At 61.3% G+C, this 56,721-nt stretch carries 52 protein-coding genes and 1 tRNA gene (1 of these 53 cut by a window edge); 39 read left to right on the plus strand and 14 right to left on the minus strand.

Annotated features, from left to right (window positions below; translation table 11 throughout):
• Positions 1-123 precede the first annotated feature (123 nt).
• Positions 124-423: a hypothetical protein gene (locus CAG02_RS26070; RefSeq protein ID WP_085712030.1), complete on the minus strand. Its 300-nt coding sequence runs from the start codon at positions 421-423 to the stop codon at positions 124-126.
• A 371-nt stretch (positions 424-794) separates the two neighbouring features.
• Here CAG02_RS26070 and thrS point away from each other — a divergent pair, with 371 nt between their 5' ends.
• The 10 genes from thrS (at position 795) to CAG02_RS26120 (ending at position 8,837) form a co-directional block, all read left to right on the plus strand.
• Positions 795-2,717, plus strand: a complete 1,923-nt coding sequence (gene thrS / locus CAG02_RS26075) for a threonine--tRNA ligase (protein WP_085689202.1) — start codon at positions 795-797, stop codon at positions 2,715-2,717.
• Entirely contained in the window at positions 2,717-3,268 is a 552-nt protein-coding gene (gene infC / locus CAG02_RS26080; RefSeq protein WP_170929631.1) for a translation initiation factor IF-3, read from the plus strand. Before thrS ends, infC begins: the two co-directional genes overlap by 1 nt.
• 60 nt (positions 3,269-3,328) lie before the next feature.
• Positions 3,329-3,523 (plus strand): 50S ribosomal protein L35, encoded by a 195-nt coding sequence (gene rpmI, locus CAG02_RS26085; RefSeq protein ID WP_002553160.1) that lies wholly within the window; start codon positions 3,329-3,331, stop codon positions 3,521-3,523.
• A 30-nt stretch (positions 3,524-3,553) separates the two neighbouring features.
• Positions 3,554-3,910 carry a 50S ribosomal protein L20 gene (gene rplT / locus CAG02_RS26090; RefSeq protein WP_007913489.1) on the plus strand — a complete coding sequence of 119 codons (357 nt, stop codon included), beginning with the start codon at positions 3,554-3,556 and terminating at the stop codon, positions 3,908-3,910.
• A gap of 109 nt (positions 3,911-4,019) precedes the next feature.
• Positions 4,020-5,036 (plus strand): phenylalanine--tRNA ligase subunit alpha, encoded by a 1,017-nt coding sequence (gene pheS, locus CAG02_RS26095; protein ID WP_085712031.1) that lies wholly within the window; start codon positions 4,020-4,022, stop codon positions 5,034-5,036.
• Positions 5,037-5,062: 26 nt separating this feature from the next.
• A complete protein-coding gene (gene pheT, locus CAG02_RS26100; RefSeq protein ID WP_085712032.1) occupies positions 5,063-7,441 on the plus strand; it encodes a phenylalanine--tRNA ligase subunit beta in 2,379 nt (792 codons plus the stop codon).
• A gap of 3 nt (positions 7,442-7,444) precedes the next feature.
• Positions 7,445-7,747: an integration host factor subunit alpha gene (gene ihfA, locus CAG02_RS26105; RefSeq protein WP_002553164.1), complete on the plus strand. Its 303-nt coding sequence runs from the start codon at positions 7,445-7,447 to the stop codon at positions 7,745-7,747.
• A complete protein-coding gene (locus tag CAG02_RS26110) occupies positions 7,728-8,084 on the plus strand; it encodes a MerR family transcriptional regulator (protein WP_003179985.1) in 357 nt (118 codons plus the stop codon). Before ihfA ends, CAG02_RS26110 begins: the two co-directional genes overlap by 20 nt.
• A gap of 89 nt (positions 8,085-8,173) precedes the next feature.
• Positions 8,174-8,250: transfer RNA gene (locus CAG02_RS26115), tRNA-Pro, on the plus strand.
• Between the two features lie 197 nt (positions 8,251-8,447).
• On the plus strand, positions 8,448-8,837 hold the full coding sequence (locus CAG02_RS26120; RefSeq protein WP_085712033.1) for a hypothetical protein: 390 nt from the start codon (positions 8,448-8,450) through the stop codon (positions 8,835-8,837).
• 52 nt (positions 8,838-8,889) lie between these two features.
• Here the strand turns inward: CAG02_RS26120 and CAG02_RS26125 are convergent, their stop codons facing one another.
• Positions 8,890-9,099, minus strand: coding sequence for a hypothetical protein (locus CAG02_RS26125; protein ID WP_085712034.1), 210 nt, complete (start codon positions 9,097-9,099; stop codon positions 8,890-8,892).
• The gene (rtcR, locus tag CAG02_RS26130; protein ID WP_085712035.1) at positions 9,074-10,693 is read right to left on the minus strand and encodes an RNA repair transcriptional activator RtcR; all 1,620 of its coding nucleotides are present in this window, start codon (positions 10,691-10,693) and stop codon (positions 9,074-9,076) included. Before rtcR ends, CAG02_RS26125 begins: the two co-directional genes overlap by 26 nt.
• 206 nt (positions 10,694-10,899) lie before the next feature.
• Between rtcR and CAG02_RS26135 the strand changes: the two genes are divergently transcribed.
• The 5 genes from CAG02_RS26135 (at position 10,900) to CAG02_RS26155 (ending at position 16,303) form a co-directional block, all read left to right on the plus strand.
• Positions 10,900-12,447 (plus strand): TROVE domain-containing protein, encoded by a 1,548-nt coding sequence (locus CAG02_RS26135; protein WP_085712036.1) that lies wholly within the window; start codon positions 10,900-10,902, stop codon positions 12,445-12,447.
• Positions 12,448-12,804: 357 nt separating this feature from the next.
• Positions 12,805-14,031 (plus strand): RtcB family protein, encoded by a 1,227-nt coding sequence (locus tag CAG02_RS26140; protein WP_085712128.1) that lies wholly within the window; start codon positions 12,805-12,807, stop codon positions 14,029-14,031.
• Positions 14,032-14,070: 39 nt separating this feature from the next.
• On the plus strand, positions 14,071-14,859 hold the full coding sequence (locus CAG02_RS26145) for a nucleotidyltransferase domain-containing protein (RefSeq protein WP_085712037.1): 789 nt from the start codon (positions 14,071-14,073) through the stop codon (positions 14,857-14,859).
• A gap of 8 nt (positions 14,860-14,867) precedes the next feature.
• Entirely contained in the window at positions 14,868-15,899 is a 1,032-nt protein-coding gene (gene rtcA, locus CAG02_RS26150; protein ID WP_085712038.1) for an RNA 3'-terminal phosphate cyclase, read from the plus strand.
• Between the two features lie 74 nt (positions 15,900-15,973).
• A complete protein-coding gene (locus CAG02_RS26155; RefSeq protein WP_085712039.1) occupies positions 15,974-16,303 on the plus strand; it encodes a hypothetical protein in 330 nt (109 codons plus the stop codon).
• Between the two features lie 56 nt (positions 16,304-16,359).
• On the opposite strand, the gene CAG02_RS26160 is transcribed toward CAG02_RS26155, so the two are convergent.
• From CAG02_RS26160 to CAG02_RS26170, 3 genes are all read right to left on the minus strand, one after another.
• Positions 16,360-16,773: a VOC family protein gene (locus CAG02_RS26160; protein WP_085712040.1), complete on the minus strand. Its 414-nt coding sequence runs from the start codon at positions 16,771-16,773 to the stop codon at positions 16,360-16,362.
• Between the two features lie 151 nt (positions 16,774-16,924).
• A complete protein-coding gene (locus tag CAG02_RS26165) occupies positions 16,925-17,869 on the minus strand; it encodes an alpha/beta hydrolase (RefSeq protein ID WP_085712041.1) in 945 nt (314 codons plus the stop codon).
• A gap of 112 nt (positions 17,870-17,981) precedes the next feature.
• On the minus strand, positions 17,982-18,980 hold the full coding sequence (locus CAG02_RS26170; RefSeq protein WP_085712042.1) for an NAD(P)H-quinone oxidoreductase: 999 nt from the start codon (positions 18,978-18,980) through the stop codon (positions 17,982-17,984).
• Between the two features lie 134 nt (positions 18,981-19,114).
• Between CAG02_RS26170 and CAG02_RS26175 the strand changes: the two genes are divergently transcribed.
• Both CAG02_RS26175 and CAG02_RS26180 read left to right on the plus strand, forming a co-directional pair.
• The gene (locus tag CAG02_RS26175; RefSeq protein ID WP_085712043.1) at positions 19,115-19,990 is read left to right on the plus strand and encodes a LysR family transcriptional regulator; all 876 of its coding nucleotides are present in this window, start codon (positions 19,115-19,117) and stop codon (positions 19,988-19,990) included.
• A gap of 174 nt (positions 19,991-20,164) precedes the next feature.
• A complete protein-coding gene (locus tag CAG02_RS26180; RefSeq protein WP_139831915.1) occupies positions 20,165-21,025 on the plus strand; it encodes a hypothetical protein in 861 nt (286 codons plus the stop codon).
• A gap of 53 nt (positions 21,026-21,078) precedes the next feature.
• Here CAG02_RS26180 and CAG02_RS26185 read toward each other — a convergent pair whose 3' ends face one another.
• On the minus strand, positions 21,079-21,801 hold the full coding sequence (locus tag CAG02_RS26185; RefSeq protein ID WP_085712045.1) for a pirin family protein: 723 nt from the start codon (positions 21,799-21,801) through the stop codon (positions 21,079-21,081).
• A gap of 213 nt (positions 21,802-22,014) precedes the next feature.
• Between CAG02_RS26185 and CAG02_RS26190 the strand changes: the two genes are divergently transcribed.
• On the plus strand, positions 22,015-22,965 hold the full coding sequence (locus CAG02_RS26190; RefSeq protein ID WP_085712046.1) for a GlxA family transcriptional regulator: 951 nt from the start codon (positions 22,015-22,017) through the stop codon (positions 22,963-22,965).
• 90 nt (positions 22,966-23,055) lie between these two features.
• Entirely contained in the window at positions 23,056-24,528 is a 1,473-nt protein-coding gene (locus CAG02_RS26195) for a winged helix-turn-helix domain-containing protein (RefSeq protein ID WP_085712047.1), read from the plus strand.
• Here the strand turns inward: CAG02_RS26195 and CAG02_RS26200 are convergent.
• Complete coding sequence (locus CAG02_RS26200) at positions 24,490-27,276, minus strand: winged helix-turn-helix domain-containing protein (RefSeq protein WP_085712048.1); 2,787 nt, start codon at positions 27,274-27,276, stop codon at positions 24,490-24,492. The genes CAG02_RS26195 and CAG02_RS26200 overlap by 39 nt on opposite strands.
• A 333-nt stretch (positions 27,277-27,609) precedes the next feature.
• Between CAG02_RS26200 and CAG02_RS26205 the strand changes: the two genes are divergently transcribed.
• Positions 27,610-28,179, plus strand: a complete 570-nt coding sequence (locus CAG02_RS26205; protein WP_085712049.1) for a flavodoxin family protein — start codon at positions 27,610-27,612, stop codon at positions 28,177-28,179.
• Between the two features lie 7 nt (positions 28,180-28,186).
• Here the strand turns inward: CAG02_RS26205 and CAG02_RS26210 are convergent, their stop codons facing one another.
• Entirely contained in the window at positions 28,187-28,588 is a 402-nt protein-coding gene (locus CAG02_RS26210; protein WP_085712050.1) for a helix-turn-helix domain-containing protein, read from the minus strand.
• 210 nt (positions 28,589-28,798) lie between these two features.
• Here CAG02_RS26210 and CAG02_RS26215 point away from each other — a divergent pair, with 210 nt between their 5' ends.
• From CAG02_RS26215 to ycaC, 5 genes are all read left to right on the plus strand, one after another.
• Positions 28,799-29,719, plus strand: coding sequence for a LysR family transcriptional regulator (locus CAG02_RS26215; RefSeq protein WP_085712051.1), 921 nt, complete (start codon positions 28,799-28,801; stop codon positions 29,717-29,719).
• A gap of 182 nt (positions 29,720-29,901) precedes the next feature.
• On the plus strand, positions 29,902-30,318 hold the full coding sequence (locus CAG02_RS26220) for a DoxX family protein (RefSeq protein ID WP_085712052.1): 417 nt from the start codon (positions 29,902-29,904) through the stop codon (positions 30,316-30,318).
• Complete coding sequence (locus CAG02_RS26225) at positions 30,311-30,937, plus strand: antibiotic biosynthesis monooxygenase (protein WP_085712053.1); 627 nt, start codon at positions 30,311-30,313, stop codon at positions 30,935-30,937. The genes CAG02_RS26220 and CAG02_RS26225 overlap by 8 nt, the downstream gene beginning before the upstream one ends.
• A 45-nt stretch (positions 30,938-30,982) precedes the next feature.
• Positions 30,983-32,821, plus strand: coding sequence for an amidohydrolase (locus tag CAG02_RS26230; RefSeq protein WP_085712054.1), 1,839 nt, complete (start codon positions 30,983-30,985; stop codon positions 32,819-32,821).
• A 66-nt stretch (positions 32,822-32,887) separates the two neighbouring features.
• A complete protein-coding gene (gene ycaC, locus CAG02_RS26235; RefSeq protein ID WP_085712055.1) occupies positions 32,888-33,514 on the plus strand; it encodes an isochorismate family cysteine hydrolase YcaC in 627 nt (208 codons plus the stop codon).
• A 58-nt stretch (positions 33,515-33,572) separates the two neighbouring features.
• On the opposite strand, the gene CAG02_RS26240 is transcribed toward ycaC, so the two are convergent.
• Positions 33,573-35,000 (minus strand): mechanosensitive ion channel family protein, encoded by a 1,428-nt coding sequence (locus CAG02_RS26240; protein ID WP_085712056.1) that lies wholly within the window; start codon positions 34,998-35,000, stop codon positions 33,573-33,575.
• Positions 35,001-35,063: 63 nt separating this feature from the next.
• The gene (locus tag CAG02_RS26245) at positions 35,064-36,080 is read right to left on the minus strand and encodes an alpha/beta hydrolase (protein ID WP_085712057.1); all 1,017 of its coding nucleotides are present in this window, start codon (positions 36,078-36,080) and stop codon (positions 35,064-35,066) included.
• Positions 36,081-36,241: 161 nt separating this feature from the next.
• On the opposite strand from CAG02_RS26245, the gene CAG02_RS26250 reads away from it, so the two are divergent.
• Entirely contained in the window at positions 36,242-37,141 is a 900-nt protein-coding gene (locus tag CAG02_RS26250) for a LysR family transcriptional regulator (protein ID WP_085712058.1), read from the plus strand.
• A gap of 125 nt (positions 37,142-37,266) precedes the next feature.
• Here the strand turns inward: CAG02_RS26250 and CAG02_RS29910 are convergent, their stop codons facing one another.
• The 3 genes from CAG02_RS29910 to gspG all read right to left on the minus strand — a co-directional run bounded on the left by CAG02_RS29910 (position 37,267) and on the right by gspG (position 39,525).
• Positions 37,267-37,818 (minus strand): hypothetical protein, encoded by a 552-nt coding sequence (locus CAG02_RS29910; RefSeq protein ID WP_085712059.1) that lies wholly within the window; start codon positions 37,816-37,818, stop codon positions 37,267-37,269.
• A gap of 76 nt (positions 37,819-37,894) precedes the next feature.
• Positions 37,895-39,082 (minus strand): type II secretion system F family protein, encoded by a 1,188-nt coding sequence (locus tag CAG02_RS26260; RefSeq protein WP_085712060.1) that lies wholly within the window; start codon positions 39,080-39,082, stop codon positions 37,895-37,897.
• Positions 39,083-39,096: 14 nt separating this feature from the next.
• Positions 39,097-39,525 carry a type II secretion system major pseudopilin GspG gene (gene gspG, locus CAG02_RS26265; RefSeq protein WP_085712061.1) on the minus strand — a complete coding sequence of 143 codons (429 nt, stop codon included), beginning with the start codon at positions 39,523-39,525 and terminating at the stop codon, positions 39,097-39,099.
• Positions 39,526-39,726: 201 nt separating this feature from the next.
• On the opposite strand from gspG, the gene CAG02_RS26270 reads away from it, so the two are divergent.
• From CAG02_RS26270 to CAG02_RS26330, 13 genes are all read left to right on the plus strand, one after another.
• Complete coding sequence (locus CAG02_RS26270) at positions 39,727-40,338, plus strand: lytic transglycosylase domain-containing protein (RefSeq protein WP_085712062.1); 612 nt, start codon at positions 39,727-39,729, stop codon at positions 40,336-40,338.
• 202 nt (positions 40,339-40,540) lie between these two features.
• Positions 40,541-46,360 (plus strand): manganese-oxidizing multicopper oxidase MnxG, encoded by a 5,820-nt coding sequence (gene mnxG, locus CAG02_RS26275; protein ID WP_085712063.1) that lies wholly within the window; start codon positions 40,541-40,543, stop codon positions 46,358-46,360.
• A 33-nt stretch (positions 46,361-46,393) separates the two neighbouring features.
• On the plus strand, positions 46,394-48,316 hold the full coding sequence (locus CAG02_RS26280) for a cytochrome D1 domain-containing protein (protein ID WP_085712064.1): 1,923 nt from the start codon (positions 46,394-46,396) through the stop codon (positions 48,314-48,316).
• A gap of 13 nt (positions 48,317-48,329) precedes the next feature.
• Positions 48,330-48,980, plus strand: a complete 651-nt coding sequence (locus CAG02_RS26285) for an SCO family protein (RefSeq protein WP_085712065.1) — start codon at positions 48,330-48,332, stop codon at positions 48,978-48,980.
• Positions 48,977-49,597 (plus strand): SCO family protein, encoded by a 621-nt coding sequence (locus CAG02_RS26290; protein WP_085712066.1) that lies wholly within the window; start codon positions 48,977-48,979, stop codon positions 49,595-49,597. The genes CAG02_RS26285 and CAG02_RS26290 overlap by 4 nt, the downstream gene beginning before the upstream one ends.
• A 9-nt stretch (positions 49,598-49,606) precedes the next feature.
• Positions 49,607-51,157, plus strand: coding sequence for an ABC transporter substrate-binding protein (locus CAG02_RS26295; protein WP_085712067.1), 1,551 nt, complete (start codon positions 49,607-49,609; stop codon positions 51,155-51,157).
• 15 nt (positions 51,158-51,172) lie between these two features.
• Positions 51,173-51,934 carry a SurA N-terminal domain-containing protein gene (locus CAG02_RS26300; RefSeq protein WP_085712068.1) on the plus strand — a complete coding sequence of 254 codons (762 nt, stop codon included), beginning with the start codon at positions 51,173-51,175 and terminating at the stop codon, positions 51,932-51,934.
• A gap of 235 nt (positions 51,935-52,169) precedes the next feature.
• A complete protein-coding gene (locus CAG02_RS26305) occupies positions 52,170-52,703 on the plus strand; it encodes a response regulator (RefSeq protein ID WP_085712069.1) in 534 nt (177 codons plus the stop codon).
• An 83-nt stretch (positions 52,704-52,786) separates the two neighbouring features.
• Positions 52,787-54,493 (plus strand): GspE/PulE family protein, encoded by a 1,707-nt coding sequence (locus CAG02_RS26310; RefSeq protein WP_085712070.1) that lies wholly within the window; start codon positions 52,787-52,789, stop codon positions 54,491-54,493.
• Positions 54,474-55,277 carry a hypothetical protein gene (locus CAG02_RS26315; RefSeq protein WP_085712071.1) on the plus strand — a complete coding sequence of 268 codons (804 nt, stop codon included), beginning with the start codon at positions 54,474-54,476 and terminating at the stop codon, positions 55,275-55,277. Before CAG02_RS26310 ends, CAG02_RS26315 begins: the two co-directional genes overlap by 20 nt.
• Position 55,278: 1 nt before the next feature.
• Positions 55,279-55,824 (plus strand): PilN domain-containing protein, encoded by a 546-nt coding sequence (locus tag CAG02_RS26320; RefSeq protein ID WP_085712072.1) that lies wholly within the window; start codon positions 55,279-55,281, stop codon positions 55,822-55,824.
• Positions 55,811-56,359 carry a GspMb/PilO family protein gene (locus CAG02_RS26325; protein ID WP_085712073.1) on the plus strand — a complete coding sequence of 183 codons (549 nt, stop codon included), beginning with the start codon at positions 55,811-55,813 and terminating at the stop codon, positions 56,357-56,359. The genes CAG02_RS26320 and CAG02_RS26325 overlap by 14 nt, the downstream gene beginning before the upstream one ends.
• Positions 56,359-56,721, plus strand: the 5' portion of a protein-coding gene (locus CAG02_RS26330) for a hypothetical protein (protein ID WP_085712074.1). 156 nt of this gene lie beyond the right edge of the window; 363 of the gene's 519 nt are visible here — the first part of the coding sequence; its start codon is at positions 56,359-56,361; its stop codon lies beyond the right edge, outside the window. Before CAG02_RS26325 ends, CAG02_RS26330 begins: the two co-directional genes overlap by 1 nt.

The following is a 56,721-nucleotide window of genomic DNA, read 5'->3' on the forward strand; positions in this document are numbered from 1 at the left end:
AGAGGCTTTCAGCCAATTCGGCGGGGTGTAAAAAAAGCTATAAAACCTGCATAAAATATCGGATTCAGGGGCATTCCGGCCGTTTTTCGCTCTCTGAATGCCCTTAAATCCGCTCGCCAGGGTCTATTTCTGCACTCGGCAAACCGAGATTTCCTTCAGTGCGCGCTGACCCAGCTCACCGCTCGGCGGGGTGTTCTTGTCCATCAGCTGAGAGATTTCCTGTGTGGTGAATTTCTTCTCCAGGACATCAGCGCCACAGGTGCAGTGTTGTTTGGCTACCGTCGGGTTGACGCTTTGGCTGGCCGCTTTTGTGCAGTCGTTCATGTATTGCTCTTTGACGCCTTTCGGCCAGGCAGCCTGCGCGCTCAGCGGCAACAGCAGAACTAAAGGGACGACTGCGGCGAATAGGGTGTTCAGACGCATGCGAGGATGCTCCTTGTGGGTCGATGTCTTGTTATCTGATGGCTGAGTGGCCGATCAAGTTCATCACTCTGGCACAAAACAGACGATTTGCCTGCCGGTAAAACCAGAGTGCGTGTGTGACCGTTCATCTGTGCTAGCATGGCCGACTCGGGCGTTCGCAGGCTCCGGATGACCTTCAGTCCCGGCAGCGGCGACGTGCGAATACTCTGATTTGAATCCCAGTCACTCTGGTTCGGTTTTCCGGTTGGCCGCAAGGCTCCTGCCGCTGTAAGGCAGGCGTTCGTCATTGAATGGCCTGGATCGGATCTTGTACTGGCTCATCCCAACCCACGTGACCTTTGGTAGGGGTCACCACTAGGAGAGGAGGCGCCATGCCAACTATTACTCTTCCCGACGGCAGTCAACGTTCATTCGATCACCCGGTTTCCGTAGCCGAGGTCGCCGCATCCATCGGTGCAGGCCTGGCCAAGGCCACCCTGGCCGGCAAGGTGAACGGCAAGCTGGTTGACGCCAGCGACATCATCGACAGCGACGCAACGCTGCAAATCATCACGCCAAAGGATGAAGAGGGGCTGGAGATCATTCGCCACTCTTGCGCCCACCTGGTTGGCCACGCGGTCAAGCAGCTGTACCCGACGGCCAAAATGGTCATCGGCCCGGTCATTGACGAAGGCTTCTATTACGACATCGCCTTCGAGCGTCCTTTCACTCCGGACGACATGACTGCCATCGAGCAGCGCATGCAACAGCTGATCGACACCGAATACGACGTCATCAAGAAGGTCACTCCGCGTGCCGAAGTGATCGAAGTGTTCAAAGCCCGTGGCGAAGACTACAAGCTGCGCCTGGTCGAGGACATGCCGAACGAGCAGGCCATGGGCCTGTACTATCACGAAGAATATGTCGACATGTGCCGCGGTCCGCACGTGCCGAACACTCGCTTCCTGAAATCCTTCAAGTTGACCAAGCTGTCCGGTGCCTACTGGCGCGGTGATGCCAAGAACGAGCAATTGCAGCGCGTTTACGGCACCGCATGGGCTGACAAGAAGCAGTTGGCAGCGTACATCCAGCGAATCGAAGAAGCTGAAAAGCGCGATCACCGCAAGATCGGCAAGCGCCTGGGCCTGTTCCACACCCAGGAAGAAGCGCCGGGCATGGTGTTCTGGCACCCGAATGGCTGGACTCTGTACCAGGTACTCGAGCAGTACATGCGCAAGGTGCAGCGTGACAACGGCTATCTCGAGATCAAGACGCCGCAAGTCGTTGACCGTAGCCTGTGGGAAAAGTCCGGTCACTGGGCCAACTACGCTGACAACATGTTCACCACCGAGTCGGAAAGCCGCGACTACGCGATCAAGCCGATGAACTGCCCTTGCCACGTGCAAGTGTTCAACCAGGGTCTGAAGAGCTACCGCGAGCTGCCGATGCGTCTGGCCGAGTTCGGTGCCTGTCACCGTAACGAGCCGTCGGGTGCGCTGCACGGCATCATGCGCGTGCGTGCATTCACTCAGGACGACGCCCACATTTTCTGCACCGAAGAGCAGATGCAGGCCGAATCCGCTGCGTTCATCAAACTGACCATGGATGTTTACCGCGACTTCGGCTTCACCGACGTCGAAATGAAACTGTCCACTCGTCCGGAAAAACGCGTTGGTTCCGACGAGCTGTGGGATCGCGCCGAAGCAGCCTTGGCTGCGGCCCTTGATAGCGCGGGCCTTCCGTACGATCTGCAGCCGGGTGAGGGCGCTTTCTATGGTCCGAAGATTGAATTCTCGCTGAAAGATTGCCTCGGTCGCGTGTGGCAATGTGGTACTTTGCAGCTCGATTTCAACCTGCCAGTGCGTCTTGGTGCCGAATACGTCTCCGAAGACAACAGCCGCAAGCATCCGGTCATGTTGCACCGTGCGATCCTCGGTTCGTTCGAGCGTTTCGTCGGGATTCTGATCGAGCACTACGAAGGTGCATTCCCTGCGTGGCTGGCGCCAACCCAGGCAGTGATCATGAATATCACTGATAAACAGGCAGATTTTGTTGCTCAGGTCGAAAAAACTCTCAACGAAAGCGGGTTTCGTGCCAAGTCTGACTTGAGAAATGAAAAGATCGGCTTTAAAATCCGCGAGCATACTTTGCTCAAGGTTCCATATCTCTTGGTTATTGGGGATAAGGAAGTCGAGATGCAGACTGTCGCTGTGCGTACTCGTGAAGGTGCTGACCTGGGCTCGATGCCCGTCGCCCAGTTCGCTGAGTTTCTCGCGCAAGCGGTTTCCCGGCGTGGTCGCCCAGATTCGGAGTAATTATTATTAAGCGTGAAATGAGACAAGATAAACGAACTGCACCGAAAGCCCCGATCAACGAGAATATCTCGGCACGCGAGGTTCGGTTAATTGGCGCTGACGGCGAGCAGATTGGCATCGTCTCGATTGATGAAGCGCTTCGTATCGCTGAAGAAGCAAAGCTTGATCTGGTAGAAATCTCTGCAGACGCAGTCCCACCGGTTTGCCGTGTGATGGACTACGGCAAGTCGATCTTCGAAAAGAAGAAGCAGATTGCTGCGGCGAAGAAGAACCAGAAGCAGATTCAGGTAAAAGAAATCAAGTTTCGTCCAGGGACGGAGGAAGGGGATTACCAGGTAAAACTGCGCAACCTGGTACGTTTCCTGAGTGACGGGGACAGGGCCAAGGTATCCTTGCGATTCCGCGGCCGTGAGATGGCCCACCAGGAGCTGGGGATGGAACTCCTCAAGCGGGTTGAACAAGACCTGCTCGAGTACGGTTCGGTCGAACAGCATCCTAAGATGGAAGGACGCCAGCTGATCATGGTCATCGCCCCGAAAAAGAAGAAGTAATCAACAGGGCACGGCAGGCCTTCTGATTATGTTTATCAACTGAATGCGGAGTATCCGAACATGCCAAAGATGAAAACCAAAAGTGGTGCTGCTAAGCGGTTTCTGAAAACTGCTAACGGTATCAAGCACAAGCACGCTTTCAAGAGCCACATCCTGACCAAAATGTCGACCAAGCGTAAGCGTCAACTGCGCGGTAGCAGCTTGCTGCATCCGTCTGACGTGGCAAAAGTCGAGCGCATGCTGCGCCTTCGTTAATTTTTGGATCAAGAATAGAGGAAGTAACTCATGGCTCGTGTAAAGCGTGGCGTCATTGCCCGTAAACGTCACAAAAAAATTCTGAAACTTGCTAAAGGCTACTACGGCGCTCGCTCGCGCGTATTCCGTGTTGCCAAGCAAGCGGTAATCAAGGCAGGCCAATACGCCTACCGTGACCGTCGTCAGAAAAAACGTCAGTTCCGCGCTCTGTGGATCGCTCGTATCAACGCTGGTGCTCGTGTTAACGGTCTGTCCTACAGCCGTTTCATCGCTGGCCTGAAAAAAGCGTCCATCGAGATCGACCGTAAGGTTCTGGCTGATCTGGCAGTGAACGAAAAAGCGGTGTTTGCCGCGATTGTCGAGAAAGCTAAAGCCACCTTGGCTTAAGTACCCCCGACAGTCACCCGGCCTCACCTCTGTGGGGTCAGGTGGTAAACGTCATAAATAGGGGAAGAGCCTTCAAGCTCTTCCCCTATTTTGTATCTGGAGTCTGTACATGGAAAACCTGGATGCGCTGGTCTCTCAAGCACTAGAGGCTGTGCAAAGCGCTGAAGATATCAATGCCCTGGAGCAAATCCGGGTTCAATACCTTGGCAAAAAGGGTGAATTGACTCAGGTGATGAAGACCCTGGGGAATTTGCCAGCAGAGGAGCGTCCGCAGGTCGGCGCCCTGATCAACGTTGCCAAGGAACGTGTCACAGGCGTTCTCAATGCGCGCATGGCTCTGTTTGAAGAGGCCGAACTGGCTGCCAAACTGTCCGCCGAATCCATTGACGTAACCCTGCCGGGCCGTGGTCAGACCTCCGGTGGTCTGCATCCGGTAACCCGGACTCTGGAACGTATCGAACAGTTCTTCACCCGCATCGGCTACGGCATTGCCGAAGGCCCTGAGGTCGAAGACGATTATCACAACTTCGAGGCGCTCAACATCCCAGGCCATCACCCGGCCCGGTCGATGCACGACACCTTCTATTTCAATGCGAACATGCTGTTGCGCACCCATACCTCACCGGTACAGGTCCGCACCATGGAATCGCAGCAGCCGCCGATCCGCATCGTCTGCCCAGGCCGTGTGTATCGCAGCGACTCCGATATCACCCACTCGCCGATGTTCCACCAGGTCGAAGGCCTGCTGGTCGATCGCGACATCAATTTCGCCGACCTGAAAGGGACTATCGAAGAGTTCCTGCGGGTGTTCTTCGAGAAAGAACTGGCAGTACGTTTCCGTCCTTCCTACTTCCCGTTCACCGAGCCATCCGCTGAAGTCGACATGGAATGCGTGATGTGCAGCGGTAAAGGTTGCCGTGTCTGCAAGCAGACCGGCTGGCTGGAAGTCATGGGCTGCGGCATGGTTCACCCGAATGTGCTGCGCATGTCCGGGATCGACCCGGAAGAGTTCTCGGGCTTTGCCTTCGGCATGGGCGTCGAGCGTCTGGCCATGCTGCGTTACGGCGTGAACGACTTGCGTCTGTTCTTCGACAACGACTTGCGGTTCCTCGCGCAATTTCGCTAGTCGTAACGAATTTTTAGGAGAGCAGGATGAAATTCAGTGAACAATGGCTGCGTGGCTGGGTCAGCCCGCAGGTAAATCGCGACGAGCTGGTTGCTCGTCTGTCGATGGCCGGTCTTGAGGTCGATAGCGTTACGCCGGCCGCCGGTGCATTCAGTGGTGTAGTGGTGGGTGAGGTTCTGAGTACCGAACAACACCCTGACGCCGACAAGTTGCGTGTGTGCCAGGTGAGCAATGGTGCGGAAACCTTCCAGGTCGTGTGCGGTGCGCCAAATGTGCGTCCGGGCCTGAAGATTCCGTTCGCCATGATCGGTGCCGAGCTGCCGGGCGACTTCAAGATCAAGAAGGCCAAGCTGCGTGGCGTCGAGTCCAACGGCATGCTGTGCTCGCAATCCGAGCTGCAGGTCGGTGAAGGCAATGACGGTCTGATGGAGCTGCCGGCCGATGCGCCGGTGGGCGAAGATTTCCGCGTTTATCTGGATCTGGAAGACGCCAGCATCGAGGTCGACCTGACCCCGAACCGCGGCGACTGCCTGTCCCTGGCCGGTCTGGCTCGTGAGGTGGGTGCGCTGTACGACGCTCCTGTCACTCGTCCTGTGGTGATGACCGTTCCGGCTGTGCACGATGAAGTGCGCTCGGTAGAAGTGCTGGCGCCTGCTGCGTGTCCGCGTTACCTGGGTCGAGTCATCCGCAATGTTGACCTGTCCAAGCCTACGCCGCTGTGGATGGTGGAGCGCCTGCGTCGCGCCGAAGTCCGCAGCATCGACGCCGCCGTCGACATCACCAACTACGTGATGCTTGAACTGGGTCAGCCGCTGCACGCTTTCGACCTCGCGGAAATTAATGGCGGCATTCGTGTGCGCATGGCGGAAGAGGGCGAGAAGCTCGTTCTGCTCGACGGTCAGGAAGTCAGCCTGCGTAGCGATACGCTGGTGATCGCCGACCACACTCGCGCTCTGGCCATTGCCGGCGTGATGGGTGGCGAGCACAGCGGTGTATCCGCGACCACTCGCGACGTGTTCCTTGAAAGTGCATTCTTCGACCAGATCGCTGTGGCGGGCAAGGCTCGCTCCTACGGTCTGCACACTGATGCTTCGCACCGCTATGAGCGTGGCGTGGACTGGCAATTGGCCCGTGAAGCCATGGAGCGTGCCACTGGCCTGCTGCTGGAAATCACCGGTGGCGAAGCCGGCCCGATCATCGAAGCCGTCAGCGAGCAGCACTTGCCGTCGATCGCGCCGATCACTTTGCGTGCTCAGCGCATCACCCAGATGCTGGGTATGGAAATGGATTCGGCCGAAGTCGAGCGTCTGCTCAATGCTTTGGGCCTGAAGGTTTCCGCCGACGGGGCAGGGCAATGGCGCGTAGAAGTACCGAGCCATCGCTTCGATATCAGCCTGGAAGTCGACCTGATCGAAGAACTGGCGCGTCTGTACGGTTACAACCGTCTGCCGGTTCGTTACCCGCAAGCTCGTCTGGCGCCGCAAGCCAAGGCTGAAGCGCGCAGCGATCTGCCGGAGCTGCGTCGTCTGTTGGTCGCTCGTGGTTATCAGGAAGCGATCACCTATAGTTTCATCGATCCAAAGCAATTCGAACTGTTCAATCCAGGTGTCGAGCCGCTGCTGTTGGCGAACCCGATCTCCAATGACATGGCCGCCATGCGTTCGTCGCTGTGGCCGGGTCTGGTCAAGGCGCTGCAGCACAACCTCAACCGTCAACAGGATCGCGTCCGTTTGTTCGAGAGCGGTCTGCGCTTCGTTGGTCAGCTGGAAGGCCTGAAGCAAGAGCCGATGCTGGCCGGTGTTGTCTGCGGTAGCCGTCTGCCGGAAGGCTGGGCGCAAGGTCGCGATACCGTGGACTTCTTCGACGTCAAGGCTGACGTGGAAGCGGTGCTGGGCTTTGCCGGTGCGCTGGATTCGTTCACTTTCACTCCGGGCAAACACCCGGCGCTGCACCCGGGTCAAACCGCGCGCATCGAGCGTGAAGGGCGTGAAGTCGGCTTTATCGGTGCGATTCACCCTGAACTGTCGAAATCCTTGGGTCTCGACCGTCCGGTCTTCGTCTTCGAGCTGGTTCTGGCTGAAGTCGCTTTGGGTAAAATGCCGAAATTCCACGAGTTGTCGCGCTTTCCTGAAGTGCGTCGTGACCTTGCACTGATTGCGCACAAAGACGTTGCAGCCTCGGCTGTACTGGACGTAATCCGTGAAAATGCAGGCGAATGGCTCACGGATCTCAGGCTGTTTGACGTGTATCAGGGTAAAGGTATTGATCCTGATAGAAAAAGCCTTGCAGTCGGCTTGACCTGGCAGCATCCATCGCGCACTCTTAATGACGATGAGGTGAACTCGACGACGCAAAATATCCTCACCTCGCTCGAACAAAGGTTGAACGCCACGTTAAGGAAGTGACGTATGGGGGCTTTGACGAAAGCTGAGATGGCGGAACGTCTGTATGAAGAGCTGGGCCTGAACAAGCGGGAAGCCAAGGAATTGGTCGAACTGTTTTTCGAGGAAATCAGGCACGCTCTTGAAGACAACGAGCAGGTCAAATTGTCGGGTTTCGGCAATTTCGACCTTCGGGACAAGCGCCAGCGGCCTGGCCGCAACCCGAAAACGGGGGAAGAAATCCCGATCACGGCTCGCCGTGTGGTCACCTTTCGTCCAGGGCAGAAGTTGAAAGCCCGAGTTGAGGCTTATGCTGGAACCAAGTCATAACGACGAACTACCCGTCATCCCGGGCAAACGCTACTTCACCATTGGTGAAGTCAGCGAGCTGTGTGCGGTAAAGCCGCACGTGCTGCGCTACTGGGAGCAGGAGTTTCCTCAGCTCAACCCCGTCAAACGCCGCGGAAACCGCCGGTATTATCAGCGCCAGGACGTGCTGATGATCCGGCAGATCCGCGCGCTCCTTTACGATCAAGGGTTCACCATCGGCGGTGCGCGTCTGCGCCTGTCCGGTGATGAAGCCAAAGACGATACAACCCAATACAAGCAAATGATCCGCCAGATGATCGCCGAGCTCGAAGATGTTCTGGTGGTCCTCAAGAAATAATTTCCTGCTTTTAAATACTTCCAGTTTTCAAAAGCTTGCGATATATTCTTGAGCGTTCTTCGAGATGGAGAACGAGTTTCAAACCTAGTCGGGGCGTAGCGCAGTCCGGTAGCGCACTAGCATGGGGTGCTAGGGGTCGAGTGTTCGAATCACTCCGTCCCGACCATATAATTCAATGACTTAGCCCAACTTTAGCGAGTTGGGCTTTTTCATGTGCGTGGCATTTGCGGGACTTCTCTTCGCCTTTGTTTCACAGTTGCTCGTTCATTTCCTTGATCGCCCACAGCTGCTGATCAGAATCGCCTGAAACGGCCAATATCGGAAATCAGAGTGTGCCGGCAAAATTTGGAGGCAGTGAAAGTCATGGAGCACACGAACCATCCTTTGACGTTCCTCAAGCGCTTTCGCTATCTGATACTAACTTTGATGGTTGCAGCGGCTCTGGTGAATGCCTTTGTGCGCTACACGGGAGAATGGAGCCTTTTCTGGCTGTCCCTGGCGATGCAGGCGTGGTTTATGCAAGCCGTCTTCGCTTACCTGCGTGGCGGTTGGGTGGTCATTGGGCCGGGTGGTTTAGCTAAAGATGCCAGCCCGGTTGGCAGGGCGATATTGGCGGCAACAGCGTTTGGATTGTATTTGCTGATGTTCGGTTACGACGGCCATGATCGTGAAGACTCTATTTACGAGCGGCGCCCCTCGGACTGGACCATGCCGACTCGCGAGGAAATCGGCCGGTCTTCCGAGCGCAAGTGATTCATGCTGTTGTAGATTGTCCCAGGTTCTGTTGACTGTCTTGGCGTTCATCTTAATGGAGCGTCGCAGCCCTGCGACTTTCTCCAATCCTGATTCTGTCGAGTGCATGATTTAGCGCATCCAGAGCGTCAAGGAGTGCCTTGGCTTCGGCTTCGCGACCATCGCCCCAAAGACGTTCCGCCATGTTGTTCAGGGCCTGGATCGAACGTTCTATTTCGGCAGCGGTTGCTGCCGTTTTACTTTGCGGCTGATTCTTTGGCATCGGTCACCTGGCTCCATTCAATTCCAAACCGTCCCAGATACTTTCTCAATCGGTCCGCATCATTGGGTTGTGCCTTCGCCTGGCGCGATACGCCGAACAAGCGTCTGCCGGCATCCGACAAGCTATCTGACTCTCTACACACTGCCAGTACGGCCTTCAATTGCAATCGGTCAAACAGGTCCATGCCTTCGGCGTCTCCCGGCAAATCGTCCGTCATTCGTCCCGGTTGCTTCAGTCCCCAGGCATAACGAAGTCGATCAATTTCTTCCTGCACCTGCACTTCATCAATTCGCCCGCTGTCGGCCAGTGTTGCCATGCGTGTGATCGAGGCTGACAGTTCGCGAAAATTACCCAGCCATGCCGCTTCGCGTGAGCTGGCAAAGGCCAGATAGCGCCTGCGCGCTTCGAGGTTGAAGCGTACCAGTTGGCCGTGTTCGCGCGCGTGGCGTTCAAGTTCGAAGTCGATGTTCGGTTCGATGTCTTCGCGCCGACCCGCCAGGCCCGGCAGGTCGAACGTCCAGAGGTTGATTCGGGCGTAGAGATCCTCCCGAAACAAGCCTTCAGCGACACGGCTGCGCAGATCGCGATGGGTGCCGGCGATAATCAGAAAGTCGCTGTCGACTTCCTTGTCCGAGCCGAGCGGGAAGAAACGTTTCTCCTCAATGGCCTTGAGCAGCATGGCTTGTTCGTCTGCACCCAGTTCGCCGATTTCATCGAGAAACAACATGCCACCGTCGGCGGCGCGCAACAGGCCGTCGCGGGCATTTTGCGCGCCGGTGAAGGCGCCTTTGACGTGGCCGAACAGCGCGGACATCGCGCCGTCGCCGCGCAGGGTGGCGCAGTTCACTTCAACGAAGCGTCCCTGCATCTGGTGGCGGCCGCGTTTGAGCTCATAGATCCGCCGGGCGAGGAAGGATTTGCCGGCCCCGGTCGGGCCGATCAGCAGCATCGGCGCTTTCGAGCGCACAGCGACGCGTTCAATCTGTTCGATGGAGCGGTTGAACGCGGCGTTGCGTGTGGCGATGCCGGATTTAAGAAACTCCAGGCCTTCCAGCCGCTTGTTGGTAAAGCGAGTGGCAATTCGATCGTAGCGCGACAAATCCAGATCGATCAGCGCGTGGGTACCAGTAGCCAGCTCGTCTTCGCTCTTGCGGCGGGCGGGGGAGGTCTGGATCAGTCGTGCCGGCAGGTAGCGCGCCTCGGTCAGCAGGAACCAGCAGATCTGCGCAACGTGGGTACCGGTGGTGATGTGGACCAGATAGTCCTCGCGCTCGGTATCGAAGGTGTATTCGGTGGTGAAGTCGTGCAGCGCGCCGTAGACCTCCTCGAAATCCCACGGGTTGCGCAGCGTCATCGGGTGCAGGCAGACCTCGGTTTCAGGCGATACCTGGCGAATGTCTTCGCGAATCCGCTCGGCAAGGCTGACGTCCCGGGCGTCTGTGCCGTGAATCAATTCCAGTCGATGGATCAGTACATCCGGCTGCTGGCACAGGCCCACGCTCGGGCGCCAATGGTTCCAGCGATTGGCACCTTTGCTTACGCGATCGAGGGTTGCTCCGATGAAACCGATGGCAACAGTGCGCTTGTTTTGCATGGCTATCTCAAAAGATAAACGACGATATCAAATGATAGTGTTTGGCGAATCGTCTTGTCGTGCTTAATGTTCAGAGATCGACTCTTCGAAAATAAAAAAACTATATAAATCAATAACATGAATATAAATAAATGGATTTTTTCAAAACTGGCACGGCGGCTGCAATATCTCTCGCAACGAACAGGACAACACAGCGAGACGCCACGATGGCCAACTTGAATCTCTTCAACACACAATCGAACAACCTGCCGGCGTGCGATACCGTGAATGCTTCGGGAGCCGCAGCTTATGCCTATACGCCCAAGCATCAATTGGCCCAGTTGGCAGTGACCGGTTGTCTGAACCAGACCTTTTACGCAACGGCGCAAAACCAGCTGGATCAGGTGTTGAAACTGGTGGCCGAACTGGACAGCCGCTTTGTAGCCAACGCTGCTATATACGCCCGCCAAAAAGGCCATATGAAAGACATGCCGGCCTTGTTGCTGGCGGCGCTGACCGCCCAGCGTTCGGTATTGGTACCGGAGGTGTTCGGAGAGATCGTGGACAGTGGCAAGATGCTGCGCAACTTCGTACAGATTCTGCGTAGTGGTGCCACCGGGCGTAAATCCCTCGGCTCGCAGCCCAAGCGACTGGTTCAGGACTGGCTGAACAGCGCGACCGAGCGGCAACTGCTGCAAGCGTCGATCGGTAATCAGCCCTCGCTGGCGGATGTGGTGAAAATGGTTCACCCCAAACCGTCCGAAGCCTGGCGCGAAGCGTTCTTCGCCTGGCTGATCGGCAAACCGGTGGACGTACAAGCGCTGCCGGAACTGACCCGCGATCTGCTGGCGTTTCGTAGCGGTGTAAGTGATCGAGTAGCCGAGGTGCCTTTTCAATTGCTCGGCAACGAGACCCTGAGCAAGGAGCAATGGGCCGCTCAAGCGCAAAACATGGGCTGGCAGGGGCTTCGCATCAACCTCAACACCCTTGCGCGCCATGGTGCCTTTGAAGTGCCGGGTTGCACCGAGTACGTGGCCGGACGGTTGGCGGATCCCGAAGCAGTCGCCAAGGCGCGGGTGTATCCGTACCAGTTGCTGACGGCGTACCGAATGGTTGGTGATGACGTTCCGGCGCCAATACGTGAGGCGCTGCAAGATGCACTTGAGTTGTCGTTGGCCAATGTGCCGAAGCTTGAAGGCGCGGTGGTGGTCTGCCCGGACGTCTCCGGGTCGATGGGCAGCCCGCTGACCGGTTACCGACAGGGTGCGACCACAGCAGTTCGCTGCATCGATGTGGCGGCGTTGATCGCGGCAGCGGTGTTGCGCAAACAGCCGGCCGCGCGAGTGATGCCGTTCGAGGTCGACGTGGTGGATATCACGCTCAACCCGCGGGACAGTGTAATCAGCAATGCCGAAAAGCTTGCAGGCATTTTCGGTGGCGGAACCTGCTGCTCGGCGCCGCTGAAGAAGCTGGCAGACCGCAGGGCCAAGGTCGACACGCTGATCATGGTGTCGGACAACGAATCCTGGATCGATGCGCGACGTCGAGGGGCGAGCGAAACGATGCTGCAATGGGAGCGGATAAAGCGGATCAACCCGCAGGCACGCCTGATTTGTATCGACCTGCAGCCGGGTTGGGCGACACCGGCGGCGGATCGCGGCGACATCCTGAATGTCGGCGGTTTCAGTGACGCGGTGTTTGATGTGATCGAGCAATTCACCGCCGGTCGATACGGCCCGCAGCACTGGGTCGAAGCGATCGAACGTATGGAATGAAGCTGAATAACTGATTTGTCACGGGCACTGAATGCCGCTGGGACTACATCCAAGACGTCTCATCAAACCCTTGTCAGTGCACGTGACGGCACGAATGCCGATGGCTGTACATCTGAGGCCGGCTAACCCCGGTGCGCGGCGACGCGCAACAGTCATCAACCTTTGTCGTGCCACCTTTTTCGAATTTGCCCGGCGAATGCCGGTGGAACTACAGGACAGCGTGCGCACGGGTTCGAATCCCGTCGGCCGAAGGGTCGTAGCTCAGCGGTAGAGCGCGCTGCATGTTTCACCCGACCTTGTCGCCGACGGCTGTGTAACAGCGCCGGATTATTGGCCAGACAATAAAGAATCGAGATGATGAAAGAAAACACGTACCAACTGCTGGAAGTTGCCAACGGCAAGCCGATCAAGCTCTGGACCGAAGGCGTCCCGGTGGAAAACGAAGCCCGCGAGCAACTGATGAACACGGCGAAGATGCCCTTCATCTTCAAGCATCTCGCCGTAATGCCGGATGTCCACCTGGGCAAGGGCTCGACCATTGGCAGCGTGATTCCCACCGTGGGCGCGATCATTCCGGCGGCGGTCGGGGTCGATATCGGCTGCGGCATGATTGCCGCGCGGACTTCTCTGACCGCTGCCGATCTGCCGGACAACCTGCACGGTCTGCGCAGTGCCATCGAACAGGCGGTGCCTCATGGCCGCAGTTCGACCCGCTCGCAGCGGGACAAGGGCGCCTGGGGGGAGATTCCGAAGGAGGCCGATCAGGCGTGGGCGGCGTTGCATCCACGGTTCAAGGCAATCACCGACAAGTACCCGAAACTGGCCAATACCAACAACCGCGGACATCTCGGAACGCTGGGCAGCGGCAACCATTTCATCGAAGTGTGCCTGGATGAAGCCAACCGGGTCTGGTTCATGTTGCACAGCGGCTCGCGCGGTGTTGGCAACGCCATCGGCAACCTGTTCATTCAAATGGCCCAAGCGGATATGCGTCAGCACATTGCCAATCTGCCGGACCGTGACCTGGCCTACTTCGAAGAAGGCAGCCGGCACTTTGATGATTACGTGGAGGCGGTGGGCTGGGCCCAGGACTTCGCCAGGCAGAACCGCGCATTGATGATGCAGGCCGTGATTCAGGCGACGCGGCAGATTATCCGCAAGCCTTTCGAGGTAGCGCTGGAGGCGGTGAACTGCCATCACAACTACGTGCAGAAAGAGCGGCACTTCGGCGAAGACATTCTGGTCACCCGCAAAGGTGCGGTATCGGCGAAGAAGGGTGAGTTGGGGATCATCCCTGGCTCGATGGGCGCCAAGAGCTTCATTGTTCGCGGCTTGGGCAATGAGGAGTCGTTTTGCTCCTGCAGCCACGGTGCCGGACGGACCATGAGTCGTACCCGAGCGAAAAACACCTTCACGGTCGAGGATCAGATCCGTGCCACTGCGCACGTTGAATGCCGCAAGGACGCCGCGGTGATCGATGAAATTCCGATGGCCTACAAGGATATCGACAAAGTCATGCACGCCCAGCGCGAGCTGGTGGAAGTGCTGCATACCTTGCGTCAGGTGGTGTGCGTCAAGGGATAGCGCGTGCCGCAAGGCTCGCTGGAACAAGGATTGAAGGACATGAATTTTGAAGAGCGTCACCCGCTGTGCAGCGCCATGCGCGCCCGGGTGCTGGAAGAGCTGGCGCGCATAGAGCGCGAGCGTAATGTCACGGTGTTGTATGCCTGTGAATCGGGCAGTCGGGCCTGGGGATTTGCCTCGACCGACAGTGATTACGACGTGCGCTTCGTTTATGTGGAGAAACCCGAGTGGTTCGTCCAGGTCGATGCACCACGGGACGTGATCGAGCGACCGCTGGATGATGAACTTGATGTGAGCGGCTGGGAGCTGCGCAAAACCCTCGGGCTGTTGCGAAAGTCCAATCCGACATTGTTGGAGTGGCTCGACTCGCCGCTGGTGTACCGCAGCGAAACTGCAGCAGTCTCTCAACTTCGGGCGCTTGCCGAGGCGTTCTACAGCCCGCCGGCCGCGCGCAATCACTACCTGTCGATGGCAAAGAAGAACTTCCGTGGCTATTTGCAGGGCGACAGCGTGAGGTTCAAGAAGTACTTCTACGTATTGCGGCCTCTGATGGCCGTGCGCTGGATCGATCAAGGACGTGGCCGGCCACCGATGACGTTCGCAGACCTGCTGAGCACTGTCGATGACCGGGCGTTGCTCGAAGAGGTCGACGAGCTGCTGGCGCTCAAACGCAATGCCGATGAGAGCGCCTACGGTCCTCGTCGTCCGGCGTTGCATGACTTCATCGCCAGGGAACTCAAGCGCGAAGTCCCGACATTGGCCAGAACCCGGGAGGACTCCAGTCAGCTCGATCGATACCTCAGAGAAACCGTCGGGTTGTACGCATAAGGAAGAAAATGAAACAGGACGTGATTGAACTGGACGGTGCCATCGGCGGTGGCCAGGTGTTGCGCAGTGCGTTGAGCCTGTCGATGGTGACAGGGCGGCCATTTCGCATTGAGCGGATTCGTGCCAAACGCAGTCGTCCAGGCTTGTTACGCCAGCACCTGACCGCCGTGATGGCGGCGGCGCAGGTCTGTGGGGCAAGGACCCAGGGCGCAGAATTGGGTTCGCAGGCACTGAGCTTCGAGCCCGGGCCGATTCGCGGCGGCGAATACCGCTTTGCCATCGGTACTGCCGGCAGTTGCACACTGGTGTTGCAGACGTTGCTACCCGCGTTGTTGCGGGCGCCGCAAGCCAGTCGGGTATGGATCAGCGGTGGCACCCATAATCCGTTGGCGCCGCCAACCGATTTCCTCACCCGCAGCTGGTTGCCGTTGATGCGACGCATGGGCGCCGAGGTCGATCTTAAGCTGCTTCGTCATGGCTTCGTTCCTGCGGGTGGCGGCGAAATCGAGGTTACGGTGCAGCCGTCGAAACTGTCAGCGTTGCATGTGTGCGATCGCGGCTCGGCGCTTTCGCAAAAGGCGTTTGCGCTGACGGCAGGGCTCGCATCGGGCATCGCCAGACGTGAGCTTGACCGTGTGGCCCGGCGTTTGAATATGCCGTCAGCGGCGATGAATGCCATCAGCCTTGATCCGGATTGCGGGCCGGGTAACGTGTTGTTGCTGGAGTATGCGTTTGAACACGTCACGGAAGTATTCAGCGCGTTTGGCCAGGCTTCACTGCGCGCAGAGGCCGTTGCGGACGTTGCGATCAATCAGGCAGACGCCTGGTTGCGCAGTGGTGCAGCGGTGGCCGAGCATCTCGCCGATCAACTGTTGTTGCCGATGGCGCTGGCCGGATCGGGCTCGTTTACGACCCCCGGGATGACCGAGCATTTGCACAGCAACATCGCCGTGATCGGGCGTTTTTTGCCAGTCTCCATCGAGTGTCGGGAAGAAAGCGTTGATCGGTTGAGGATCGAAGTCAGCACCCGGGACCAATAGGCGGCAAACTGCTGGCCCCCGAATCTCTCCGGCACCGGCAAACTCGCCTTTTTTCAAAAGGTTAGGCTGGCCCTATGCGGACGACTGTCATCACCGTTGCAACGCTTTCCCTGGCTCTTTTCGCGCTGGGGGCCCAGGGGAGGGAACTGAGCAAGAGCCATCGTTTTGCTTGTACCTGGGGTTCGGACATCGCGGCCGGCGCGCAGCAATCGAAGCTGTCGGGGATTTCCCTTTATGGCGCCCGCAAGCGCTTGCAGGTGCGCAAGTTTCAGCAGCCGTGGATGCGCATGACCGCGATGGGTATCACGGAACAAACCTACAACAGTACCTCGCGTCTCAAGCCCGCAGCCGTCAAGCAGACCTATTACGAACAATGCGTGAGACATGAACTGGCTCAGCGATAAACAAAAAGCCCGACCTGAAGAGGTCGGGCTTTTTCATGTCTGGTGCAATGGTTGCTTCACTTGTCGCTTTCGCAATTGACCATCCACGACACGCCAAAGCGATCCACCAGCATGCCAAAACGTGCGGCCCAGAACGTGGCCTCCAGTGGCATGTCCACCCGACCGTCCTTGGCCAGGGCATTGAAGACTCTTTCAGCTTCGGCGACGGTGTCCACGTTCAGGGAAATAGAGCAACCGCTCATGCCTTGGGTCGGGCGGTCGGGCGTAGTGTCTGAAGCCATGATCATCTGGTCACCCACCTTCAGGCAGGTATGAATGATCAGGTTGTGGTGCTCCCTCGGCACGTGCTCGGCGGCAGGGGTTTCGCCGAACGTCATCATCGCCTCGAGCTTGCCTTGAAGGCATTGTTCGTAAAACGTGAAGGCGGCACGGCAGTCGCCGTTGAAGATCAGGTACGGGTTGATTTTCATGGTGGTGCTCCCGAACAGGCAGTGAAACGCAGCGCGGCCGGGTGTGCCGAAGCTGCGTCATGGATTGACTCCATCCAGCAAAGCCTTGGATCGAAGGAATGCCAGTCAGTGTGGCAATTATTTACGTCGGGATGACCAATGGTCTCTGTCTTCAGGAGTCGCGCGCGCCTTGCAACAACGTTGCGCCTGCGACGCGTGCGGCAGGTTTGGTTTGCATCAAGGCATCTATCGCCTTGCGATAGTTTTGTCCGCCCAATGCCATGCTGTTGTTGTGCGTCCCGCCGGGCACCAACAGCAATCGCTTGGGTTGGCTGGCGGCCGCGAACAGTTGTTCGCTGAAGCGTGACGGCACAAACGCATCGGCCAGACCGTGCACCACCAGCAACGGCATATGGATGTCGGCAATCTTGTCGATGGAGTCGAACTTCTGCGACAACAACCAGCGGACGGGCAGGGACGTGTTGGCCACCGCCGCAGCGACGTCGGCCAGTGACGTGAAGGTGGACTCGATCACCAGGCCCCGGACCGGCAGCGGCGTATGGTTTCTGGCGGCGTCCCGGCCCAGTTCGGCGGCAAGGTCGATGGCGACGGCACCGCCGAGGGAATGACCATAGATCAGGCGTTTGCCCGGGTCGGGTTGAAGTTGCTGGAAGCGTTCCCAGGCGACCCGTGCATCCTCATAAACAGTGCTTTCTGACGGCAAGTCACCATGACTCTGGCCAAAGCCGCGGTAGTCGATGGCCAGTACCGAATAACCCGCCGCGCGCAGCTGTTCGATGCGGAACAGTTGCCCGGTCAGGTTCCAGCGTACGCCATGCAGGTAAAGGATGGCGGGGGCATTGGCCCGTTCCGCCGGCCACCACCAGGCATGAATGTTCTGCCCGGCCTTGAAGCTTTTGGGCTTCAGATCCAGTTCCTGAACGCTGCCGGGCAAACCGTGATACCAGCCGGCTGTGCCCGGTTCGATGCGAAACAGCAGCTTGCGTTCGGTGTGTTCCAGTACGGCGCAACTCGTCGGCAGGCCGATGATCAGGGCGGCCATGCAAGCGAATGCCAGTCGACGGCGTCGGAGTCGGGTCATGAAGGCAAGGAACATGGACGGTTTCACCACAGCACGGACAAAGAAGGCTTTTTACCAGATGCCTTGGTTCCCGCGTGACAATTTCGACCGTCGCCCGCCAGCAATTTTTACAAAACGATGCTGTGACTCATGCCACGTTGAGCACAATCTTGCCGATGTGATCGCCTGCCTCCATGTGCGCGTGGGCCCGGGCCGCGTCGGTGAGCGGGTAAACCTTGTCGATGATCGGCAGGCAACGCCCGGCGGCCAATACCGGCCAGACATGCTCGCGTAATTGATCGGCGATGGCCGCTTTTTCCGCAGAAGTGCGAGCGCGCAACAAGGAACCGGTGACCACGGCGCGTTTGCCGAGAATGGTCAGCAGGTCGACGTCGTTGGCACGGGCACCGCCAAGGAAACCCAACATCACCACACGGCCATCCATTGCCAGGGCGTCGAGGTTGGCGTTCAGATACGAGCCGCCCATGATGTCGAGGATCACATTGACGCCCTGGCCGTTGGTTTTCTCGGCAATCACGGCCGCGAAATCCTGCTCGCGATAGTTGATCGGCTCACCGCCCAATGCACGGATAGCCTCACATTTGTCGGCGCTGCCGGCGGTGGCGAAGGCTTCGATGCCGAACTCGCGGCACAGCATCAGTGCGGTAGTTCCGATGCCGCTGGTGCCACCGTGAATCAACACGCGCTGGCCACGGCTGGCACCACCGAGACCGAACAGGTTGGCCCATACCGTGAAAAAGGTTTCGGGGATCGCCGCGGCCTTGACCCAATCCATTCCGTCCGGGATCGGCAGAGTCTGGCCCGCCGGAACGGTGCAGTATTCGGCATAACCACCACCATTGGTCAGCGCGCAAACCCTGTCGCCCAGGGCAAAAGTGCTGACACCAGCACCCAGTGCCACGACTTCTCCAGCCACTTCCAGGCCGGGAATCGGGTTCATGCCGGGTCTCATCGGATACTTGCCGGCGCGTTGCAAGGCGTCCGGCCGATTGATGCCGGCAGCGTGCACGCGGATCAGCAGCTCGCCCTGTGCGACTACCGGCAGCGGCACGCGCCGAGGTTGCAGGACGTCGGGAGCACCAGGCTCGGTGATTTCGATGCGGGTCATTTCAGTGGGCAAAGTCATGTCGGTTCCTGTCGTGCTTTGGGGCGTTTGGCACCGTGAAAGGTTCATGACGTCCAGCATATCGGCTATCGTGGCTGCATAAATGCAGCGATTTTGCTTGCTGCTGATGCGATTTTGCATCGTGAGAGGACAACATGAACTGGGATGATGCACGGGTGTTTCTGGCGGTCTGCCGCGAGTCGACATTACGCGGTGCCGCGCGAGTATTGAGGGTAGACCAGGCCACGGTCGGGCGGCGTATTGCGGCACTGGAAAAGTCGCTGAATGCCACGTTGTTCCTGCGGACTTCCGAGGGATATGCACTGACTGCAATGGGCGAAGCCGCCCTCAAGGCAGTCGAGAAAATGGAGCACTCGGCGCTGGAGCTGGAGCGGCAGATCCAGGGCCTGGATGATCGCCTGACCGGAAACGTGCGGGTCAGCACCACCGATTCGCTGGCCATCGACTTCCTGATCCCGGCCATCGCGCGCTTGCATGGGCAACACCCTGACGTGCGTGTGCAACTGGACGCCTCCACGCAGATGCTCAACCTGGCCAAGCGCGAGGCTGACATTGCCGTACGCAACGCCCGACCGGAAAACCCTGACCTGATCGCCCGGCGCCTCGCGCGCTGGCCGGTGGGAGTGTTCGCATCTCAGGCCTATGTGGATGTCCATGGCGTGCCAACGCCAGGCACCGCGTTCGAGGGCCACGATCTGGTGGTCTACCAACCGTACCTGCAAGGCAACAAGGAGATCACCCTGGCAGGCGAGCCTGTGAATTGCGGGCGTATTGTCGCAAGTCTGAACTCCAGCCTGTTGATACGACGCTCGATTGCGGCCGGTCTCGGTGTAGGAGAAATTCCGATATACATGGGAGAACGCGATGGCTTGGTCAGGCTCTGGCCGGGGCGTACGCGACTGCTTCCCTATGAGGTGTGGCTGGTGACCCATGCGGATTTGCGCCATACGGCGCGGGTGAGGGCGGTGATCGAGCAGATTGTCGAGGCGTTTGCGCTGGAAAACGAATAGCTCATTCAGATCGTGTAGGACGGCTACGTAAACCGGCGACATTGCCTACATCCGCGCCAGAATCCGCTGTCTTGTCAGTTTTTTGCCCGAGTTCTATCGTTTTTCAAACCTTGGGCGAGCAGGCAAAGCACTCCAGGGTCATCAATCAGGGAAGTATTGATAAACGTCAGAGGTGTGGAGTTGATTGCAAGGGAATTCAGCCAATTTCAAACAGGTGGCATGGTCGGGCAAACGGACAGTGCGGAATCTATGAACTACATAACGCGAGACGAATTCAGCGCCAGAATCGAGATCATCGAGACCAGAATCGATGCACGGATCGAGTCGATGTCCGCGAAAATCGATGGGTTTCTCATCGAGCAGGCCGAGCGAGACAGGGCACGACTGGAGCAGGAGTGCATCCAGGAAAATGTGCGGCTGGAGCGAGAAAAGGCTCGGCAAGAGGATTGGCGGAAGGACGAGAAGGCTCGGCAAGAGGATTGGCGGAAGCACGAGAAGGCTCGGCAAGAGGATTGGCGGAAGGACGAGAAGGCTCGACAAGCGGAATGGCTGAAGGAAGAGACGGCTCGGCAAGAAGATTGGCTGAAGCGAGAGGAGGCTCAGGAAGAAGTGCGTCTGGCCAGGGAGCGGCATCTGGAGGAGATTCGGCAGGAGAGGGAAAAAGCACGACTGGAAAGAGAAGAAGAATCCAGGAAGGCCTGGCAGGAACGCGAGAAGTCCCAGGAGAAACTCCGTCTGGAGCAAGAAAAGGCTCACCTTGAGCGTGATGCACGTTATGCGTCCATGGCGGCTCGCTCGGACCGGGCTATGGAGCGATTGGACGAGTCAATGAGAATGGTCTCGACAATCAAGGCGAACTACTGGGCAGCGACTACCGTTCATTTTCTGGGGATGGTTGCCATTCTTGTAGGCTCCTACTACGCGAATCAGTCAAATGTGCTTGTGACGATGCAGACCACCCTGGCAATGGTCCAGTCAGTAAGGGAGGCTGGAAATAATGTACCGGCAGTTTCGACAACCTTGTCCGCAGAATGAAAAACGGCCTTCAACGAAGGCCGTTTTTTGTGCGCGATGAAAACCAGACTGCTTCATGGCATTTCCGGCAACTCCTGTGGCCGCAGATCAAACACCAGTACTTCGGCATCCTGGCCATTGCTCAGGGTCAGAGCCTGTTCTTCGCGAACCCGTACGCCATCGCCTTCCTTCAGTTGAACGCCGTTCAGTTCAACACTGCCGCGAGCAACGTGCACGTAGGCATAGCGGTTTGCAGGCAGTTCGAGTGTGGCGCTTTCCTGGCCATCGAACAGTCCGGCATACACCCGTGCATCCTGGCGAACTTTGAGTGAGCCGTGGCTGCCTTCGGGCGAGATGATCAATTGCAGGCGACCGCGTTTTTTCTGTTCGCTGAAGTGCTCCTGTTGATAGCGCGGTTTTGCGCCGCTCACGTCCGGCACGATCCAGATCTGCAGGAAGTGCACAGGCTTGGTCGCCGAGTGGTTGAACTCGCTGTGGGCCACGCCACTGCCGGCGCTCATCAGTTGCACGTCTCCAGGGCGGATGACCGAACCGGTACCGAGGGTGTCCTTGTGTTCCAGCGCGCCTTCGAGCACATAGGAGAAAATCTCCATGTCGCGGTGCGGGTGCTGGCCGAAGCCTTTGCCAGCGGCGACGCGGTCATCGTTGATCACCAGCAGGTCGGAGAAACCCTGCTCACGCGGGTCGCGATAGCTGGCGAAAGAAAAGGTGTGGAACGACTTCAACCAGCCATGATTGGCCAGACCACGGTCGGAAGCTTTGCGAAGGGTCAGCATGATGAAATCTCCTTTCAGGACGTTGATTCGTCCGAGTGAGGAGAAGGTTACTGGTTACTCTGATGTGCAATAAGTAGGTGAAAACTGAAATACTGTCCCCTCAGGGTTGACAGTAATGTGCGTCAGTTCACGCATTCTTTTTCTACGTTTGCGTTGTACTTGGCCATAATGCGGCAACTTATAACCTTTCATTGATTTCAGTGATGTCTGCTCATGAAAACCGTGGCAATGGTGTTGTTTCCCGAGTTTCTACTGCTCGATATGGCCGGGCCGCTGGAAGTGTTTTCAGTTGCCAACCGATACCTGAAGCCGGACGACCACTATCAACTGACGCTCTTGGGGACTGAGCGCGGGCCGCTGCGCGCTTCCAACGGCGTGCTGGTGCATACCGACCGGCATATCGACGAAGCCGGCGAGCGCTATGACCTGCTGCTGGTGCCGGGCGGCCCCGGAGCCTACAACGAAAAATGTCCGCCGTTGCTGGCCTGGCTGCAAGGCGCGGTGGGTCGTGCCGAGCGCTACGGCTCGATTTGCACGGGAGCTTTTGTACTGGGTTACGCTGGATTGCTCGACGGCTACCGCGTGACCACCCACTGGAATTACACAGAGCGTTTGATCAAAGGCTTTCCGAAGGCGGATGTCGCCACCGACCAGATCTTTGTCGAAGACCGCAACCTGATCACCTCTGGTGGCGTCACCGCCGGTATCGATCTGGCGCTGTCGGTGGTAGCCCGCGATCATGGCAAGAAGCTCGCCCAGGACGTGGCCAAAGTGCTGTTGGTGGTGATGAAGCGCCAGGGCGGACAGGCGCAATTCAGTCCGTTGATGGCGGCGGTTTCGCCTCAGGAAACGCCCATCACCCGGGTACAGAATCACGTTCTGGAACACCTTGAAGAAAGCTTCACCATCGAACGCATGGCAGGCCTTGCGAACATGAGCGCTCGCCATTTCGCCCGGGTGTTCGCCCGCGAGGTCAACATGACGCCCATGGAGTTCCTGCAGAGTGCACGCATCGATTGCGCGCGCAATCTGCTGGAAACCAGCGATCTGCCGTTGAAGACCGTCGCCTACAAAAGCGGTTTCGGCAGCGTGCGGCACATGCGTTTTCTGTTCGGCGAAAAACTCGGGCTGACCCCGTCCCAGTACCGCGAACAGTTCAGCTAGAGCGGTTTTGTCCGTTACGGGCATGCGGATGTCCGTGCCGGGCCCCGTGTGGTGGTTGTACCGTCATCGAGGCCTGCCAAGATAACGGACATGAACAGCCTCGACGAATTGAGCTCGGCGTCGGTCCTGCGTTTCGGACCGTACGCGTTCCACTTGCGCCAACGGCTGATCCTCGAAGGGGATCGGCAACTGCGCATGGGCGGTCGTGCGCTGGACATTCTGCAAGTGCTGGTCGAGCGCGCCGGGCGAGTGGTGAGCAAAGAGCAATTGATCGCGCTGGTGTGGCCGGACTCGGTGGTCGAAGAGATCAATCTGCGGGTGCACATCGCGGCGTTGCGCCGGGCCCTCGGCGATGGCGAGAGCGGGCAGCGCTACATCGTCAACGTGCCGCAATGCGGGTACAGCTTCGTTGCGCCGGTGCAGGGTGACAGCGTCGCGCAAGTGGTGTTCGAAAGTCTGCAAGTGCCACAGCATAATCTGCCCGCACGGCTGACCCCTGTTACGGGTCGTGATTCGCTGGTCGGCGGTCTGGTGCGGCAACTGCCGCTGTCCCGACTGATAACGGTGACGGGGCCTGCCGGCGTCGGCAAAAGTACCGTGGCACTGCGCGCAGCCGAACTGCTGCTGCAACATTTTCGTGACGGCGTGTGGCAGGTGGACCTGTCGCTGATCGACGAAGACATCCCGCTTCTCGATCATCTGCTGAAAACCCTCGACATCGATTTCCCCACACTGTCAGCGCGTCACGCCTTGCTGGTGCTGGACAACTGCGAGCACCTGCACGAAGCCTGCCGGAGCCTGCTGCAAACTCTGCTCGACGCCGCGCCCCGTCTGTCGATCCTGGCCACCTGCCGCGAGCCGTTGCGTCTCGGTCTGGAAGTCCTGCAGCCACTGCCGCCCCTGACCGTTCCCAAAGCCTCGGCGCTCAACAGCGTTGACGAGGTCATGGGTTACTCGGCGGTGCAACTGTTTGTCAGTCGCGCCCGTGCGCGTCAGCACGGTTTCCATTTGCGTGAGCAGGATCTGGAAACCGTGCGCGATATCTGTCGACGGCTCGACGGCCTGCCGCTGGCGATCGAACTGGCAGCGGCGCAGATCGATGCACTGGCGTTGGTCGGCATGCAGGCGCAACTGGACCACAGTCTGCAAGTCTTGAGTCACGGCCGCCGGACCGCCGTGCCACGCCATCAGTCAATGTGCGCCGCACTGGACTGGAGCTATCAGCGCTTGAGCAAGCAGGAACAGCGTGTGCTGCAACGCTTGTCGGTGTTCAAGATGGCATTCACCCTGGATGCCGCCATCGGCGTGATCAGTTGCGCTCAACTGCCACCTTCGATGCTGGTGTCAGTAGTTGAACAGCTGGCGGCCAAATCGTTACTGACAACGGATCGATCCAGCGGAACACTGCGCTATCGAATGCTCAACACCACGCGCCGCTATGCCCGCGAACGGCTGGAACAGGGCGGCGAACTGAATGATGTCGAGCGTCGGCACGCGCGCTACCTGGGCCGCACCCGGCCAGCCTCAAGCAGCAGACTGACCGCGCAATTCGTCGAGCAGTAAACGCACCTTGCGCAAGTCCGGGGTGGCGTAGCCTTCGGTGAAGCGCTGGTAGATCGGAGTGAGCAATTCAAGCGCCTCACGATAGCGCGACTGGCGTTGCCACAACCGGGCCAGCGACGTCGCGCTGCGCAGTTCCCAGGCCAAGGCGCCTTGCGTCCGCGCAATCGCAAGGGACTCCTGCAAAGCGCTTTCGACCGTGTGATGACAGGGCGATTCAGCGGCCAGCAATCGCTCGGCCCGGGCCCGTAAAATCTCCGCCGTGCTCCAGCCAGCCGCGCCGCTCTGGGCCCGTTCCAGCAAGGCGTCATCAACGAAACCCGGATCCAGCGTGACCATGATTTCCCTGACCAGACCGCTATCGGCAGGTGGGATGGCGGGGGCTCTATCGGCGTCGATCACCTGCGCATAGTGCCGCGCCCACGTGTAGAACAGCAGCACCGAATGCTTCTGCGCCTGTTCCAGCAACAGTTGCAGCAGCGCGCGGGCGTTCTGCACGTTGCCGTTGTAATGGGCGATCAGGCACGAAGCGAGGGCCAGGGTGTAACAGATCGACGTGCCATGGTTGATCTGCACCGCGATATCCAGTGCCTGCCGTGCCGTGCGCCAGGCCTGCTCGGGAAAACCTTGCAGCCATAACACCCGGGCGAGGACAGTCAGCGAGGCGACGCTCTGATCGTATTGCACGCCGAAACCGTGGGTGAAACGGTTGAGGTGGCCGCTGTGGGCCATGCGCTGGATTACCTGTTCGGCGTGGATCCGCGCCTGATGCTGATCGCCGGCGTAATGCAACGCGAGCACCCGCAAACGATGGGTACTCAAGGACAACTGTGCATCGCCATGCAGGCCGAGGCTTTCGAATTGTTCGCTTTGCTCCAGCGCCATCCGGTAATGGCCGCAACTGAGGTTGACCGCCATGTGTCCCGACACGGCGCGCAATTGGCCGGCCATGTCGTCGTGCTGTTGCGCCAGCCGTCGGGCGCTGACGAAGGCTTCGATGGTTTCCGGTGTACCGCCCCAGGTGTGATAGCAGGCGCTGCCGAGGGCCAGTTTCAAGGCGATTTCCAGCCGCGGGCAAGATTCTACGGAGGACTCCAGCAATTCAAGTGCCCGGCGCACATGCACGCCGTACTCCTTGAGCAGGGACAATTCCTGCCACAACGGCGCCGACGTCGCCGTCAGTCGCACGCCAAGATGACGCGAACCTTCATCGTTCAGTGTCCACTCCAGCGCCGCCCGCAGGTCTTCGAGGCCTCGGGCGTAGCGCTCGATCCAGACGGCGGTCGGCGTGTTCTCCCAATCGGCCTGGGCCTGATGCATCAGCGCCAGGCAGCGTTCGGCATGACGTTCGCGGGTTTCGCCGAGTTCGGTGGCCTGATCGAGTTTTTCCAGGGCATAGCGGCGGGTGGTATCGAGCAGGCGATAGAACACCTCCTCATCGCCGACCTCGACGTTAAGCAGCGATTTGGCGACCAGTTGCGTGATCGAGGCGAACACTTCGCCCGGCTCGATATGCTGGCCGACGATGACCGCCGCCGCAGATTCCAGTGTGAACGCACCACGAAACACACCCAGTCGGCGCAGGCCGGTCTGTTCGCAGCCGTTGAGCAGATTGAAGCTCCAGTCCAGCGTGGCCCGCAGGGTTTCATGTCGACCAAGATGAGTCTGATTGCCGGTCGGCAAGCGCCCCTGAAGCTGACTCAGCAAACCGTCCAGACCAAGGCTCGCCACCTGCGCAGCGGCCAGTTCCAGCGCCAACGGGATGCCATCCAGCCGCCGACAGATTTCGATGATCAAGGGCAGGTCGGCGTTGTCCGGTTCGAAATGCTCGTGTGCGGCCATCGCCCGTTCGACGAACAGTTGCAGCGCGGAAAACCCCATCGCCTGATCACGATCGAGCACCGCAATCGGCGGCGGGCAGTCGAGAGATTCCAGACGTTGTACGTACTCGCCCTCGGCACGCAGGCTTTCGCGGCTGGTGGCCAGAATGTGTACCTGCGGCGCGCCGCGCAGAATACTTTCGCCGAGCAGCGCTACGGCGTCGATCAAGTGCTCGCAGTTGTCGATCACCAGCAGCAGCTGCCGCTCGCGCAAGCTGTTGATCAGACAGGCCATTGGTTCATTGTCGTGCAGTGACAGATCCAGCAGGGCGGCGAGGTGCGAGCAGATAGAGCCCGGATCGTTGAGCGGTGCCAGATCCAGCAGACGAATACCGTCGCGATAGCGGCCGATCAACTGTTCGGCGACGCGCAGGGCCACGGTGGTCTTTCCGATGCCGCCGGGGCCGACCAAGGTGATGCAGCGCTGGCGCGGCAGTTGCGTCATCAGGCTGTCGACTACCGACTGGCGCCCGATCATCCGCGTGCGGCGCAGCGGCAGGTTGTGCCGGCCCGGGTTGGCGGCGGCGGGGCGTTGTTCGATGGATTGCAGCAGGATCGGCGCGACGAAACTGTATCCGCGCTGCGCCACCGTGACGATGTAGCGCTGCCCGGCCTGACCGTCGCCGAGGGCCTTGCGCAGCGCCGCCATGTGCACCCGCAGATTGATGTCTTCCACCACGCTGTCCGGCCAGACCCCGGCGATCAATTGCTGCTTGCTCATCACCTCGCCGGCGTTGGCCAGCAGGATCAGCAGAATATCCATGGCACGCCGACCCAGGCGCAAAGGCTGGTCGCCTTCAAGCACCAGCCGCTGGCCGGGGTGGATCCGATAGGGGCCGAAACTGATGGCCTGATTCGGGGAAAGACTCAACCGCTCACTCCTTGGATCTTTTTTATGATCCTGGTCCGTCGGGGTGAAGAATCCGTGACGGGCAGGGCGGTCAACAACTTGAGGGGCACGCAAGCCGTCTGATCCGCAGTATCCGGGCATATTCCTCATGATCGGTCGTCGACGCAACGTGTACAAAGGGCAATCGCTTGCACACGGGGCGTCGCCTGCTGCAATAACCACTGTATTTAAAGGCCGGAACCTGTGCCCGTTCGCCCGACGGCCGGAAAAAATTAACAACGATTAACTCGTCCGCGCCCGCGCTAGAGCTAAAACTCCAAGGCAATGGAGTGCATACGTCCGGAGGACGCTGCGATGAGCAAGGTAGTGGTGGTCTATCACAGTGGCTACGGGCACACCCGCGTCATGGCCCAGGCTGTGGCCCAAGGTGTGGAGCGCCACGTGGGCAGCACTTGCCTGTTGCTGGCGGTGGAAGACGTGGAAACCCACTGGGATGACCTGCACCTCGCCGACGCCATCATCTTCGGCGCGCCGACCTATATGGGCAGCGCTTCGGCGGCCTTCAAGCAGTTCATGGAGTCCACGGCATCCTTCTACCTCGCCCGGCCGTGGCGCGACAAACTCGCGGCGGGCTTCACCAACTCCGGCAGCCTGTGTGGCGACAAACTCAACACCCTGCTGCAAATGGCGGTGTTTGCGGCCCAGCATTCGATGATCTGGGTCGGGCTCGATCTGTTGCCGGCGCGTGCACGCAAAGGTGTTTTTGACGGCCAGTTGAATCGCCTCGGCAGCTCCCTCGGTGCCATGTCCCAATCCTCGGTCGAGCAACCGCCCGAACAGGCACCTCCGCTGGAAGACCAGTTGACCGCCGCACACCTGGGTGAACGGGTGGCGCGACTGGCTCAGCGAATGGCGCGGGAATGAAAGCGCCTCAGCGGTTTTTCATGACCTGACACCGCCACGCAAACGGATTGATCCCTTCGCTGCGGGTGAAGATGTGGCAGAAGTGTGCCTGATCGCAGAAGCCGCATTCCAGGCTGATCTGCGTGAGGCTGTGGTTGGTGTGCTGGATCAACAGCTTGGCCCGGGCGATCCGCTGGGTGCGAATCCAGTCTTGTGGCGAGAGCCCGGTGCTGCACTTGAACGCCCGGGAAAAGTGACTGCGAGAGAGTGAGCAGGCGCTCGCCAGTTCGGTCACTTCAAGGCTGTCGCCGAGGCGTTCGAGGATGAGTTGTTTCACCAGCCGCTCGCGCTGCGGGCTGAGGCCGCCGGTACTGGTTTTGCGGGGTTCGCTGGCAGGGGCGAGGGCGACGGTTTGCTGTGAGTGAGCCATGGCCAATGTCCGTGTCGAGGGGGGAAGGCACGGTCAGCGCTTTCCCTCAGGTCAATAAAACAACGCTGCGCAGAGGGATTCATTGTTTGGCGAGGGGCGAAAGCTGACGAGTTAAACGTTGTTAATTCCGCCGCCAAAGCTGATTTCGAATGGCCGCCGATCAAGTAAAGTGCGTAGCACTTGCGCCTGGCCCAAAAGGAAAACACGCCCATGAACCGAAACGATCTGCGCCGCGTCGACATGAACCTGCTGGTGATTTTCGAAGCGCTGATGTTCGAAAAGAACCTGACCCGCGTCGCCGAAAAACTGTTCATGGGCCAACCGGCGGTGAGCGCCGCACTGGGCCGCCTGCGCGATCTGTTCGACGATCCGCTGCTGCTGCGCAACGGTCGCGGCATGGAACCGACAGCGCGGGCTCTGGCGATTCTTCAGGAACTGCAACCGGCGATGGACGTGATTTCCGGCGCGGTCAGCCGGGCCAAGGAATTCGATCCGGCCACCAGTTGCGACGTGTTCCGCATCGGCCTGTCGGATGACGCCGAGTTCGGTCTGTTCCCGCCGCTATTGCGCCAGTTGCAGGAAGAGGCACCGGGGATCGTGGTTGTGGTGCGCCGCGCCAACTATCTGTTGATGCCGACATTGCTGGCATCCGGGGAAATCTCCGTCGGCGTGAGCTACACCACCGATCTGCCGGCCAACGCCAAGCGCAAGAAACTGCGCGACATTCCCTGCAAGGTCCTGCGCGGTGATAACCGTCCGGGCCCGCTGACCCTCGACGAATACTGCGAGCGGCCTCATGCAATGGTGTCGTTCTCGGGTGACCTGAGCGGCAACATCGATGTGGACCTGGCCAAGGTCGGCCGCAGTCGCCGCGTAGTGCTCGGTGTGCCGCAGTTCAGCGGTTTGCGCGCCTTGCTCGCGGGCACCGAGATGATCGCCACCGTGCCGGATTACGCCGCGTGTGCGTTGGTCGAAGGCTGTGCGTTGCGGGCTGAAGATCCACCGTTCCCGATCGATGCGGCGCAACTGTCGATGGCGTGGAGCGGGGTGCACGACAATGATCCGGCGGAGAAATGGCTGCGCTCGCGGATCAGTCAGTTCATGTCGGCGTCGCTGGATATTCCGGCGTAACAAGACCTGAAACACAATTCGTTCATCGCCTCATAACCCTGTGGGAGCGAGCAAGCCCGCTCCCACAACAACTTGTGTCGCTCGCGCGTTCTGCGTGTTCTCGCAAAGAGAGCACACCCATCCAATTTCCCCCCGATCAATCGTTGCACCATTGCCTGCAATGATTGATCAAGGATGGGCCCATGAACGCTGTACAACGCAATGACCAGGCGCAAGACCTCGGCCTGCTGTTCCTGCGGGTCACCGGCGGGTTGTTTCTGCTGTTCGTCCACGGCTTGCCCAAGCTGCTGGACTTCACTGCGCAGCTGCAGCTGATCGAAGACCCGTTTCACCTCGGTGCCCACCTCACGTTGATCCTGGCGATCTTCGCCGAAGTCCTCTGTCCGCTGCTGATCGTCGCCGGGTTACTGGTGAGATTGGCGTGCTTGCCTATTCTGTTTGTGCTGCTGGTGGCGCTGCTGCTCGTGCATCCGCAATGGAGTGTGGCCGAAGGGCAGTTCGGCTGGTTGCTGTTGATCCTCTTCACCACTGTTCTGATCGCCGGGCCCGGACGGCTGGCGCTCAATGCCCGTTTGCCCGGAGTGCTTCGCTATGCCTGATACCCAGTCCCTGAGAAAACCGGGAACCGAAGAAACCGTGACGCTGATCGTCAAGCACCGGGTCAAGGCCGGTTTCGAGCAGCCCTACGAAGCCTGGCTGCGCAATATCGTCAGCGTGGCGGGGCGCGAAGAAGGGCACCTGGGCGTGGACGTGATGCGCAGCAAACAGGGTGGCCTCGCACTGTTCACCTGCGTGCTGCGTTATTGCTCGACCGAAGCGATGCAGCGCTGGCTCGACTCCCCGCAGCGTCAGGCATTGATCGAAGAGGCTGCACCGATGCTCGCCGACGGCGACCAGACCGAGGTCAATGCGGCCAACGAATTCTGGTTCACGCCACTGGTCGATGCAGCCACGCCGCCGCCACGCTGGAAGCAGGCAGTGGTCTCACTTTTCGTGATCCTGCCACACACCTTGCTGGTGCCCTTGATCTGGGGGCCGTTGCTCAAACTCAACGGGTTTCTCTCCAACTATGTGGTCGCCACGTTCCTGATCACCCTGACCATCGTGGTGTCGGTGGTCTACGTGTGCATGCCGGCCGCGACTCGTCTGTTCGCTCCATGGCTGGCGGCCAGTCAGTCCCATGAACACCTGGAATCCAACGCCAATCCGCCGCGCTGAAGTGGCGGGTACTGGCTTCGTTTCACTTATCTCGAAGGAACTGCGATGAACGCCGATCTGATTCTGTTCAATGGCCAATTTCATACGGTAGACCGCGAAAAACCTCTCGCCAGTGCCGTGGCGATCAAGGACGGACGCTTTGTCGTCGTCGGTAACGATACGCAGGCCATGGCCCTGCGCGGTGCCGGCACCCAGGTGGTCGATCTCAAGGGCCGCTGCGTGATTCCCGGCCTCAACGACTCGCACTTGCACCTGATTCGTGGCGGCCTGAACTACAACCTCGAACTGCGCTGGGAAGGTGTGCCGTCCCTGGCCGATGCGCTGCGCATGCTCAAGGATCAGGCCGACCGCACGCCGACCCCGCAATGGGTGCGCGTGGTGGGTGGCTGGAACGAATTCCAGTTCGCCGAAAAACGCATGCCGACCCTCGAAGAAATCAACCAGGCCGCGCCGGACACCCCGGTGTTCATCCTGCACCTGTATGACCGCGCGCTGCTCAACCGCGCCGCGTTGCGCGTCGCCGGCTACACCCGCGACACGCCGAACCCGCCGGGTGGCGAGATCGTGCGCGATGCCAACGGCAACCCGACCGGCATGCTGGTGGCGCGGCCGAACGCGATGATTCTGTACTCGACCCTGGCCAAGGGGCCGAAGCTGCCGCTGGAATATCAGGTCAACTCGACCCGCCAGTTCATGCGCGAACTCAATCGCCTCGGCTTGACCAGCGCCATCGATGCCGGCGGCGGTTTCCAGAACTACCCGGACGATTATCAGGTGATCGAACAACTGGCCAAAGACGACCAGTTGACCGTGCGCATCGCCTACAACCTGTTCACGCAGAAGCCCAAAGAAGAGCTGACCGATTTCCAGAACTGGACCGGCAGCGTCAAGTTGCATCAGGGCGATGACTTCCTGCGTCACAACGGCGCTGGCGAAATGCTGGTGTTCTCGGCAGCGGACTTCGAAGACTTCCTCGAACCGCGCCCGGACCTGCCACAGACCATGGAACAGGAGCTGGAGCCGGTGGTGCGCCACCTGGTCGAGCAGCGCTGGCCGTTCCGTCTGCACGCCACCTACAACGAATCGATCAGCCGCATGCTGGATGTGTTCGAGAAGGTCAATCGCGACATCCCGTTCAACGGCTTGCCATGGTTCTTCGACCACGCCGAAACCATCACTCCGCAGAACATCGAGCGGGTGAGGGCGCTGGGCGGCGGCATCGCGATTCAGGATCGCATGGCGTTCCAGGGCGAATACTTCGTCGATCGCTACGGCAAGCAAGCCGCCGAAGCCACGCCACCGATCAAACGCATGCTCGCCGAAGGCGTGCCGGTCGGCGCGGGCACCGATGCCACCCGGGTATCGAGCTACAACCCGTGGACTTCGCTGTACTGGATGGTCAGCGGTCGTACCGTTGGCGGTCTGGCGCTGTACGAAGAGGGCTTGCCTCGCACCACCGCGCTCGAACTGTTCACCCACGGCAGCGCCTGGTTCTCGTCCGAGCAGGGCAAGAAGGGCCAGATCAAGGTCGGGCAACTGGCGGATCTGGCGGCACTGAGTGCGGACTTCTTCCATGTCGAAGAAGAAGCGATCAAGTGGATCGAGTCGGTACTGACCGTGGTCGGCGGCAAGATCGTTTACTCCGCCGGCGACTTCGAAGACCTCGGCCCGCGCGCCTTGCCGGTGCTGCCGGACTGGTCGCCAGTGGTGAAAGTCCCTGGCCACTGGCGTCCGAATTCGCCATTGCAGGCCCAGGTGCACCAGTGCAGCGGCCCGTGCGCGGTGCATACCCACAGCCATGAAAAAGCCCGGATGTCGAATGCCCCGGTCAGCGACTTCGCCGGTTTCTGGGGCGCGTTCGGTTGTTCCTGCTTCGCTTTCTGATCCCGTAAACGGCGCCGGTCTTCGTGGCCGGCGCTTGCCGCATCACCCATCCCCGAGGAGTTTCACATGAGCAACGTTCCTTACAAACGCCTGAACAAAGACGACGCCGTGGTGCTGCTGGTCGACCACCAGACCGGTCTGATCTCGCTGGTGCAGGATTTCTCGCCGAACGAGTTCAAGAACAACGTGCTGGCCCTGGGCGACATCGCCAAGTTCTTCAAACTGCCAACCATCCTCACCACCAGCTTCGACAGCGGCCCGAACGGCCCGATCGTGCCTGAGCTGAAAGCACAATTCCCGGACGCGCCGTTCATTGCCCGCCCTGGCCAGATCAATGCCTGGGACAACGAAGACTTCGTCAAGGCGATCAAGGCCACCGGCCGCAAGCAATTGATCATCGCCGGTGTGGTGACTGACGTGTGCGTGGCGTTCCCGACCCTGTCGGCCATCGCTGAAGGTTTTGAAGTGTTTGTAGTGACCGATGCTTCCGGCACCTTCAACACCACCGTGCAGCAAGCTGCCTGGGCGCGCATGTCGGCCGCCGGTGCACACCTGCTGAACTGGTTCGCGGTGGCGTGCGAGCTGCAGGTTGACTGGCGCAACGATATGGAAGGCCTGGCGAATCTGCTGTCGGAACGCCTGCCGAACTATCGCAACCTGATCAACAGCTACACCAAGTTCACTGCCAAGTAATGGGTTGAAGAAAAATGCCCGCTGAAGAGCGGGCATTTTTTTGTCTGCCGAAAAGGGCTCAACGCTTTTGCAACCACCCCAAAAAACCGCCCTTGCGAACCGGCAAAGGCTTGGCCATCAACGCCAGCCGACTGTTCTGCTGCCTTACCGCCTGCAACTTGTTCAACGCCTGGCCGACTTCGCTGCGCTGTTCCATGCACTGGCGGGTCAGGTTCTTGTCGAGGCGATAAATGATCGAAGACGTCAGCGCCGTGAACGTCGCCTGCGACGGTGTATCCGCCAGAATGCTCTGTTCACCCATGACTTCACTCGGCCCCATGCGCCCGGCCTCGGTAAAGCCGTTGCCGTCCGGCACGCTGGCGCTGACCACGCCGGTGGCGATCACGAACAGGCTGTCCGGGACTTCCTCCAGACCGAGCACCACCTGCCCGGCGCTGTACTGCTGAGCGACCATCGATTCGGCGAGGCGATCGCGTTCTTCATGGCTCAGCGAGCGGAAGATTTTCACTTCATCGAGCAAGGCACGGGCGCGGGTCGACGGTTCGATCACGCCGTCCGGATGGCGCGAAATACCGGCCGCTTCGAGATGGCGGTGGGCGAGGTCGAACAGTTGATTGCGCACTTCGCCTTTCTTGCCCAGTTCAGCGATGAATCCGCTGGCCACGTATTCCGACATGTCTTCGCCGGCCTCTTTCAACAGCGCTTTCGGCGCAGGCGACAGCAACAGACTGCTGCTGCCTTGCAAGGTGCGGTCGAGGGCGTCGAGTACCCGGCGCGGGCGAATGTGGTTCGGCACCTTGATGCTGATCGACACGCCGTGCAGGTTGTTCGGACGGCTGAGGTTGACGATCTTGGCCTTGGCCGCCACCGAGTTCGGCACTACGGCCAGGGTGCCGGCGCTGGTCAGCAGGTGAGTGGCGCGCCAGTCGATGTCGAGCACCTTGCCTTCGACGCCGTCGATCACCACGAAATCGTCCACCTGATACGGCTTGGTGGTGTTGAGCACGATGCCCGAGAACACGTCGGCCAAGGTGCTTTGCAGCGCCAGACCGACGACGATGGCGAATACCCCGGAGGTGGCGAGCAGGCCTTTGACCGGCAGCTCCAGCACGTAACCGGCCGCCGCGACGATGGCCGCCAGAAACACCAGTGCACCGATCACGTCCTGCAACAAACGACCGCTGTGGCCGATGCGCCGCATCAGAATCAGACCGATCACTTCGGTCAATGCCCGCGCGGCGTACAGCCACCAGAGAATCCCCAGCGCCGTCGCCCCCAGTTGCGCCACCTGATCATCGGCAAACAATGGCGCCTGCAACGGGCTGACGCCGGCATTGATGATCAGCGCGCTGAAGGCCAGAAACAGCACCAGCCGCACACCGACCCGTTGTGCGCGATGCTTGAACGGGACGAGATGCCAGAGCAGGGCGTCGAGCACCAGCAGCAGGGCACTCCAGGACAACAGGTGGGCAGAAAAAAGGCTCATGGAATGAACTCCGGCGGGCACAAAAGAAAACGCCACACCCGAAGGTGTGGCGAGTGGCTGGACTCAGTTCAGATGGGTCTTCAGTTCCGCCGCGGCCTGGCGCACGGCGGCCTTCACTTCAGGTATCCCGTTCAGCGGGTTGAGCAGGCCGAAGTCATGAATCATCCCGTTGTAGCGCACCGAGGTCACCGGCACACCGGCGGCGTCGAGGTGGCGGGCGTAGCCTTCGCCTTCGTCGCGCAGCACGTCGAACTCGGCAGTCTGCACCAGCGCGGCGGGCAGGCCCTTGAGCTGTTCGGCACTGGCGTTGAGCGGCGAGGCATGGATCTGTGCACGCTCGGCCGGGTTGGTGGTGTAGTTGTCCCAGAACCACTGCATCATGCCCTTGGTGAGGAAGTGGCCCTCGGCGAACTGCTGGTAAGAGCCGTTATCGAACCCGGCATTGGTCACCGGCCACATCAGCAACTGGAAGCGCAGGGCCGGGGTTTTCTGTTCCTTGGCCATCAGCGCCACGACCGCTGCCATGTTGCCGCCGACGCTGTTGCCGGCCACCGCCAGGCGCTTGCCGTCGACGCCGATGTCCTTGCCGTGCTCGGCCACCCATTTCGTCGCAGCGTAAGCCTGATTGATCGCGGTCGGATACTGCGCTTCCGGCGATGGCGTGTAATCGACGTACACCGCGACCGCGCCAGAACCCACCACCAGATCACGAATCAGGCGTTGGTGTGTCGGGAAATCGCCCAGCACCCAGCCGCCACCGTGGAAGAACATGAACACCGGCAGCTCGCCCTTGACCTTGGCCGGGCGCACCACTTTCAGGTTGATCGTCTGGCCATCGACCTTGATCGCCTTGTCGCTGACTTCAACACCGGACAGGTCGACCTTCACCGAAGCCTGGGCGCCGGTCAGCACCGCACGGGCGTCTTTCGGGCTCAGTTGCTCCAGTGGTTTGCCACCGCCGGCGGCGAGGGCATCGAGGAAGGCCTGGGTGTTGTGTTCGACGCCAGTGCCTTCGGCGGCGAATGCGTTGCCGATGGACAGGGCGAGGAGGGAAGCGGCGAGGGTTTTCTTGATGTTCATGTGCAATTCCTTTTAAGTCGTTTGAGTTTTTGTATGCCTTGGGATCGGGCTGCTGTGGCGCTGGGCTTCAGGCCTCAGCAACACCTTGAGCACAGATTAATGAGGTGCCGGAAAGTGAAAAAGCGGCTATAAAGCGTTTAACTGTCAACCAGAGAGTGACAATGAACCCGTTCGAAGACATGCGTATTTTTTGCCAGGTGATGGACTCCGGCAGCTTCACGGCGGCGGCCGATCAGTTGGGCCTGTCCAAGCAGTTCGTCAGCCGTCGGTTGATGCAACTGGAGGAGCGCCTCGGCGTGCGATTGCTCAACCGTTCGACCCGACGCCTGGACGTGACACCGCTGGGCCAGAGCTATTACGAATCGGCGCTGCGGCTATTGAGCGAAGTCGAACAGGTGGAGCAGGGCATCGCCGGGCAGACCGCCGAGCCGCGCGGAACGATTCGTGTGAGCGCGCCGCTGTCGTTCGCGGTGGCGCACCTGGGTTGTCTGCTGCCGCTGTTCCTGCAGCGTTATCGCGAGGTGACGGTGGAGGTCGATCTGAGCGACCGGCCGGTGGACTTGCTCGGAGAAGGCTACGACCTGGCGCTGCGCATCGGCGTGCTGGAAGACTCGACCCTGATTGCGCGACGCATTGCCGCCATCGAGCGGGTGTACTGCGCCAGTCCTGCGTATCTGGCCGAGCGCGGCACGCCGGTCAAACCGGAGGATCTGCTCAGCCATGACTGCCTGCCTTACGGTCACGGGCGTTCGGTGCAGTGGAGGTTCAATGCGGGGCAGGGCAAGCCGCAACTGGTGAATGTCACCGGACGGATGCGGGTCAACAACGGTGAGTTGCTGCGGGATGCGGCGGTGGCGGGGATGGGGATTACTTACCTGCCGACATTCATTGTCGGCGCGGCATTGAAGGACGGGCGGCTGGTTCCGGTGCTGGATGATTTGCGCCCGGAGCCGTTGATTCTGTCGGCGGTGTACCCGCAGCACCGCCAGGCGTCGCGGCCGGTGCAGGCGTTGATCGAGTTTTTGCGTGAGCGGCTGGATAAGACACAAGCGATTTTGTAGCCGCTGAAAAACAGTGTGGGAGCGAGCTTGCTCGCGAAAGCTTTCTGTCTGCCAGCGAAGAGGTTGTGCGTACTGGCGCCTTCGCGAGCAAGCTCGCTCCCACAGGTGTTGCGTTTCAAGGTGATTTAGTTGGCGCGCTTGTCATCGCCCGGCTCGCCGCCGACGTGCACGCCGCGATCATCACCGATTTCTCCAGCGCGGTGTACGCCGTGGTCATCACCGACTTCTCCGGCCCGATGGACCCCATGGTCATCGCCTACTTCGCCTGCCCGATGAACCCCATGATCATCACCCGCTTCGGCGTGGGTGCCGTTGCGTCCTGAAGAGGCGCTGTCGCCAGAATGGCCCGAACCATGGTCGCTGCCGCTGTGGCCGCTGTTTCCACCGCCGCCACTGCCGCCACTGCCACTGTTGCCACCACTGCCGCTACCACCGTGGCCACCGCCATTGCCCCCATTTCCGCCACCGCTACCACCGCCACCGCCTCCGTTGCCACCGCCGCCACCGCCATTTCCGCCTCCACCACCACTCCCGCCACCACCGCTTCCTCCACCCCCACTTCCACCTTCCTTGGCCTGAACGCTGGACACCCCGGACAGGTTGTCCGGGATCAATACGGTAGACGCCGACAGGACTGCGCCGATGGCCATTGCGAGCATGAGCTTTTGAATGTGCATATCGTTCTCCGTCTTTGTTGTCTTGATTGGGAACCTGGATCTGCAGTGTTGCGCTTGAGTCGACCCGTTCCCGGGGTCAGTGAATGCTTGAAGCGAGTTCGAAGATCGGGATGTACATCAGGATCACGATGACCCCGATCAACAGGCCGATGAAGGTCATCAGCAGCGGTTCGAACAGCCGCACGAACCACTCGATCCAGCGGCTGATTTCCTCGTCGTAGAAATCGGCGCTGCGTTCCATCATTTGCCCGAGGTTGCCGGACTGCTCGCCGGCGCGCAGCAGGCGCAGGGACACGGGCGTCACCAGTCGATTGAGCTCCAGCGCAGTGGACAACGACTGCCCCTCGCGCACTCGCTCGCAGGCCTGGTCGAGCCGCGCCCGCGAGGCCACGGTGAGCAGGCCGCGCACCATGCCCATGGCTGTCACCAGCGGAATCCCGCCTTGCAGCAGAATGCCCAGCGAGCGATAAAACCGCGCCAGCTCATACATGAAGATCCGCTGGTGCACTGCGGGGAGTTTTTCCACCAGCCGATCCAGCCCGCGACGGAATGCCGGTTGTTTCTGCAACACGGCGAGGGCGGTGATGATCGCCGCCAGAATCCCGAAGAACTCACCCTGATGCGCGTGCAGGAACATGCCGCTGCTCATCAGCATCTGCGACAGCCACGGCAGGTTCGAGCCCAGCCCTTCGAACACCAGGCTGAAGCGTGGCACCACGTAACCCATCAGAAACAGCACCACGCCACCGCCGACCACCAGCAACAACAACGGGTAGATCGAGGCGCTGACGATCTTCTGCCGCACCTCGTCCATGCGCTGGCGATAGCTGACATAACGCCCCAGCGCATCGCCGACCGCGCCGGTTTTCTCGCTGGACTGTACCAGCGCCACGTACAGCGGCGGGAAGACCGCCGACAACTGGGCCAACGCCTGGGAGAACGACTTGCCCTCGTACAGCAGCCGCACCAGCTCGCTCAGGGTTTTGCGCGCAGCGGGGGCGGTTTCTTTTTCCGCCAGGCTTTCCAGTGCATCGATCAGCGGCAGGCCGGCGTTGAGCAACGTGGTCAGTTCCTGGCTGAACAGCACCAGATTGAAGGTCTCACGCTGGCTCAGGCGCAACGAGCGCCAGTGGCGCTCGGCGTGCAGGCTGACCACGCGCAGGCCCTGATCCTCGGCGATGCGCCGCGCTTCGCTGTGACCGGGTGCCTCGATGTTCAGCGACACCACGCCGGCCTTGCCCACTGCCTTCAAATGAAAACGCATGCCCGGTGCTCCGCTCATTGCCAGTTGGTGATTTCGGCGTTTTCGCCTTCGCCGCCAGGCTGGCCGTCTTTGCCCATCGACAGCAGGTCGTACTCGGCGTTTTCGCCGGGGTAGCGGTAGGTGTAGTTGCGGCCCCACGGGTCCTGCGGGAGTTTCTTCTGCAAGTACGGGCCGGTCCATTTCGCCTCGTCGCTCGGCGCGGTCACCAACGCCTGCAGGCCTTGTTCGGTGGACGGGTAGTGGCCGACTTCCAGCCGATACAAGTCCAGCGCCTTGCTCAGGCCTTCGATCTGCGCCTTGGCGACCTTCACTTCGGAGCGCCCCAGCTGGGCGAAATATTTGGGCGCGACGATCCCGGCCAGCAGGCCGAGCACCACCAGCACCACGAGCAATTCGAGCAGGGTGAATCCCCGTTGGGCGCGCGGACGAACATGCAGCTTCATGATGACCTCCGGTGAGTGGCAGCCGAGTCGCCCAACGGCCTATGCAATTGCCATACTCAGCCCTCTATAAATTCCGTCTGAGGGCTGAAGCCCTTGAAGTACGGGGCTTTCGAGAGTCGGCACAGTGCTTGCGTACGGCTGATTCACGACAGGTCAGTGGGGCATTTCCCCCAATTTTCCGGGCCTGTCAGGGGAGGCCCAATGCTCAATCCAATCTGCGCAGGACTGCTTGGCTGCATGCTGCTGACCGGCATTGCCGAAGCCGATGTGTTTGTCTCCGTGGACGCCAAGGGCAGCTACGTGCTGTCCAACGTTCACCGCCCCGGACGCACCTACGAACGGGTGATTCACGAGGCGCAAATGCCCGTGGTCAGCCTCGACCGACAACCGCAGTTGATCGCCAATCAGCCTTACGCCGAGCTGGTGTCGGCTGCCGCTGCAGCCAATCACTTGCCCGAAGCGCTGTTGCACGCGGTGATCAACGCCGAGTCGAACTACAACCCCGGCGCCACCTCGGCCAAAGGCGCCGGCGGGCTGATGCAACTGATGCCCGACACCGCCCGGGAACTGGGGGTGACCGACGTCTACGACCCCCGCGCCAACATCCAGGGCGGGGCGCGGTATCTGAAGCGCCTGATGACCCTGTTCGACAATGACATCGCCCTGGCCGTGGCGGCCTACAACGCCGGCCCCGACGCGGTGCTCAGCCGTGGCCGGGTGATCCCGCCGTTCGCCGAAACCCAGCGTTATGTGCCCAGCGTCCTGCGCCAGTACCGGCGTTTGCAGGGGCTGGCGGCGGACGCGCCGTTGTAATCCTTCAACCCGGTTTTCCCCACTTTCGGGGCAAATTCGCCGGGTCGGAAAAACGGGGAATCGGGTGGGGAATATCCCCCGGACTCTCAAATGATTTCTGTAACTGATTGAACAGAAACATGATTTTTTGTGGCATGCGGATTGCTCCAGCGGGTTTGTCGAGAATCATTCCCTGTGAGCACCCACTACGAGGTTTCCGATCATGGTTGGCATTCACCACGCACCGTCCCTGTTGAACTGGCTGCTGTTGCTGGCCTCGATGCTCAGCGTCGAACTGGCCAGCGCCGCCGTGCGCTGCGAACGCAATCTGGTGGCCAACGTCGTGGCCTTCGATCAGCCGCTGATGTTCAACCGCCTCGGCGCGCAGAACGTCAACGGCATGATGTTCGCCTTGCGTCGCGACGTGGTCGATGACCATGACCGGTCGCTGGCCCAGGGCGGTTCGGCGGTGCCGGGCAAAGTGTCGCTGCGCCCGGACAAGCGTCCACGGCCGCTGGTGCTGCGTGTGGCAGCGGGGGATTGCCTGACCATCAACCTGCAAAACCTGCTGGCGTATCAGGCCAACCCCAATCATCACGCCGAGCCTGAGGGCGAAGCGGAAAACGCCAACATCGGCGAAGCGTTCAAGGCCGACGAGCAAGTCGCCGACCGGCATGTCGGCTTCCAGGTCAACGGCCTGCAAGCGGTGAACAGCATCGACGACATCGCCTCGTTCACCGGGCGCAACGCCAACAGTCTGGTCGCCCCCGGCGCCAGCCGTTCCTATTTGTTGTACGCCGAGCGCGAAGGGGCGTTCGATGTCAGCAGCCGGGGCGCGACGTTCGGCGGGGAGGGCGCGGCCGGCAACAATGCCAATGGCCTGTTTGCCCAAGTGGTGGTCGTGCCCAAGGGCGGCCGCACTTACCGCAACACCCTCACCGAAGAAGAAATGCGCCTGGCCAGCACGGGCCGCACCCCCGCCGGACACCCCATCGTCGATTACCAGGCCCGCTACCCGCAGCGCGAGCCGTGGCTGCGCGAAGGCAAGGCCGGCTCGCCGATCATCAGCATGGTTGACGGCAATGAAATCATCTCCAGCGAAAGCGACGCCATTGTCATGGGCAGCAACCCCGACGGCAGCTTTCCGTCGATCACCTATCCGCTGGAATCGGTGGGCAAACGCAACCCGGCGCTGCCCAACCGGCTCGAACCGTTCCGCGATTTCGCCGCGCAGTTCCAGGACGAAACCGCCGTCACCCAGGCGTTCCCCGCGTACTTTGCCGACCCGGTCATGGGCCACGTGCTGGAGCCGACCCGCGACTCGTTCATGATCAACTACGGCGCTGGCGGCATGGGCGCCGAAGTGATTGCCAACCGTCTGGGCGTGGGGCCGATGCACGATTGCCTGTCCTGCGCCTACGAAGAATTCTTCCTCAGCTCCCACACCGTCGGCGACGTGGCGATGCTGGTGGACGTGCCGGCCAACACCGGGCTTGAGAACATCGCCCCCGGCCAGACCCCACGCGCCGATCAGGTCGGCGTCAAGGCGACGATGGCGCTGTATCCGTCGGAGCCGTCGAACGTCGCCCACAGCTACATCGGTGACTTCGTCAAATTCCGCAACACCCACAACGGTTACGAACACCATATCTTCCACTTGCACGGCCATCAGTGGCTGTTCAACCCCAACGATGACAACTCCGATTACGTCGACGCCCAAGGCATCGGCCCGGGCGCCGGCTACACCTATGAAATCGCCAATGGCGGCTCGGGCAACCGCAACCGGGTGGCCGGCGATGCGATCTACCATTGCCATTTCTATCCGCATTTTGCTCAGGGCATGTGGGCCATGTGGCGGGTGCACGATGTGTTTGAAGAGGGCACCCGGCTGGAGGTATCCGAGCAAGGTGCCGATGGTTTCCACAGCGAACCCTATGCACTGCGCAGCGGCAAACCGGCCGCCGGCGCCCGCGCCTTGCCCGATGGCGAAATCATTGCCGGTACGCCCATTCCGGCGGTGGTGCCGCTGCCGGGCAAAGCCATGGCGCCGATGCCCGGCAAAGTTGTTGTCGTGCCGAAAATCGGCGAAACGATGGTCGCCGGCCACGATGACGACGATGAGGAAGAAGAGGGCGACGACGATCACCATGGCGGCAACGCTGGCGGTCAGGCTGTGGGTTCGCTGGCGCTGGTGGATCGCAGCGAAGCCAACCGCAACGCCGATGGCAGCCTGAAGAACCCCGGCTATCCGTTCTGGATCGGCGGCATGGAAAGTTCAGTCGGGCAACGCCCACCGACCCCACCGCTGGACATGCTCGACGCAGCGACCGCGCAATCGCTCAAAGCCAGCGGCAAGGCACTGTGGGCCAACCTTGATCCGTTGCAATCCGGCGGCTGGGACGGCGGCTTGCCACGCCATGCCCTGGACGGCAAATCCGCCGGCGGTGAAGCGCACACCGTGACCACGTCGCTGGATTTCTCCAAGGCAGTCACTCGCGCCAAACCGATCTACCTGCCGGAAGAGGGCACCGAAGTCGAACAGGCAGCGATGGCCTTCCACGCGAAGAAAGATCACCCCAGTTTTGCCTTGTTGCCCGGCAATCAAATTGTGGCCAAGGCTTTCCGCACCAACGGCGCTCTGCCGATTGCCGGCGCGCCGTATTACGAACCGTGCATGGACGACCGGCAAAAACGCCTGACCAGCAGCGCCGGCAGCGGTGAATTCAACAGCGGCGAGCGCGTTGATGGCATGTCCTTCGTCGGCGCCTCGGCCTTCACCGCCGACCGGCCACGGGTCTACAAAGCCGCAAACATCCAGTTCGACGCGGTGTACAACAAGGTCGGTTATCACTTCCCGCAAGCCCGGATTCTGGCGCTGTGGGAAGACGCCTGGCCGGTGATCACCAAGCAGCGTCCGCCGGAGCCGCTGGTGATGCGCATGAACACCTTCGACTGCGTGCAATACCAGCAAACCAACCTGGTGCCGGCCGTCTACGAGATGGACGACTATCAGGTGCGCACCCCGACCGACGTGATCGGCCAGCATATTCACCTGCCGAAGTGGGACCTGACGGCGGCCGACGGTTCCTCCAACGGCTGGAACTACGAGGACGGTGTGCTTTCCCCCGGCGCCGTGCAGGAACGCGTGCACGCGATTCGCGAGTTCAACCAGTGCGCCGGCACCGATCCGCGCGACGGCACTCCGGCCTGCCCGAAAGCCAAGGCGCATCCGTTTTTCGGCCAGTACGGACGCAGCGACTGGATGGGCGCGCGCACGGCGATGCAGCGCTGGTTCGTCGATCCGGTGATCAACAGCAAAGGCGTGGATCGCGGCCTCGGCACGATCTTCACCCACGACCACCTCGGTCCATCGACGCACCAACAGATCGGCCTCTACGCCACCGTGTTGGCTGAACCGGCCGGGTCCACCTGGTTCCACGCCGAAACCGGCGAGCCTCTGTACAGCGGCGCCCGGCAGGACGGCGGGCCGACGTCGTGGCAAGCGGTGATCAACACCGGCGACCTCGACGGCGACGGCTTGAACGACAGCTTCCGCGAGTTCTTCCTCGAATACAGCGACTTCCAGCACGCCTATGAAGCCGGGGTGTATGTGGGCGCCGGCCCGAACGGCATCCCGAATGCCCAAGCGTTCCCGGCCACGGCCGACAGCTTCCGCTTTGCGATCAACCCGCCGGTGCGCAACAACGCCGGCAACCTGCTGGAAGCGGTGGTCGAGGCGCGCGGCGGGATCAAACCGGGCTGCCCGAGCCGGCCGTGCCCGCAGGCGATTTCCGTGGATGACCCGGGCATGTTTGTCGTCAACTACCGTAACGAACCGCTGGGCCTGCGGGTGTTCGACCCGAACAGAGTCGGCCCGGACGGCAAGCGCGGCATGCAGGCCGACGGCCTCGGCGGTGACCTGGCGTACGCCATGCAGAGTCGAACCGACCGCGCCATCCCGGCGCTGAACCTGGCGCCGAACCAGATCAGCTCGGCCACCGGGCCTACCGGTGGCACCACGCTGTTCCCGCCGCACATCAACAAGGGCGGCGCCGAACCGGGCGATCCGTTCACGCCGATGCTGCGCACCTACACCGGCGACAACGTGCGGTTGCGGGTGCATGCGGGCGGCCATGAGGAAGAACACAACGTCACCCTGCACGGCGTGAAGTGGCTGCAGAGCGGTTCCGGGTTCGGCAACAGTTCCAACTCCGGCTGGCGTGCCTCGCAGATGGTCGGGATCTCCGAGCAGATGGGCTTCATCGCGCCGGTGTCGATGCTGTCGAGTTCGGCCGCGACCACCGGGGATTATCTGTACTCGATGGACGCCTCGATCGAGGGTTACTGGAACGGCATCTGGGGCGTGATGCGCAACTACACCGCGCAACGCAACGACCTGTTCGCGCTGCCGAACAACCCGAAACCCACCGGCATGCGCAACACCGTGGCGTTCGAAGGCAGTTGCCCACGGATCAGCGCCAATCCCAATGGCATCGGCACCCGGCCCACCGTGCAGCGCAATTATGAAATCGTCGCGGCGCTGGCCAATGACATCCTGCGCAACCCGTTGGGGCTGACCATCGGTGACTCGGCCGGGCTCGGCCAGCATGTCGGCGGGGCGCTGAATCCAGCGGGCGGCACGCTGGTGTTCAACTCGCGGCCGGTGAGCATTCCGCAGGTGACGGTGACCGACCCCGAGGATGGCGAGACCATCACCATCGGCGGCCAGAGCGGGCCGATCCATGACCCGACCGCCATTCTGTACGTGCGCAAGGCGGATCTCGATCCAGCCACCGGCAAGCTCAAACCCGGTATCCCGGTCGAGCCGCTGGTACTGCGCGCCGCTGCCGGCGACTGCATCAACATCACTCTGGAAAACCGCTTGCCGAGCGTCATGCCGGACCTGGCCCAGACCGCAATCCTGCAAGGTCTGGTCAAACGTGATCGCAACGGTGGCGACGGCTCGACCACCTTCAACAACAACCTGCTGCGGCCGTCCAGCCATGTCGGGCTGCACGCGCAATTGCTGGCCTATGACATCACCAAATCCGATGGCGTGAACGTCGGCGCCAACCCGATCCAGACCGTGCCACCGCGCGCCGGCAGCACCGGTGCGTACCCGACCCGTACCTATCAGTACTACGCCGGGCATCTGGAGCGCGAAGGCAAACCGATCACCCAACTGGGGCGCAACGTCGACAACATCAACGCCACGGCGGTGGAGTTCGGCGGCCTCAACTTCACCCCGGCGGACGTGATCAAACAACCGCAGAAAGGCCTGGGCGGGGCGATGAGCATTCTGCCGATCGGCGCGACCTGGGTGGATGACGTGCGCAAGGTCAGCGCCACGGTGACGGCGGCGGGGCAGACGGCCTATCGCGACTTCGCAATGGTCTGGCAGCGCGCCCTGAACCTGCGCTGGGCCAATGGCCGGCCAGTGGAAGGCATCGCCTCCGAAGGCATGGGCGTGCCGAACGATCCGAAGGACAACGCCGGCATGGCCATCAACTACAAGGCCGAACCGATGTGGTACCGCTTTGGTCTCGCGCCGGACGCACCGTTCGGTCGCGCCGACGGCCATGGCTACGGCGACGTGCCCAACGCGCACATGGCCTACAGCAACGCGCTGGTCGGCGGCGATCCGCAGACCCCGGTGTTCTACGCCAGACCGGGTCAGCCGTTCCGCACCCATGTGTTGATGCCGACCGGCGGCAGCCGTGGCTCGACCTTCCAGCTCGACGGGCATCTGTGGTCGGTCAATCCGTTCCAGTCGGAGAAAAGCGATGTCGGCGGTTACCCGATGAACACCCCCGGCGTGGGTTCGGTGAAGTTCGGCTACAACCCGATGTCGATGTACATCGGCGCCCGGGAGAGCGTGCTGCCGGCGGCGCACTTCAGCTTCATGTTGCCGAGCGCCGGCGGGGCCAACGCAATAGCGGGGGACTACCTGTTCCGCGACAACGCCTCGTTCGGCAACACGGCGGGGTTGTGGGGGTTGTTGCGGGTGACCAATGAGGCCGAGCCGGCACCGCCTGCTCAGTAGCCGCACGAGGATGTATTGGCAGGGGAGAGCGACATGAACAGGATCATCAACATCATCGGCGTCTGCCTGCTGGCGATGGCCGGGGCGTTGCTCACGCTGAGCGAGATTGCCCTGGCGCAGACCGGGCCGGGTCAGGTGCTGGCCCGCGACGGCGTGTCGATTGCCTTCAATCTGAAGCCGCTGGCCAAGGACGGTCAGTTGCGTGAAGGCGAGTTCGCCGACGTGCAGTTCCGCGTCACCGATGGTGCCTCCGGCCAGCCGCTGTCCGGGGTGGCGCCGGGGGCGTGGATCGATCCGGAAACCGTTGCCGCCGACCAGGCCCAGGGCCGCGACAAGAGCTGCAAATCCAGGGTCGGGACGTTCCTCAAATCCAATATTGGCGCGCGGCCATTGCTCGATCTCAACAGCTACTTCCTGCTGGTGATGAACCGCGATGCCAGCGTTTCGGTGATCGATCCTTCGGTGTCGGTCGGCGGCATCACCAGCACCCTGGCGCGGATCGAACTCAAGCAACCGCCGATGGACTGGGTCACGCCCAGGGACAATAAACGGGTGTTCGTGTCGATGCCGGCAGCAGGTGCAGTGGCGGTGATCGACAGCGAACAATTCAAGGTGCTCGACTCGGTGGACGCCGGCAGCCAACCGGTGCGAGTCACGCTGCAACCGGACGAACGTCTGCTGTGGGTCGGCAACAACGCGGCGAAGACCGAAGAATCCGGTGTCACCGTGATTGATGCCCAAAGCCTCAAGCCACTGAAGCATCTGGAGACCGGTCGTGGCCACCACGAAATCACCTTCAGCAAGGACAGCCGCTTCGCCTTCGTCAGCAACCGCGACGACGGCACGTTGAGTGTCATCGACATCGCCAGCCTGAGCCTGCTGCAACAGGTGAAAACCGGTTCCAGTCCGCTGTCTGTGGCGTACTCGCCGCTGTCCGGCGCGGTGTACGTGGCTGACGGCAAGGACGGCACCGTCACGGTGATCGACGCCAACAGCCGAGCCGTGCGACGGGTGATCAAGTTGCAACAGGGTCTCGGCCCGATGGGTTTCAGCGCTGATGGCCGCTTCGGCATGGTGCTCAACACCCTGGAAAATCGCGCCACGGTGATCGACGCCGCCATCGACGCAGCGATCCATGATCTGGACGTGTCCGCCGAGCCCTATCAAGTGGTGTTCACCAAGGCCTATGCCTACGTGCGCGGGCTGGCGTCGCCGAAGGTCACGATGATCAATCTGGCGTCGCTTGGCGAAGGGCGTCAGCCGATTACTCAAGGCTTCGAAGCCGGGCCTCAGCCGCCACGGCTGGCCGGGGATCTGCCGCTGGCGTCGAGCCTCGCCGTATCCCGCGACGACAACGCGGTGTTCGTGGTCAACCCGGTGGACAACACCACCTATTTCTACACCGAAGGCATGAACGCGCCGATGTCCGGTTACCCCAATCGCGGGCAGGTGGCGCGTGCGGCCATGGTGGTCGACCGCAGCCTGCGCGAGGTGTCGCCGGGGCTGTACAGCGCCCGGGTGAAACTGCCGGCGGCGGGGCGTTTCGACGTGGCGTTCCTGCTCAATCAGCCGAACATCATTCATTGCTTCAGCGCCCAGGTGGAGTCCGACGGTGCGGCTGAAAAACACGTCGGCCCGCCGAAAGTCGAGTTCCTGCCGGGCAAGACCGCCGTGGCGCTCAACGACCCGTACGTGGTGCGGTTCCGCATCGTCGAAGGCAAACAGAAAGTGCAGCGCACCGGCGTGAAAGACGTGCAGTTGCGCTACTTCCTCGCGCCGACATCGCGGCCCCGTGAAGTGGCGGCGCTGGAAGTCGCCGACGGTGTGTACGAAGCCCCGCTGACCCTCGACCGCAGCGGCGCCTGGTACCTGCATGTGCGCGCGGCATCGCTGGGCGCCGGTTTCGACGACAAGACCTTTGCCAGTGTCCGGGTGTTGCCCGGCCAGACTCAGTGACGAGGACAACGCCATGAACCGATTCGCATCATCCGGCCTGCTGACCCTGTGTCTGCTGGCCGCCGGCATTCATCAGGCCCGGGCGCACTCGGCGGATGAACACGCGGGGCACAAGGCGCCGGCCGCCAGCACTCAGGAACACACCCAGGTCAAATTTGCCGACGTGCCGCTGCTCGACCAGAACGGCAAGACCGTGCACCTGGAACAGGATCTGGTGCACAACAAAATCGTCGTCATGAGCTTCATCTACACCAGTTGCACCACGGTCTGCCCGGTGGTCTCGTCGATCATGGGCAAGGTGCAGAAACAGCTGGGTTCGCGGGTCGGCGGCGAAGTGCAACTGGTGTCGATCAGTATCGACCCGCAGCGCGACGACCCGAAACGCCTGCAGGATTACGCCCGCGCTTTCCAGCGCGGGCCGGGCTGGAGCTGGCTGACCGGTTCGCCGCAGTCGATCAACGCCACCCTCAAGGGGCTGGGCAGTTTCAGCGGTGACTTCAAGAATCATCAGCCGCTGATCCTCGTCGGCGACGGCAACAGCCGTCACTGGATGCGCTATTACGGTTTCACCGACCCGGCGTTGCTGGCCAAGGAAGTGGAAAAACTCAGCGGCCTGCGCACCCACGCCAGACACACCGCGATTGCCATGGAGCAACAGCCATGAGAATGCTCGACTGGATCTCCCTGACAATCTGTTTCCTGATTCTCGGCAACGTGGCGTTCGCCCACGAAGGCCATGCCCCCGAGGCTCCGGCAACGGTTGCCGCCGCGCCGGCCAAAGGCACCCACGACGCAAAAACCTGGTTCACCGACACACCGTTGCTGGATCAGCACGGCAATACTCAACGCTTCTACAGCGACGCCCTGCAAAATCGCGTGGTGCTGCTCAATGTCATTTTCACCAGTTGCAACGACGCCTGTCCGCTGATCACCCGCAAGCTCAAGGAAGTCCGCGAGCTGCTGGGCGACAAGGCCGAAGGCGTCACTTTCATTTCCCTTACCAGTGATCCGCTGCGCGACACACCGGCGGTGCTCAAGGCTTACACCTTGAAGCAGGGCGCCGATGACCCTCACTGGCTTTTCCTTACCGGCGACAAGGCGCAGATGGATCTGGTGCTCGGTCGCATCGGCCAGATCGTGCCGACGCCGGAGCAGCACTCGACCCAGCTGATCGTCGGCGATGTCGCCAACAAACGCTGGAGCAAGATCCGTCCCGACGCCCCGGCCGCCGCCATTGCCCAGCGCTTGCAGCTGCTGACAATGCCCGTGGCCGGCCGCTGAGTCCGCATCATGAGCCTGCGCCGCGTCCTCGTCCCGATCCTGCTCGCTGGCGTCAGCCTCGGCGCGGCTGCGTTGCCGCTGACCGATGAAGAAAGTGCCGGCAAGCGCCTGTACCGCGAAGGCCTGTCGGCCAGCGGCGAGGCGATCATGGCGCGGGTCGGCGCGGCGGACGTGTTGCTGCCGGCCACGAGTCTGCCGTGCGCCAACTGCCACGGCGCCGACGGCCTCGGCAGGCCCGAAGGCGGGGTGCGGCCGCCGGAGCTGAACTGGTCGCGGCTGACCAGCCTCCACGGTCAGCAACAGATCAATGGCCGTAGTTACCCGGCGTACACCGAAAACAGCCTGGCGCGGGTGATTCAGGAGGGGCGTGACCCCGGCAACAATCGGCTCGACCCGAGCATGCCGCGCTTTCTGCTGTCGATGAAGGATCAGCGCAACCTCACCGCTTATCTCAAACGCCTGGCCGATGATCGCGATCCGGGGCTCGATGACCAGACCTTGCACCTGGGCACCTTGCTGCCGAGCCAGGGGCCGCTGGCCGAGGAGGGCGCCACCGTCGCGGCGGTGCTCAACGGCAGCGTGGCGCGGATCAATCAGGCCGGTGGCATTCATGGCCGGCAGTTGCGCCTGACCGTGGTTGATCCCGGCCCGGATCGCGCCAGCGCCGAACAGGCCCTGCAACGGCTAATCGACGAGGAAAAGGTCTTTGCGCTGATTGCTCCGCTGGCTCCGGCGCTGGACAACGAATTGGCACCGCGCCTGGAACAGGCCGGTCTGCCGCTGATCGGGCCGTTGTCCTTGATGGGTTCGGTGCAGGCCAGTGCGCAGATCTTTGAACCGCTGCCGGGATTGCGGGAGCAGTTGATCGCCCTGGCCGACTACGCCACCGCCAGCCTGAAAGTGCTGCAAGGGCCGACGCTGATCGCCTATCCCGACGACCCGAATCAGGTGCAGGCCGCTCAGGCGCTGGGGCAATACTTGCAGGATCACGGCTGGAAAAATGTCCGAATGCAGGCCTACGACCCGGCGACAGATGCCTTGCCGCTGGGCTCACGCTCAGTGTTTTACCTGGGCAGCGGCAGCGGTTTCAGTCGGTTGGCGGCGGGGCTGCAGCAGGCGGGGCAAGTGCCGTACCTGTTCGCGACTTCGGGTCAGGTCGCGGGCGACCTGCTGCAAGTGCCCGAGGGCTATTCCCGGCGCGTGTTTCTGGCCTATCCCTTTGTGCCGAGCGACTGGACCCAGGCCGGGCGCATGGCCCTGACCCTGCTGCGCGAACATCAGGGCCTTGGCGCGCAGCATGCGGTGCTGCAAGTCGGCGCCTACGCCTCGATGCTGCTGTTCAGCGAAGCCATGAAGCAGGCCGGGCGCGATGCCAGCCGCGAAAAAATGGTGACAGCCCTCGAAGGCCTGCACGACTTCGACACCGGCCTGACCCCGCGCCTCAGCTTTGGCCCCGGACGACGATCGGGCCTGAGCGGGGCGCATGTGGTCACCGTGGATTTGCCCGATCAGCGTTTCTATCTGGTCGCGCCCTACAAACCGATTCTCGCGAGCCCCTGAACGGAGGCCTTGATCATGAAGCTCAAAAGCGTGTTGTGGCTGCTGGCGTGCTGGTTGCCGATGGCGTTCGCCAATCCGGAACCGGTGGCGGCGCGGGTCAACGGCGAGGTGATTTCCGGGTTTCGTCTGGAACGGTTTTTTGCCGAATACCTGGAAGAGCGGGGTCGCGCCGTCGCGAGCATTCGCAGTCCCAAAGCCTATAAACAACTGCGTCAGGCCGCACTGGACACGCTGATCGACAAGGAATTGCTGTGGCAGGAGGCGCAAAAACGTGGCCTGAAGATTGACGATCAGGCAGTGCAGCAACAGGTCGAGCAGATTCGCGTGGCCATCGGCGGCCGCGATAACTTCTTGCGGCGCTTGCAGGATGCGGGGTTCGACGAAGCCTCGTTCACTGGGTACACCCGTCGCGAACTGGCGGCGCAGCAGATGTTCGCCACGTTGATCCGCGCCAACACCTTGCAGGCACGGCATCTGCTGGTTCGGGTGGCGCCGGACGCCGATGCCGCCACAGACGCGGCGGCGCGTCTACGCTTGATGCAGATGCGCGCCTCCGTGGTCGAGGGCGCCACGTTCGCCAGCGATGCCGTGCGCTCGCCATTCGGCTGGCATTTGATTTATTTGCCGAACCACTTGGAGGCAGCCGATGTCCCAGAGGTGCAGGGGCTTGCAACAGTCCGGGTACAGCGTGCCCGACAGCAACAGGCCCTGGCTCGTCGCCAGGTGCTCGCGCAATTGCGGGCGCAGAACAGGATCGAACGAATTGACGACGATTGAAGGTTCCCCCCCAATAGTGGGGAATGGCTTCGATGCCCATTCAGGTGCTTCCCCGTTTCTGGGGAACGGGGTACCGGGACGAGCGGGCATTGTCATCAAATTCAAGGACATGAAGACATAAATTGACCGGCACTCGGCCTGGCATGAAGTGTGCGTTACCTCTTGCGAGGCACACTCCAGCAGGTTCGGGCAGTTGATGTGAAGAGGCCGGATTTGTAGCTGCAAGGAGTTCACCTTGGTTAACAAAGTACTGGTTGTCGAAGACGAACTGCTGCTTGCACAGAACCTTCAGGATTACCTGTCGGCGCAAGGGCTGGACGTCCGGATTGCACATGACGGCGCAGACGGAATCGGCCAGGCCGAGACCTTCGCTCCCGACGTGCTGGTGTTCGATTACCGCTTGCCCGATATGGAAGGGTTCGAGGTGCTCGACGCGGTCCGCCAGAACAGGACGTGCCATTTCGTGCTGATAACGGGTCACCCGACCGCTGAAGTCTGTGAGCGGGCGCGGCAACTGGGGGTCAGTCACATCCTGTTCAAACCGTTTCCCTTGGCGGAACTGGCCCGAGCTGTCTGCGACCTTCTGGGGATCCAGCGCGAAGCGAAACCCGGTGCGAGCCAATCCGAAGGCTTCGTCGAACGACGCCAGAGCAGGACCGAGAGCTTCCCGTTGCAGTTGTACGATGGCAGTTGGGTGCTGGCGGACCGCCGACGAAACCGGTCGGAGGTCATGGCACCGGACGACGATCAAATGCTCACCGGGGAGTAATGGCGCGATAGACGTTCCGGCACTCGCCGAACCCGCCTCCCGCGCCGTCAGGGCCTCAAGCCCCGGGTGTTGGAGAGCAAGCCATGGAACGTCTGTCCGTTGTCGTCGATGCGTTGCAGCCTGCGTGTGCCCCGACACGCTTCTCCAGTGAACAACTGGCCCAGGCCCGGGCGCGGGCCGGCACTTGCGGGGAACGGGTGCTCGACGCCCTCAATGTCCTTTGCGAACTGGCGCCGATGCCGTTCATTGCCAGCCTCGGCGCCACCCTGCATTACCCGGTGCTCGACACCGACACGCTGTTTCAAGCGACGCCGGTATTCGACCGGGTCACCCTCGCGCAATGCCTCAAACGTGAATTCATCCTGCTGCGGCATAACGATGAAGTCATCGGCGTGTTCGCCGACCCCTTCGATACCGCGCGTCTGGCCTGGATCGACGAATGTCTGCACGGCGCGCCGCTGTATCTGGTGCACGCCGACGACCTCAAGGCCTACCTGGCCCGCCACGAAGAAAGCTTCCACGCCGTCGAATCGCTCAACGCCCAGGCTGATGCCGGCAGCGAGGTCGACACCCTGCAAAGCCTGTCGCTGACCAGCATCAGCGAAGACTCGAGCGTGGTGGTGAAACTGGTCAACTCGACCCTCTACGACGCGTTGAAGATGCACGCCAGCGACATCCACCTCGGCACCACCGGCAATGGTCTGGTGATCAAGTACCGGATCGACGGCGTGCTCAACAACATCAGCAAGATCCAGGGCAGCGAGTTCGCCGAACAGGTGATTTCCCGGGTCAAGGTCATGGCCGAGCTGGACATCGGCGAAAAGCGTGTGCCCCAGGACGGCCGCTTCAAGATCGGCATCAGCGGCCGGCAGATCGACTTCCGGGTGTCGATCATGCCGAGCATCTTCGGCGAAGACGCAGTGCTGCGGGTGCTCGACAAACAGGACCTGGCCGACAAGGTCTGCGGCGTGCAGTTGCAGGCGCTGGGCTTTGAAGACGAAACCCTGCGCCAGCTGCGGCGCCTGGCCGCCGAACCCTACGGTATGGTGCTGGTGACCGGCCCCACCGGTAGCGGCAAGACCACCACGCTGTACGCGATGATCACCGAGATCAACCACGGCGTGGACAAGATCATCACCATCGAAGACCCGGTGGAATATCAGTTGCCGGGCGTGCTGCAAATCCCGGTGAACGAGAAAAAGGGCCTGACCTTCGCCCGTGGCCTGCGTTCGATCCTGCGCCACGACCCGGACAAGATCATGGTCGGCGAGATCCGCGACCCGGACACCGCGCAGATCGCCGTGCAATCGGCACTCACCGGGCACCTCGTCTTCACCACCATCCACGCCAACAACGTGTTCGACGTAATTGGTCGTTTCACCCAAATGGAAATCGACCCCTACAGCCTGGTCTCGGCGCTCAACGCGATTCTCGCCCAGCGCCTGATCCGCCTGGTGTGCAGCCACTGCAGCGCACCGGCCACTCCGAGCGATGAAGAGCTGCGCGCCTCCGGCCTCGACCCGCTCAAGGTCGGCCATTACCACTTCGTCCACGGCAAGGGCTGCGGCCACTGCCGGGGCAGCGGTTATCGCGGGCGCACCGCGATTGCCGAACTGCTGCACCTGGACGACGAACTGCGGCAGATGATCGTCGAGCGCCAACCCATCACCCGGATCAAGGCCCTGGCCTGTTCCCGTGGTTTGCGCCTGTTGCGCGAATCAGCGCTGGAGCTGGTGGAGCACGGTCGGACCACGCTGGAGGAGATCAATCGTGTCACTTTTATCGCGTGATCAATTTATCGCCGTGCTCGGCGCCAGCGGTGTCGGCCTCGGCCAGCGCCGGGGCAGCGAAACCTTGTGGCTGGGCAGCGTCGGCTACATCGACGAAGGCTTCCACAATTACGCGGTGGCGCTGGATACCCTCGACCGCCTGCTCGGCGAACACGCTCGCGCAGGTTCGGAGTTGAGCGTGGTGATCTCCGGGCACTTCAGCCGTTTCTGCCTGGTGCCGTGGAGCGAGCAGATCAGCAGCCCTGAAGAGCTGCGCGGTTTTGCCCAGCTGTGTTTCGAAGACCTGTTTGGCGCACCGACTCAACCCTGGAGTCTGGTGCTGTCAGCCGAGCCGGCCGGTCACGACCGGATCGCCAGTGCCTTGCCGCAGGACTTGCTCGAACGCCTGCGCACGCAGGTCAGCGGTCGTGGGCTGCGTCTGCGTTCGGTGCAGCCGTACCTGATGAGCGCCTTCAACCACTTCGACAAAAGCCTCGATACCGGCGACTTCCTGTTCGTAGTTGCCGAACCACAACGCAGCGTGTTGCTGCTGGCAAGGGAAGGGCGCTGGGCGTCGGTGCGCTCGGTGGGCGGCAGCGACAGTGATGCGGCATTGAACGCGCTGATCGGTCGCGAACGGCAACTGCAAGCCTCGACCAGCGAACGCGCGTTCAACGTTTATCTGCACGCCCCGGCGCGCCTCGATGCACAGCCGGATGTAGCGGGGGTGCACCTGCGCACTCTCGAAGACGACTCGATGACCGTGCGTGACGCCTTGTACGTCATGTCCCGGGCGGTGGCCTGAGATGCGCGCCCTGAATCTCGACTTCCAGCCCCGTCCACGTTCCGGCCCGCTGGGCTGGAGCCTGCTCGGCGGCGGTGTGTTCCTCGCGCTGGTGTGCTTCGGCGTGCAGCAGCACCTCGGCGATCAGGCCCAACAGCAGCAAGGTCACTTGCAGCACACCCAGCGCCAGCTCACCGGCGACAGCGGTGCCAAGACCAGCCTGAGTCCGGCGGAAACCCGCGAGCAGGCGCAGAACCTCGCCGAAATGCGCAAGGTCTCGCAGCAACTGCGCCGCCCTTGGGAGCGCCTGTTCGCCATGCTCGAAAGCATGCCGCGCGATGACATCGCCCTGCTGACCCTGACCCCGGATGCACGCAAAGGGCAGGTGCGGATCAGCGCCGAGGCGCGGGATCTGCAGGCGATGCTGGATTTCCACAAGCGCCTGGAGGCCAGCGACGAGTTGTCCGACGTGTCGCTGCTGAGCCACGAAATCGTCGTCAAATCGCCGGAACAACCGGTGCAATTCAACCTGTCGGCAACCTGGGAGATGGGCGATGCGAATCCCTAGACTGATCGTCCACGAATACCTGCAGGGCCTTGGCGTTCCAGGTCTGGCCGGGTTGGCGCTGCTGCTGATCAGCGTCGCCTGGGCGCTCGGTGGTTTGCTGCCGGGCTGGCAATCGCTGCAACAGCTCAGCCAGCAGACCCAGGAAGCCACCGAATACCTGGCCAAGGTCGAGGACGGCAGCATCGCGCCGCCGGTGGTGCCGCAACGTCAGCTCGATGATTTTCGCAACAAGCTGCCGGCCCAGCCGCAGGCCACCGTCGCCATCGACCGCATCTACGCGTTGGCAGCGCAGGAGCACATCACCCTGGCGCGCGGCGAATACGCGCTCGGCGTCGATCCCAAGACTCATCTGGCGCGCTACCAGATCCTCTTGCCGGTGCGCGGCAGCTACCCGCAACTGCGCCGGTTCCTGCACGCGTTGCTCGGCCAGTTGCCGGCGGTGGTGGTGGAAGACGTCGAGTTTCAACGCAAGAAGATCGCCGACACCGACCTCTCCGGGCGGATCCGTATGACCCTTTACCTGTCGAGGTCGTGATGAACACCAAGCGCGTAACCGGGTGGGTGGCGTTCTTCGGCGTGGCGGCGGCGCTGGCCTGGTTGCCGGAGTATTTTTCGCCGAGCGACGACGCCGATGCCACTGATGTCGCCGTCACGACCCCGGCCAAAGCCACCGCCCGTGGCGCCTTGCCGGCCAGCAGTGCCAAGGCGAGTGCGGCGCCGATCAAGGACCTGAGCCCGGCCGGCGACCTGTTTGCCGCCAAGTCCTGGAAGGCAGCGCCGACTCTGGCCAGCGTCACCGAACAACCCGTCAACCCGACCCCGGTGGTGCAAGCCCCGAGCCTGCCACCGGTGCCGTTCCAGTTCGTCGGCCGCCTGCATGACCGCAGCGACCTGCAA

Source organism: Pseudomonas sp. R43(2017) (assembly GCF_002112345.1).
Taxonomy (GTDB): Bacteria; Pseudomonadota; Gammaproteobacteria; order Pseudomonadales; family Pseudomonadaceae; genus Aquipseudomonas; species Aquipseudomonas kribbensis.

What these genes read in the sequence shown, in the direction of transcription:
- pheS (WP_085712031.1), top strand. Translation starts at nt 4,020, where the DNA reads ATGGAAAACCTGGATGCGCTGGTCTCTCAAGCACTAGAGGCTGTGCAA.
- CAG02_RS26270 (WP_085712062.1), top strand. Translation starts at nt 39,727, where the DNA reads ATGCTCAATCCAATCTGCGCAGGACTGCTTGGCTGCATGCTGCTGACC.
- CAG02_RS26140 (WP_085712128.1), top strand. Translation starts at nt 12,805, where the DNA reads ATGAAAGAAAACACGTACCAACTGCTGGAAGTTGCCAACGGCAAGCCG.
- rplT (WP_007913489.1), top strand. Translation starts at nt 3,554, where the DNA reads ATGGCTCGTGTAAAGCGTGGCGTCATTGCCCGTAAACGTCACAAAAAA.
- pheT (WP_085712032.1), top strand. Translation starts at nt 5,063, where the DNA reads ATGAAATTCAGTGAACAATGGCTGCGTGGCTGGGTCAGCCCGCAGGTA.
- CAG02_RS26320 (WP_085712072.1), top strand. Translation starts at nt 55,279, where the DNA reads ATGCGCGCCCTGAATCTCGACTTCCAGCCCCGTCCACGTTCCGGCCCG.
- thrS (WP_085689202.1), top strand. Translation starts at nt 795, where the DNA reads ATGCCAACTATTACTCTTCCCGACGGCAGTCAACGTTCATTCGATCAC.
- CAG02_RS26285 (WP_085712065.1), top strand. Translation starts at nt 48,330, where the DNA reads ATGAACCGATTCGCATCATCCGGCCTGCTGACCCTGTGTCTGCTGGCC.
- CAG02_RS26070 (WP_085712030.1), bottom strand. Translation starts at nt 423, where the DNA reads ATGCGTCTGAACACCCTATTCGCCGCAGTCGTCCCTTTAGTTCTGCTG.
- CAG02_RS26125 (WP_085712034.1), bottom strand. Translation starts at nt 9,099, where the DNA reads ATGCCAAAGAATCAGCCGCAAAGTAAAACGGCAGCAACCGCTGCCGAA.
- CAG02_RS26185 (WP_085712045.1), bottom strand. Translation starts at nt 21,801, where the DNA reads ATGCTGACCCTTCGCAAAGCTTCCGACCGTGGTCTGGCCAATCATGGC.
- CAG02_RS26215 (WP_085712051.1), top strand. Translation starts at nt 28,799, where the DNA reads ATGAACCGAAACGATCTGCGCCGCGTCGACATGAACCTGCTGGTGATT.
- CAG02_RS26280 (WP_085712064.1), top strand. Translation starts at nt 46,394, where the DNA reads ATGAACAGGATCATCAACATCATCGGCGTCTGCCTGCTGGCGATGGCC.
- CAG02_RS26300 (WP_085712068.1), top strand. Translation starts at nt 51,173, where the DNA reads ATGAAGCTCAAAAGCGTGTTGTGGCTGCTGGCGTGCTGGTTGCCGATG.
- CAG02_RS26245 (WP_085712057.1), bottom strand. Translation starts at nt 36,080, where the DNA reads ATGAACATCAAGAAAACCCTCGCCGCTTCCCTCCTCGCCCTGTCCATC.
- rpmI (WP_002553160.1), top strand. Translation starts at nt 3,329, where the DNA reads ATGCCAAAGATGAAAACCAAAAGTGGTGCTGCTAAGCGGTTTCTGAAA.
- CAG02_RS26190 (WP_085712046.1), top strand. Translation starts at nt 22,015, where the DNA reads ATGAAAACCGTGGCAATGGTGTTGTTTCCCGAGTTTCTACTGCTCGAT.
- CAG02_RS26225 (WP_085712053.1), top strand. Translation starts at nt 30,311, where the DNA reads ATGCCTGATACCCAGTCCCTGAGAAAACCGGGAACCGAAGAAACCGTG.
- gspG (WP_085712061.1), bottom strand. Translation starts at nt 39,525, where the DNA reads ATGAAGCTGCATGTTCGTCCGCGCGCCCAACGGGGATTCACCCTGCTC.
- rtcA (WP_085712038.1), top strand. Translation starts at nt 14,868, where the DNA reads ATGAAACAGGACGTGATTGAACTGGACGGTGCCATCGGCGGTGGCCAG.
- ycaC (WP_085712055.1), top strand. Translation starts at nt 32,888, where the DNA reads ATGAGCAACGTTCCTTACAAACGCCTGAACAAAGACGACGCCGTGGTG.
- CAG02_RS26290 (WP_085712066.1), top strand. Translation starts at nt 48,977, where the DNA reads ATGAGAATGCTCGACTGGATCTCCCTGACAATCTGTTTCCTGATTCTC.
- CAG02_RS26220 (WP_085712052.1), top strand. Translation starts at nt 29,902, where the DNA reads ATGAACGCTGTACAACGCAATGACCAGGCGCAAGACCTCGGCCTGCTG.
- CAG02_RS26230 (WP_085712054.1), top strand. Translation starts at nt 30,983, where the DNA reads ATGAACGCCGATCTGATTCTGTTCAATGGCCAATTTCATACGGTAGAC.
- CAG02_RS26145 (WP_085712037.1), top strand. Translation starts at nt 14,071, where the DNA reads ATGAATTTTGAAGAGCGTCACCCGCTGTGCAGCGCCATGCGCGCCCGG.
- CAG02_RS26155 (WP_085712039.1), top strand. Translation starts at nt 15,974, where the DNA reads ATGCGGACGACTGTCATCACCGTTGCAACGCTTTCCCTGGCTCTTTTC.
- ihfA (WP_002553164.1), top strand. Translation starts at nt 7,445, where the DNA reads ATGGGGGCTTTGACGAAAGCTGAGATGGCGGAACGTCTGTATGAAGAG.
- CAG02_RS26210 (WP_085712050.1), bottom strand. Translation starts at nt 28,588, where the DNA reads ATGGCTCACTCACAGCAAACCGTCGCCCTCGCCCCTGCCAGCGAACCC.
- CAG02_RS26310 (WP_085712070.1), top strand. Translation starts at nt 52,787, where the DNA reads ATGGAACGTCTGTCCGTTGTCGTCGATGCGTTGCAGCCTGCGTGTGCC.
- CAG02_RS26325 (WP_085712073.1), top strand. Translation starts at nt 55,811, where the DNA reads ATGCGAATCCCTAGACTGATCGTCCACGAATACCTGCAGGGCCTTGGC.
- CAG02_RS29910 (WP_085712059.1), bottom strand. Translation starts at nt 37,818, where the DNA reads ATGCACATTCAAAAGCTCATGCTCGCAATGGCCATCGGCGCAGTCCTG.
- CAG02_RS26110 (WP_003179985.1), top strand. Translation starts at nt 7,728, where the DNA reads ATGCTGGAACCAAGTCATAACGACGAACTACCCGTCATCCCGGGCAAA.
- CAG02_RS26170 (WP_085712042.1), bottom strand. Translation starts at nt 18,980, where the DNA reads ATGACTTTGCCCACTGAAATGACCCGCATCGAAATCACCGAGCCTGGT.
- CAG02_RS26165 (WP_085712041.1), bottom strand. Translation starts at nt 17,869, where the DNA reads ATGTTCCTTGCCTTCATGACCCGACTCCGACGCCGTCGACTGGCATTC.
- CAG02_RS26135 (WP_085712036.1), top strand. Translation starts at nt 10,900, where the DNA reads ATGGCCAACTTGAATCTCTTCAACACACAATCGAACAACCTGCCGGCG.
- CAG02_RS26240 (WP_085712056.1), bottom strand. Translation starts at nt 35,000, where the DNA reads ATGAGCCTTTTTTCTGCCCACCTGTTGTCCTGGAGTGCCCTGCTGCTG.
- CAG02_RS26175 (WP_085712043.1), top strand. Translation starts at nt 19,115, where the DNA reads ATGAACTGGGATGATGCACGGGTGTTTCTGGCGGTCTGCCGCGAGTCG.
- CAG02_RS26295 (WP_085712067.1), top strand. Translation starts at nt 49,607, where the DNA reads ATGAGCCTGCGCCGCGTCCTCGTCCCGATCCTGCTCGCTGGCGTCAGC.
- CAG02_RS26205 (WP_085712049.1), top strand. Translation starts at nt 27,610, where the DNA reads ATGAGCAAGGTAGTGGTGGTCTATCACAGTGGCTACGGGCACACCCGC.
- mnxG (WP_085712063.1), top strand. Translation starts at nt 40,541, where the DNA reads ATGGTTGGCATTCACCACGCACCGTCCCTGTTGAACTGGCTGCTGTTG.
- CAG02_RS26120 (WP_085712033.1), top strand. Translation starts at nt 8,448, where the DNA reads ATGGAGCACACGAACCATCCTTTGACGTTCCTCAAGCGCTTTCGCTAT.
- CAG02_RS26250 (WP_085712058.1), top strand. Translation starts at nt 36,242, where the DNA reads ATGAACCCGTTCGAAGACATGCGTATTTTTTGCCAGGTGATGGACTCC.
- rtcR (WP_085712035.1), bottom strand. Translation starts at nt 10,693, where the DNA reads ATGCAAAACAAGCGCACTGTTGCCATCGGTTTCATCGGAGCAACCCTC.
- CAG02_RS26260 (WP_085712060.1), bottom strand. Translation starts at nt 39,082, where the DNA reads ATGCGTTTTCATTTGAAGGCAGTGGGCAAGGCCGGCGTGGTGTCGCTG.
- CAG02_RS26160 (WP_085712040.1), bottom strand. Translation starts at nt 16,773, where the DNA reads ATGAAAATCAACCCGTACCTGATCTTCAACGGCGACTGCCGTGCCGCC.
- CAG02_RS26195 (WP_085712047.1), top strand. Translation starts at nt 23,056, where the DNA reads ATGAACAGCCTCGACGAATTGAGCTCGGCGTCGGTCCTGCGTTTCGGA.